Source organism: Massilia sp. IC2-278 (genome assembly GCF_020708045.1).
Lineage (GTDB): Bacteria > Pseudomonadota > Gammaproteobacteria > Burkholderiales > Burkholderiaceae_D > Telluria.
In genome coordinates this window covers 1-57671 of the sequence record NZ_JAJFES010000017.1, presented here as the reverse complement: position 1 = coordinate 57671, position 57671 = coordinate 1, and the positions used below count along the sequence as shown (strand labels likewise).

Below are 57671 nucleotides of genomic sequence, written 5' to 3'. Positions count from 1 at the left end.
GATCATGGTCGGGGTGAGAAAGGTCAGGCGCGGATTCTCCATGCCGCCGATCGGGAAGGACGGCGGCAGCACCAGCATGTCGTAGCGTCCCCAGCGATAGGGGCCATAGAGCGACTCGGCGGCTTCGACCATCTTTTCGGTGTCGGCCAGTTCGTAGGCGGCGGCTTCCATGCGCAGCGGCTCGGCGTAGACGCCGGTGCGTCCGCCCAGGGTGCGCGCTTCCAGCTCACCGATGCCGATGGCCAGCAGGTAGGACGGAATCGGCTGCGGCATGGTGAATTTCCAGCCGCCCTTGCCCGTCGCCTTCGGGTCGTTATCGGCGCTCATCACCACGCGCAGGCCTTGCGGGGCCTGGATGCGTGCGGTGTAGGTAAAGCGCACCGACGGCGTGTCCTGCACCGGCACCCAGGAGCGCGCGTTAATGGATTGCGACTGGCTGAACATGAAGGGACGCTTGCCGGACAGGGTCTGGGCTGGCGTGAGCCATTGCAGGGCGCTGGCGGTGGGGGCGGTGTGGTAGTGGATGCGCACCTTGGGCGCTTGTGCGGGCAGCTGCACGTGCAGGGCCTGGCCCTTCTCCTGGTCGAACTTGTCGAGGGTGTACTTTGCCGGGGTCCAGCGGCCCATGGCATCCTGGGCTTCGATCTTCGAGATCGTCAGCTCGCGCGTGTCGAGGTCGAGGGTGCGGGCGGACTTGTCGAGCCAGTCGAGCGACAGTTCGGCAAAGCCGGACAGGGTCTTCTTCTCGAAGTCGGCCTTCAGGTCCATGTGCAGGGCGCGGGTGCGCACCTGGTCGTAGTTGGCGTAGCTGAGCGGGTCGAGCGCGAGGGCCTGCGCGCTGGCCGTGCCGAGGATGGCGCACAGGGTGGCGCGCAGCAAGGTACTGGTTGTCATGGTGTCTCGTCGGTGGTGGGGCCGGCCCTGGGGCGGCGGAAGCAGCTGGGCAGGATAGCACTTTAGGGTGGTGTGCGAAAGGATGGGGCGCTGCGCGGCGCGGTGTTCGACATGCAAGCGCCGTACAGCGTGGACACGGGTGTCCACCCTGCCAAACATGGAACCGGCGCTGTATTGACGCGCTAACGCGGGATGGACTCTGCTATGATCCGCGCTTTTGCACGCACCACTTTATGGATGCCTTCCTGGTCGCTACCGGCATCGTCGGCCTCGCTGAAATCGGCGACAAGACGCAGCTCCTGGCCTTTCTCCTCGCCGCGCGCTTTCGCCGTCCGCTGCCCATCGTCGCCGGCATCCTTGTCGCCACCCTGCTCAACCACGCCTTTGCCGCCGCCGTCGGCGCGCTGGTGAGCGAGCTGCTGGGACCTTCAAGCATGCGCTGGGTGCTGGGGCTCTCGTTCCTGGGCATGGCGGTGTGGGCGATGATTCCCGACGAAGTCGATGAGACCGAGGCCTCGCTGGCCAGGTTCGGCGTGTTCTTCACCACCGTGCTGGCGTTCTTTGTCGCCGAGATGGGGGACAAGACGCAGGTGGCCACCGTGGCGCTGGCGGCGCGCTACAACGAGATCGTGACGGTGGTGGCCGGCACCACCTTCGGCATGATGCTGGCGAACGTGCCGGCGGTGTACTTCGGCGAGCGGATCGCGAACAAGATTCCGCTCACGCTGGTGCACGGGATTGCGGCGCTGATCTTTGCGGCGCTCGGTGTCGCCACCCTGCTGGGCGCCGGCGAAGGCTTCGGTTTCTGATTACCGCCAGCGGCTCATCCACTTGTCGTAGAAGCCCAGGTCGCGCGGCACGGCGCCGGTGACGGCGCAGATGGCGCCGGCGAATTCGTTGGCGCGCGTGAGCGTGACGTCCAGCGGCCAGCCGCGTGCGCGGCCCAGCAGGAAGATCGCCGAGAACGCATCCCCTGCCCCCACCGTGTCGATGACGAAGGGCGGCGCCGGCGTGTCGCGGGTGTCGATCGTGGCGCCGTCGCGGCCGAAATACACCGAGCCGCGGTGACCGAGCGTGACGATCAGCGCCTGCAGGCCGAACATCTTCAGCAGGCCGGCGCAGGCCGAGCGGGTTTCGTTGGGGGCCAGCGGCGGGTCGTTCGGGCCGAGCTGGAAGTACCACTGGAACAAAGCCTGCAGCTCTTCTTCGTTCACCTTCACGATATCCGCCGCATGCAGCGCGTGGAAGACGGTGCGCTCGCCGTACTGGCCTTCGCGCAAATTCAGGTCGAGGAAGCGCGTGGCCTGGGTGGCTGACAGGAGCGCCTGCAGCGTGCCGCGCGAGCGTTCGCTGCGCTGGGCCAGGGTGCCGAAGTAGATGGCCGAGGGCGTCACCGACGCCATGGCCGCCAGCGCCGCCTCGCGTTCGATGTAGTCGTAGGCCTGGTTCGGCACGATCACGAAGCGGTGGCCCTTGGCCAGGCGCTCGACCAGCACGCGGCCGGTTTCCTCGATGGCGTCGCGCTGCAGGCCGGCCTGCGACATGGCGAAGCGCTCGAATTCGGCGCGCACGCTTTCGCCGTTGCGGTCTGCGCCGACGCGGGTGATCATCAACTGCGGCGCCATGAAGGCGGCCAGGTGGCGCGCGACGTTGAAGGGCGCGCCGCCCACCACCTGCTCGGTGGCGAAGTCGTCGACCAGGGCTTCGCCGAAGACGACGGTTGCCGTGTTATCCACCGGGCCGCTCACGCTTCGAACGGCACGGTGTCCTTGAAGGACGCGCGCTCGGCCAGCTTGTCGTGCAGGCGCGCCAGGTTCGGATGGTCACCGCGCCAGTCGATCTCCGGGAAGCGGAACGTCAGCCAGCCCAGCGCGCAACCCACGGCCACATCGGCCAGCGAGTAGTTCTTGCCCATGCAGTAGGCGCTGTCGCCGAGCTTTTCCGACATGATCTGCAAGCCGGCCGTCACCTTGCCCAGCTGGCGCGCGATCCACTGCGGGCTTTGCTGTTCCTGCGGGCGCAGCGTGCGTTCCAGGCGCACCAGCACGGCGGCATCGAGCACGCCGTCGGCCAGCGCTTCCCAGACTTTCACGTCGGCGCGGTCGCGGCCGTTGCCGTTGGCCGGCAGCAGCTTGCACACCGGCGTGAGGGTGTCGAGGTATTCGGCGATCACGCGCGAGTCGTAGAGGGCGCTGCCGTCTTCCATCACCAGGCAGGGCACCTTGCCGAGCGGGTTGGACAGGTGGACCTGGGTGGTCGCGGCCCACACGTTATCGAGCTCGAAGCTGTAGTCGAGCTTCTTTTCCGCCATCACGACGCGGACCTTGCGCACATAGGGACTGGTGGTCGAACCGATGAGTTTCATAGATGCTCGGAAAGGATAATTTAATAAGAGTATAACATTGGCCCTGCCGCGAAAAACCGCCGTCACGGCCGCTTTCGACGCGCCCGCAACAAGGGGCGCGGGCCAGTCCAATGGTAAAATCGACGTTTTTGCACGGACGCCCGCCATGACCGCTACCGCCCCCCTTTCCTCCCTGTCGGCCCTGTCGCCGCTCGACGGCCGCTACGCCGCCAAGACCGACAAGCTGCGCCCGATCCTGTCCGAAGCCGGCTTCATGCACCACCGCGTGAAGGTCGAGATCTCCTGGCTGCAGGCCCTGGCCCAGGCTGGCTTCGACGAAATCAAGCCGTTTTCGACTGAAGCGATCGCCCACCTCGACAAGATGGCCGCGGACTTCAGCGAAGCCGACGCCGCGCGCATCAAGGAAATCGAAGCGGTCACGAACCACGACGTGAAGGCGGTCGAGTACTGGCTGAAGGAACAGGTGAAGGACGTGCCGGAGCTGGTGGCGGCGTCGGAATTCATCCACTTCGGCTGCACCTCGGAAGACATCAACAACACCTCGCACGGCATGATGCTCAAAGCCGCGCGCGACGGCGTGATCGTGCCGGCCCTGCAGAACGTGATCGCCAAGCTGACCGAGATCGCCCATGTGAACGCCGAGCTGCCGATGCTCTCGCGCACCCACGGCCAGACCGCCAGCCCGACCACCCTCGGCAAGGAATTCGCCAACGTGGTCGCCCGCCTGCAGCGCGCCGTGAAGCGCATCGCCGACGTCGAAATCCTCGGCAAGATGAACGGCGCGGTCGGCAACTACAATGCCCACCTGTCGGCCTACCCTGGCTTCGACTGGCAGGCGTTTTCGAAGGAGGTAATCGAATCGCGCCTGGGCCTGACCTTCAATCCCTACACCATCCAGATCGAGCCGCACGACTACATGGCCGAGATGTTCGATGCGATCGCGCGCGCCAACACGATCCTGCTGGACCTGAACCGCGACATCTGGACCTACGTTTCGCTGGGCTACTTCAAGCAGAAGCTGAAGGCCGGCGAAATCGGTTCGTCGACCATGCCGCATAAAGTCAACCCGATCGACTTCGAGAACTCGGAAGGCAACCTGGGCCTGGCTAACGCCGTGCTGCGCCATATGGCCGAGAAGCTGCCGGTCTCGCGCATGCAGCGCGACCTCACCGATTCCACCGTGCTGCGCAACATCGGCGTCGGCTTCGGCTACGCCCTGCTGGCCTACGACAGCTGCCTGCGCGGCCTGAACAAGCTGGAAGTGAATGCGGCCCGCCTGGAAGCGGACCTGGACGCCAGCTGGGAAGTGCTGGCCGAGCCGGTGCAGACCGTGATGCGCCGCTACGGCATCGAGAACCCGTACGAGCAGCTGAAGGAACTCACGCGCGGCAAGGGCATTACCCGCGAAGCGCTGCAGGAGTTCATCGGCAAGCTGGCGATTCCGCAGGAAGCCAGGGAGCTGCTGCTGGCGATGACGCCGGCGAACTACACGGGGATTGCGGCGCAGCTGGCCAAGGCGATCTGAGGATAGCCTCCGTATGAAAAAAGCCCGCATCAGAAATGATGCGGGCTTTTTTGTTTGTGACGCTCACCGCGTTATTGGCGACGTTTTTGTAGGGTGGGCACCTGTGCCCACGCGGTAGAGCTGCTGGTCAGCCGCAAAACACGCAAAGCTCCACGGCAGCAGGTCATGGAGAACATATCGACACCCATCCGTGGCACAGCGTGGACACAGGTGTCCACCCTACGCACCCCACCGCCGCATCAATTGGTCCACACAAGCTTGACGCCCACCCTGCGCTCCAGCTCCAGCCTGGTCGCCACCGCCCCATACTCCCCATGGCTGCCGTTCAGATTCTGCCCCACCACCGACAGCTCCAGGTTCGGCCGCAAGCGCCAGCCGAAGCGCGCATCCAGCGCCCAGTACCCCGGCACGCCAGGATTTTCGAGCGCCGCCACCTTGCGCAGCGCCACCTCCAGCTCGCGCCGTTCATCGAACGCATGGTACGAGCGCAGCTGCAGCGTGTGCTCCGGGTCCTTGCCGGCCGAACCCGGCCCGGCCGCGTCGTTGCTGCCCGCCTTCAACCGCAGCCGCTCGTGCAGCGCCGTGAACCCGCCCGACAGGCGCCAGGCGCGGTTGAGCTGGTAGCTGCCCCACATCTCAATCCCCGTCGCCCTGCCCTCCATCAGGCTGCCGAAGGTGAGGAAGGTAGAGGTCGGGTCGATCTCCTGGGTGCGCAGGTGGTCGTAGTCGTTATGGAACAGCGTCGCCGAATACGACAGCCCCGGCAGTGGCTGGCCGCGGTAGCCGAGCTCGAAGACCTGCGCCACCTCGGAGCGCACCTGGCGTCCGCCCTGCAGCAGATACGGCGGACGGCCGGGGATATACGCGTCGACGTCGAGCCGGGTCGGCGCGCGCACCGTGCGCGACGCGGCCGTCCACAGCGTATGGTGCGGGTCCACGCGCCAGGACAGGCGGGCCGTGGGCAGGAATTCGTTGCCGGTGTAATCATTGTGTTCGATGCGGGCGCCGAGCGTCAGGCTCAGGTCCGGACGCAATGCGATCTCGTCCTGGGCAAACAGGCTGGCCCAGGTCTGCCGGTCGCGCGCCGGCAGGAAGGCGATGACTTCGCTGTTGGTGACGCGGTCCCAGCTGTGACGGTAGTTGGCGCCCCATACCAGGCTGTGGGCGCCCCGTACCGGCAAGGTGTGCTGGAACTGGACATCGGCGATCGACAGCGATTCGGTAAAGGTGGGCGGCACTTCGCGCCGCGTGTGGTCGAGGTAAGCCTGCACGGCCAGGCTGCCGCTATTGGGAAGCGCATGCTGCCAGCGCCCGGTGAGGTTGGCGCCTTCGGTGCGGATGTCGCCCAGGCGCAGCCCAAGGCCGCTGACGGAAATGGCGCCCGGCTCCGGCTGCCCGAGCTCTCCGCGCACCACGTTGCCGTTGACGCTAAAGGTGTCCGCGCCGCGCTCCCAGTCGGTACGGAAGCCGATTTGCGCCTGGCGCCAGGCGTCGTCCACGCGCGCGCCGCCGGCCAGTTCGCCGGCGGAACGGCGCAGCGCCTTGCCGTACACGCGCCAGCTGGCGTCCCCGCTGCGCTCGCCCTGGCGGAAAGCCAGGTCGGCGCCGTCGCTGCCCGCACCCAGCACGGCCAGGCTGCCCTGGGTCTCGCGCGCCGAACGGGTCGTGATGTTGATCACGCCGTTCACCGCGTTCACGCCCCACATCGTGCCGCCCGGCCCGCTGATGACCTCGATGCGCTCGACGTCTTCCAGCATCACGTCCTGCATGTCCCAGAACACGCCGGAAAACAGCGGCGCATACACCGAGCGGCCATCGATCATCACCAGCAGTTTGTTCGGTGCGCTGTTGTTGCTGCCGTTCAGGCCGCGCGCGCTGATGGCATGGCCGTAGCTGCTGATCTGCGCCACCTGCAGGTTCGGCGCCAGGCGCAGCGCTTCGGGCAGGCTGCGCGCGCCGGCGCGGCGGATGTCCTCGTGGGTGATGACGAACACCGCGGCCGGTGCATCCTGCAGGCGCTCGGGCTTCCTGGAGACCGAAGTGACCTGGATGTTCGCCAGTTCCTCGATCGACAGATCGGCGAAATCGGCTTGCGGCGCCGGCAACGGCGTTGCGGCCTGCGCGGAGGTGGCGCCCATCGCCGGCGCCGACGCGCACAGCGCCAGGCCGAGCCAGATGGCCAGTGCGCGCGGACGCAACAAGAACAAGGGATGGTGCATGACTTCCTTTACACGGTGCGACGACGCCGCGTCCAAATTATAAATTCACGCTAGTCTCGATTTTACATTCGGCGGCTTCACGGCTGTGCACGTTTAACAATCCATGCTAGTGTACAGAAAGAAACAACCGACTCTCCCACACCGGCGTGGCTTTTTGTTATAGTCTGGCGCTAACCAGTACGAACACGGACAATCGACCATGCAGCGTTATTCCTCCGTCGCCATCGCCCTGCACTGGCTGATTGCCGTCCTCATCATTGCCACATTCACGCTCGGCTTGGTGATGACCGACATTCCCGGCCTCACCCCAACCAAGCTGCGCTACTTTTCCTGGCACAAATGGGCCGGCGTGACGGTACTGGCGCTGGCCGCGCTGCGCCTGCTGTGGCGCCTGCGCTCGCGCCCGCCGGCCTACCCGGCCCACATGCCCGCCTGGCAGCGCCACGCCGCCCATTCCCTGCACGGCCTGCTTTACGTGCTGATGTTCGCCGTGCCCCTGTCCGGTTATTTCTACAGCCTGGCGGCCGGCGTGCCGGTCGTGTATTTCGGTTTGTTCCCGCTGCCTGCGCTGATCGAGGCCGACGCCGCCCTGAAACCCACGCTCGGCGCCCTGCACTACTGGCTCAACATGCTGCTCGCGGCCCTGGTGGCCATCCACGTGCTGGCTGCGTTCAAGCACTTGCTGCTGGACCGCGACGGCGTGATGCAGCGCATGCTGCCCTTTTCACGATAAGGAGTTTCCGATGACACCCCTGCGCACCCTGCTCGCGGCCGCCCTGTTCACCGCCGCCGCCGTCCACGCTGCCCCACTGAAAACCGACCTGGCGAAAAGCAGCGTCTCGGCCACCTTCAAGCAGATGAACGTGCCGGTCGAGGCCAAGTTCAAGACCTTTAGCGCCCAGATCGACTACGACGCGGCCAAGCCGGACGCCTCGAAGGCCGCGGTCGACATCAACACGGCCAGCATGGACCTGGGCGACCCGGAATATAACCGCGAGGTTGCCAAGAAAGAGTGGTTCAATACGGCGCAGTTCCCGAAAGCGACGTTTGTTTCGACGTCGATCAGGCCAGCCGGCGCGGACAAGCTGAATGTTGCCGGGAAGCTGACGATCAAGGGCAAGACTGCCGACGTGAGCTTCCCGCTGGCGGTGAAAACGGCAGGAAAGCAGCAGGTTTTCGAAGGCCAGTTGCCGATCAAGCGCCTGGCTTTTAATATCGGCGAAGGCGAGTGGAAAGACACCAGCATGGTCGCCGATGAAGTTGTCATCAAGTTCCGCGTTACCGCGGGCCAGTAAATCACCAAGCCAACCAAGGGATGTACACATGAAACTCAAGTTCCTCGTCGCCGCCACCCTGGCCACCAGCGCCAGCCTCGCCTTTGCCGCCGCCGATACCTACCAGATCGAGCCGAACCACACCTACCCGAGCTTCGAAGCCGACCACATGGGCATCTCGGTCTGGCGCGGCAAGTTCACCAAGACCTCGGGCACCATCACGCTCGACCGCGCCGCGAAAACCGGCAGCGTCGACATCACCGTGGACATGAACAGCGTGGACTTCGGCCATGAAAAGATGAACGAGCACGCACGCAAGCCGGACATCTTCGACGTCGCCCAGTTCCCGACCGCTACCTTCAAGGGCAATAAAGTGCGCTTCAACGGCGACACCCCGGTGGCTGTCGAAGGCCAGTTCACCCTGCACGGCGTCACGAAACCGCTGACCCTGACCATCAACAAGTTCAAGTGCATCGACCACCCGATGCTGAAACGCGAAGTCTGCGGCGCCGATGCCTCGGCCACCTTCCAGCGCAGCGATTTCGGCGTGAGCTTCGGCCTGCCGCGCTTCTCGCCGGAAGTGAAGCTGGCGATCCAGGTGGAAGCGGTCAAGCAGTAATTGATGTGATAAAACAAAAAGCCCCGCTGCATCGCTGCAGCGGGGCTTTTTTACGTCCGGCTAATTACTTGCCGTCGCGGTCCGAGTCACCCGGAATCGCGCGCTCGACGCGGTCCCATGCGGCGCGGCTGGCGACCTTCGCGTGGTCCCACGACAGGCGCGAGGAACCCTTGCTGCTGTTCCACTCGTCCGACAGGTAGGATTCGTTCTGGTCGTAGCTGCCTGGATAGCGGCCCTTGCCGTTGTAGCCCAGCGCGTAGGCCGGTGCGTAGTCATCGTAGGTGTAGCCCGGGGTGTAGTGCGACTGGTTCTGGTAGTTGTTGCGCCAGTAGTCGTCTTCCTGGGCCGGGTTCACCAGGCCGCCGACGCCCTTGCCGGCCATGCCGCCGACAGCGGCGCCGATGCCGGCGCCGACCACCATGCCGACCGGGCCGCCGACGGCGCCGATCGATGCGCCCGCCGCAGCGCCGCCGCCGGCGCCCACGCCCTTGGCCAGGTTATGGTCGTGCAGCTCGTCGCCAGGCGCCGAGTTGACGACTTCGCCCGCGCCCTTGCCGGCTGCACCGCCAGCCAGGCCGCCGATCACGGCGCCGGCAGCCATGCCGACCGGGCCGCCAACCGCACCGACCGTGGCGCCAGCCACCGCGCCGCCGGCGCCGCCGACGCCTTGCGCCAGGTTATGGTCGTTCAGGTCGTCGGTCGCTTTTGGATTGACCACTTCGCCCGCGCCACGGCCGGCAGCGCCGCCCGCCAGGCCGCCAACGACGGCACCGGCCGCCATGCCGATCGGGCCGCCCACGGCGCCGATCGCCGCACCGGTGGCCGCACCAGCGCTGGCGCCGACGCCCTTGGCCAGGTGGTGTTCCGACAGATCGTCGCCGGTCTTCGGATTCACGACTTCGCCTGCACCCTTGCCAGCGATGCCGCCGGTGACCGCGCCGATGGCGGCGCCGGCTACCATGCCGACCGGGCCGGCCGCGGCGCCGATACCGGCGCCAACCAGCGCGCCAGCCGTGCCGCCGACGCCGGCGCCGATCACGTGCGAGCCGCCGCTTTCGGTCCACGAGCGGTGGATGTGGGCCGCGTCTTCGTCGGAACGGGCGTTCACGCCCATCAGGATGCCGCCGTTATGGATACCTTCTTCATAGTGCTTGGCACGCTCTTCCGGAATGCCGGCGCCGATCAGCGCACCGATCAGGCCACCGGTGATGCCGCCCGCGCCAGCGCCGGCCAGGGCTGCCGCCAGCGGACCGGCCACGACCAGGCCAACACCCGGCAGCACCAGCGTGGTGCCGACCGCGGCGATACCGGCCAGCACGGCGCCGATGGTGCCGCCGATGCCCGCGCCGATGCCGGCGCCTTCGGCCGCTTTGCTGCCCAGTTCGGTATCGGTATCGCTGAAGTGGGTCTTGCGGGTCGAATCCGACATCATCAGGTTGACGTCGTCGCGGCCATAGCCGCGGTCGGAAATCGAACCGTAGGCGCGCTCGGCGCTGGCGCGATCGGGGAACAGGCCGGTGACCATGCGCGACTGCTGGTTGTTGTTGGTGTCGTAGCTCATGATGAATCCTTTCGAAAGGGTCTGACGCGGAATCGGGGTGCAACGCGCCTCAATGTGGGGCGTTGCCGGTCCGTGAAAGATATGCCTGCCGAGCTATTCACTTCTGTTCGCTGACGCACCCTGTCCAGGACATTCCCGGCATCAATTAACCGCCTCTTGGTAAGCATCGGACAAGGCATCGAACGGTGGTCGAAGCGGCATCAAATCCGGCGCCGGAACACACGCATCAGATTCGTCGTCTAACGTTACTTGCCGCACCGACCCGCTACGGTTGGAATCCGTAGACTTTTTCACATGGCCACTCAAACAATTGGCCTCAGGTAGGTTTTTTCACTATGAGGAGGAACTAAAAATGCTATTCATTATCTGGATCGTTGTCGGTGGTATCCTGGGCTGGCTTGCAAGCATGGTCATGAAGACCGATGCCGAGCAAGGCATGATTTTGAACGTCGTGGTCGGTATCGTCGGCGCCTTCCTGGGTGGCTGGCTGCTGTCGCCGCTGTTCGGCACGGGCACCATCAATTCGGACGACTTCAGCGTGTCGTCGCTGCTGGTTTCCTTCCTGGGCGCTGTCATCCTGCTGGCCATCGTCAACCTGCTGCGCCGCGGCCGCGTACGCTAATAACGTGGTAAGTTCCTGATAAACCAACGCTGCTACGCGTTGGTTTTTTTTTGCCCGATTTGCCAAGACTGCCATGCGCGCCAGAATTTTTACCATCGTCCTGATCACCAGCATCGTCACCCTGCTGGCCGGCTTCCTCGCCCTGAACTTTATGCCGAGCGAAAAGCAGATCGAGACCCAGCTGACGCGCCAGTACGATATCCACGATGCCCAGTTCCGCCGCTCGATGGGCGTGCTGCTGGGCCCGCCCATTATCGAGGGCAACAAGGTCGATGTGCTGTTGAACGGCGACCAGATCTTCCCGGCCATGCTCGACGCGATCCGCCAGGCCAAGACCAGCATCACCTTCGAAACCTATATCTACTGGTCCGGCACCATTGGCCACGAATTCCGCGATGCCCTGGCCGAGCGCGCCCGCGCCGGGGTCAAGGTGCACGTGATGCTCGACTTCGTCGGCAGCATCAAGATGGACGACGATTCGTTGAAAACGATGCGCGACGCCGGCGTGCAGGTGCAGCGCTACCACAAGCCGGCCTGGTGGAAACTGGCGCGCCTGAACAACCGCACCCACCGTAAACTCCTGATCGTCGACGGGCAAATCGGCTTTACCGGCGGCGTCGGCATTGCCGACCAGTGGCGCGGCAATGCCCAGGACGAGGATCACTGGCGCGACACCCATTTCCGCGTGGAGGGCCCGGTGGTCGGCCAGATGCAGGCCGTGTTCACCGATAACTGGACCAAGTCCACCGGCACCGTCCTCGACGGCCCCGATTACTTCCCGCCGCTGCAGGCGCGCGGCGAGATTCCCGCGCAGATGTTTTCCAGCTCGCCCACCGGCGGCAGCGCCAGCATGCATTTGATGTACCTGATGGCGATCACGGCCGCGCGCAAGTCGATCCTGCTGTCGGCCTCCTACTTCGTGCCCGACGAGCTGGCGATCAAGGCCCTAGTGGCGGCCGCCAAGCGCGGCGTCGACGTGCGCATCATCACGCCGGGCAAGGACATCGATTCCGACATCGTGCGCGTGGCCTCGCGCGAGCGCTGGGGTCCGCTGCTGGAAGCCGGCATCAAGATCGCGGAATTCCAGCCGACCATGTACCACGTGAAAGCGCTGATCGTCGACGACATGATGGTCTCGGTCGGTTCCACCAACTTCGACAACCGCTCGTTCAGCATCAACGACGAAGCGAACCTGAACCTGCTCGACCCGGACTTTGCCAAGACCCAGCGCGATGTCTTCGAGGATGACTGGAAGCGCGCGCGCCCGATCACGCTGCAGGCCTGGCGCGACCGTCCGATGGCCGAAAAACTGGCCGGCGAAGTGGCCTCATTGCTGGGGTCGCAGCTGTAAAGACTGCATGTCACGAAACGGAAATATTGGTTGACGAGGCAACAGTGGAGTACCCATACTCCGGGGTGCTCCGCGGAGCCGGACGCTCCTGATATCAACCATCCCTGACACGCGAATGAAAAAGACCCTTCTCTCGCTCGCCATCCTGACCAGCTTCGCCGCACAAGCGGACGAAGGCATGTGGATGCCGCAGCAGCTGCCACAAGTAGCCCAGCAACTGAAAGCCGCCGGCCTGGAACTCGATCCGGCCACCCTGACCCAGCTGACCGAATTCCCGATGGGCGCCATCGTGAGCCTGGGCGGTTGCTCGGCTTCCTTCGTGTCGCCGCAGGGCCTGGTCATCACCAACCACCACTGCGTGTACAACAGCGTCGCCGTCAACTCGACTCCTGAGCGCGACCTGCTGGCGAACGGCTTCCTGGCCAAGACCCTGGGCGAAGAAGTGCCGGCCGCCCCGGGCAGCCGCGTCTTCGTGACCGAAGAAGTGACCAACGTTACCGACCAGATCATCGACAAGAAAGTCGCCAGGCTGAACGGCAAGGCGCGCATCGACGCGATCGAAAAGAACCAGAAGGAAATGGTTGCCGCCTGCGAGAAGACCCCGGGCTACCGTTGCACCGTGGCCAGCTACTACGGCGGCCTTGAGTTCTACCGCCTGAAGCAGCTGGAAATCCGCGACGTGCGCCTGGTGCACGCGCCGCCGTCGGGCGTGGGTAAATTCGGTGGCGACACCGACAACTGGATGTGGCCGCGCCACACCGGCGACTACGGCTTCTACCGCGCCTACGTGAGCAAGGACGGCAAGGCCGCCGACTTCGCCGCCGACAACGTTCCTTACGTGCCAAAGCACTTCCTGAAGCTGGCCACCGAAGGCTCGAAGGAAGGCGATTTCATCATGGTCGCCGGCTACCCTGGCCGTACCAACCGCCACCGCTTGCCGTCGGAAGTGCAGTACACCTTCGACTGGAACTACCCGGCCTTCGTGCAAGCCTCGGGTGAAGTGCTGGCCATCATCGAACGCGAAACCAAGAACGACCCGGCCGCCAAGCTGAAGTACGCCGGCCAGATCGCGGGCGTGAACAACTACTACAAGAACCGCAAGGGCATGCTGACCTCGTACGGCGAGAGCGACTTCCTGCAGCGCAAGACCGCCGAACACAATGCCCTGAAGGCATGGGTGAACAGCGATGCCGCGCGCAAGAAGCAATTCGGCGCCGACATCGACACCGCCGAGAAGCTGATCGCCGAGCGTGACGCCCACACCAAGCAGGGCTTCTACCTGGGCTACGCCCAGCCACGCTTCCTGAGCTCGGCACGCAGCCTGTACCGCCTGGCCAACGAGCGCACCAAGCCGGACGCCCAGCGCAAGTCGGGCTACCAGGAACGCGACATGGCGCGCGTCACCTCGGTGATCACCGGCCAGGACCGCACCTACGACGAGAAGGTCGACAAGGCGCTGGTCATGAACTTCCTGACCAAGTACCTGGCCCAGCCAGCCGCCGAGCAGGACAAGGCCTTCAACGACGCCCTCGGCCTGCGCGCAGGCATGAGCCAGGACGAACTGAAAGCCGCCCTGGACAAGGCCTACTCCGGTTCGAAACTGGCCAACAAGGAAGAGCGCACCGCCTGGCTGAAGAAGTCGCCGGCCGAATTCAAGGCCAGCAACGACAGCTTCATCAAGGCAGCCGTTGCCATGTATGACGCCGACCTGAAGGACGAAGCTAAAGAGGAAGAACTTGCCGGCAAGATCCAGAAAGCCTACGGCGGCTACATGAAGGCCAAGATCGCCTACATGAACAGCAAGGGCCAGGCCGTCTACCCAGACGCGAACGGCACCCTGCGCGTGACCTTCGGCAAGATCATGGGCCGCGACCATGGCGCCGACGGCACCGGTTCGTGGACCGCGTTCACCACCGTCAAGGGTGTGGTCGCGAAAAACACCGGCGAAGGCGAGTTTAATGCACCGGCAGCCCAGCTGGCCGCGATCAAGGCCAAGGACTTCGGCAAGTATGTCGACCCTGTGCTGAAGACCGTGCCGGTCAACTACCTGGCGACGCTGGACATCACCGGCGGCAACTCGGGTTCGGCAGCGCTGAACAAGCGCGGCGAGCTGATCGGTCTGGCCTTCGACGGCACCCTGGACTCGATCATCTCGGACTGGGACTTCAACGCGGCCAATACCCGCGACATCCAGGTCGACGTGCGCTACATCCTGTGGAACATGAAGCACGTGGATAAAGCGGATAACCTGCTGAAGGAAATGAACGCGCTGTAATTCGGGCCGTTCGATAGCAGTACAGGAAGTCAAAAGCCACGCATCTTCGGGCGCGTGGCTTTTTTATATGCGTTAGGCGATCACGGGGTTCCGTCACCCACCTCTTTCCCCAAGCCGACATCGATCAGGAAGCGCGCATCGTCCTCGTCATCGCAATCGTCCACGCACTTGATCCGGAAGATCATGCCAACATGCCGATGCGGCACCACCAGCCATTGCTCAGCTTGGCTATAGCGCATTAACTCGGCATGCAGCGCTATGCGTCCTGCTGGCGTCAAGTCGAACCATACGCTCTGGTTTCCTTTCCAGGGCACCCAACCACGGGCCAGGAAAGCCGCCTGCAATTGCGCCAGTACTTCGACTGCCTCCGGAAAGCGGCGCGCTTCGAGCATAGGAGAGGTCGAGATCGTCCTGAGGACGGAATCGCCAAATGTCAGGGCAGCGAATTTCGTCGGTGGAAGTTCGAAACCGTGCTGCGGATCGTCGTACTTGATAACGACTGCACGCTCCGTTACATCGATTGTGCCGAATCCATGTTCATCGCCAGCCGGTGACATCCCATTAGCTGATGCCGGATAGCTTGAGCGCTCGATCACTTCGTCATACGTCATGCCGATGCGCGCGACAAGCACAGTCGGCGCTGGTCGCGACATAAAAGCAGCAGCAAATAGAATCGCCAGCGCTGCAATGACTGATCGGATAACTTTCGGGCTCACGGTATGCCTCCGCCATGGTAAATCTCAGCTATCGCACGTTTGATCAGGGGACGTTCGCTGCCCTTCAACAGCTTGGCGAATTGCCCTGCCGTACGGATGACAAAAGCCATACGGTCGTTCTCATCCCATAAATGTACTGAGGTCAAACGTGAAAACCAGCTCGTCAATTTTCCATCGGGTTTGCATTGTGCCGACAATGTGAGCTGGATCTCGGCGGCGCCACGCAGATGATGAACCCAAGCGAACTGGTTGGCATCCAGGGCCAATCGCGTATCCGTGTCGTTGTAGATGACTTTTTGTAGAATATTTACTTGCTCATGCCGCGCCAGAATCTTGACGCTTTCCTCGATCTTGCCGTCTTCAATTGCCTTGAAGCCTTCGAGAATTTCAGAGAACGGACGCCCAAACTCAAGTCGCTGCTTCGCCTCTTCCGGCCAGCGCACTTTGTCTTTGATCTCGCGCCGATACTTCAGGCTGCTCTCGAATGCCTTACATCCGCGCAGCATATAAAATCTGTGCAACGGATAAATATCGAGAAACAGCGACAGGTTCCCCAGCGCCAGCTTGCCGTACATCGTATAAGCCCCAACCGCCTCCCCGCTGCTGCCGACATCCAGAAAGTCGGGATTCGCCAGCACCCGGTCGTGCGCTTCCTTCAGCGTCGTCGATGCATGCAGCAAGCCGCACCCGACGTGTTTCGAGGCAAACGCGGCCAGCCCCGCCCACTGGAAGCGCTTGTCCTTCAGCCACAGAAAAGCATACGCCGAATTGATGCGCCGGTTGATGGCGTCCGGCCTGGTCAACGCTTTGCCGCTCTGCGCATCCGTTACCCATTGCTCGGCCTCGTGCTGGCAACGCAACCATACCGCGGCAGGGTCGAGCAGGCTGACCCGCACGCAGTCGACCTGCTTCCCATCCTGCAGTGCCGGATAGACCTTGCATTCCGGTACAGGCACAATGTTGCGGTTCAGTGCGATGGCGTCGGAAGCGTGCCTGGTGAATGGGATATCGGCCATGCGCTCTTCCACCGGATCACGCTGCCGGGTCTTGCTCGGCATGCCAGGCAACCAGGGCGTCACGCTCTGCCTGGGTCAGCGGCTGGGTAAAGCCTTCGGCGTCGGTCACGCCCTCGATGTTCCGGTCGGGCAGTTCGAGGATGTAATGGCGGTTGCGAAATGGCTGCTCATCCGATGCGCGGACCAACTGCAGCGGTGCGGCCTCGGTCTTGCCGGCGCTCGCCTGCATCTGGGAAAGCACTGCGTCCAGCGAGCTGCCGCTTGAACCGGCGCCGTCCACAAACTGGCAGTTGTGCTGCTGGTTCGCAACCAGGCGCGGCGGCGGGCTACAGCCGCACAGGCACAAGTCGTGTTCCAGCGCATATTGCCTGCCGTTGTAACGGGCATCCAGCCTCGGCGCGACGCACTGGATCGTCCCCTCCCGCCCGCACGCCGGGCAGTCGACCAGGTCGCCTTCGAGCACATAGGGAAGACCGTTGTAAGACAGGAAGGAAGTGGCGGTCTTGACCGTACCGCCAGCCGTGGTCTGTGCGCCGAGCAAGATGAGATAGCGTTTGGGCATGCGGATTCCCGGGGTCAGGTTCAGTGCATTCGGGTTCAGATCGGGCAGCCCAATCTATCCGAGACGGTTTCTCATGCATTGATGCGATGCAAGCCCAATGCACCGTTCGCTCCCACCATCCGGCCGCCCGTCGCAAGCGTGCCCGCCCGCGTCCAGCACCGGCGTATGCTGAGCATTCGACCGTTTGCTTGCGAGGCCCTATGAAGAACGCCCTATTGTTCTGCGTCGCCCTGCTCGGCCTGGCCCCCGCCCTGGCCCAGGAAACCGGCGACGCGAAACACCTTGCCCGCGCCCGCGCCGCCATCGAAGACCTGCAACGCATCGCCGCCCCGAGCGGCATCCAGGAGTCGTACAAGACCGTCATCGGCGGCATCGACCAGTGGCTGAACGTGCGCGGCCAGGACCGCAATAACCCCATCATCCTGTTCGTGCACGGCGGCCCGGCGGCGCCGATCACACCCACCATGTGGGAGTTCCAGCGCCCCATCGAGGAATACTTCACGGTGGTGCACTGGGACCAGCGCGGCGCCGGCAAGACCTTGCTGGAAACCGATCCGGAGAAAGTCGCGCCCACGATCCGCATCGAACGCTATGTCGACGACGCCATCGAAGTGGCCGAACACGTGCGCAAGCGCTACGGCAAGCGCAAGCTGATCCTGGTGGGCCACAGCTGGGGCACGATCGTCGGCATGGGCGCGGCGCTCAAGCGCCCCGATCTGTTCCACGCCTACGTGGGCATCGGCCAGGTGATCAGCACCCGCGAGAACGAGCGCATCAGCTACGAGTACGCCGTGGAGCAGGCGAAGCTGCACAAGAACGAGGAAGCGCTAAAGGAGCTGGCCTCGATCGCGCCCTACCCCGGCACGCAACCCATCACGCGCGAACGCATCATCGTCGCCCGCAAGTGGCCCCAGCACTACGGTGGCCTGAGCGCCTTCCGCAGCACCTCGACGTATTACTTCAGCGGCCCCCTGCTCTCGCCCGACTACACCGACGCCCAGGTCAAGGCGATCGACCAGGGCAGCCTGTTCACGCTCGGGCGCCTGCTGCCGGAATTCGTGAAGGTCGATTTCTCACAGGTCAAAACCTTTCCGATTCCGGTGGTGATGTTCCTCGGCCGCCACGACTACACCACGCCCACCCAGCCGACGGTGGACTGGCTGGCGCAGGTGCAGGCGCCGTCGAAACAGGCGGTCTGGTTCGAGCATTCGGCGCACATGGTGCCGTGGGAAGAACCGGGCAAGACCTTGGTCAGTTTGCTGGATTACGTGCGGCCGCTGGTCCGGCCCTGAGCCTTACGCCGGTTCGGCCTCCACGTCCGGCTTGCTGGCCTCGCCCAGCAGGCGGCGCAATGCTGCTGCCAGCTCCTCGCGCGCATACGGCTTGCTGAGCAGATTCACGCCTTCGTCGAGGCGGTCGTTGCGGATCACCGCGTCCTCGGTATAGCCCGAGGTGAACAGCACCTGGATGCCGGGATGGCGCGCGCGGGCCCGCTCGGCCAGCTCGCGGCTGCTCATCGCGCCCGGCATGATCACGTCGGTAAACAGCAGGTCGACGTGCGTTTCGCCTTCGAGCAGGCGGGCGGCGGCATCGGCGCTGGCGGCGCCCAGCACGCGATAGCCGAGCCCGGTCAGCATCAGGGTTACGTTCTCGCGGATGTCCTGTTCGTCGTCTACCACCAGGATGGTCTCGCTGCCGCCGGTGACGTCCGCAGCGCGCTCTGCCTTGCGCGCGCTGGCCGCCGCGCCGGTGCGCGGCAGCAGGATGTGGACCGTGGTGCCGGCGCCCGGTGCGCTCTCGATGTCGATGTGGCCGCCGCTTTGCTTGACGAAGCCGTAGGCCATGCTCAGGCCCAGGCCGGTGCCCTTGCCCACGCCCTTGGTCGAGAAGAAGGGCTCGAAGGCGCGCGCCTTGACTTCTTCGCTCATGCCGACGCCGGTATCGGCGAACGACAGGCGCACAAATTCTCCGCCCTCGGGGCCGTCGTCCACGTTGGCCACCGTCACCGCCAGGGTGCCGCCGTCCTGCATGGCGTCGCTGGCGTTCAAGGCCAGGTTCAGGATCACGTTTTCCAGCTGCTGCGGGTCGACTTCCACGTTCCAGGCGTCGGGTGCGCTATCGAAACGGATGTCGATGCGCTCGCCCACCGCACGCTTGAGCAGCAAATCGATGGACGCGAACACGTCTTCCAGCTTGAGCGCACTCGGCTGCAGCGGCTGCTTGCGCGCAAACGCCAGCAATTGCGAGGACAGCTTGGCCCCGCGGCGCACCGCCGTCTGCGCCGACTGGCAGCGCTCGCCGACCTTGGCGTTGCCGGCGGCGAGCATCTTAATCAGGTCGAGGTTGCCGTTGATGATGTGCAGGACGTTGTTGAAATCGTGGGCCACGCCGCCGGTCAGCTTGCCCATCGCTTCCATCTTCTGCGAGTGCATCAGCGCGTTCCGGGTTTCTTCCAGCGAGCGCGTGCGCTCCTGCACCAGGCTTTCCAGATGGCCCTGGTAACGCTCCAGTTCGAGGCGCGCCAGGTGTTCCTCGGTCACGTCCTGGCCCTGGATGAAGACGCCGGCCAGTTTGCCGCTTGGGTCCAGGTTGGGCTGGAACAGCACGTCGATGATCACCTCGTGCGGCGGCCCGTCGCCGCGCTGCAGCTTCAGCTTCATGCCGTTTTCCACGTGCGACTTGCCGCTGGCGCAGACCTTGTCCACCAGCTCGAACCAGCCCTGCCCTTCCAGCTCCGGCAGCGCCTTGCGGATCGGCTTGCCGGCCAGCTCACGCGGCCCCACCAGCTCGCGGAAGGCGGCGTTCACGATCTGCAGGTGGCAATGGTCGCCGCCCAGCACCGCGACAAAGCCCGGCGCCTGCTCGAACATGCTGAGCAGGCGGGAGTGCTCGCTTTCCAGGCGTTCGTGGGCCTCGGCCAGCAGGCGCGCATGCTCGGTGGCGCGCAGGTAGACGCGGTTGACTTCCTTCAGGTAGAGGCCCAGCATCACCAGCGCCGCCAGCAGTGCGTTCAGGCGTCCCACGTACCAGCCGATCGACAGGCGCGTGCCGCCCGCCATCGTGATCAGGTTGTCGAAGGCGAGCGCCACCATGGCCACGCCGATCCAGGCGGCGATCGGGGTGCGGAAGCGCGTGGCGCGCCACATCATGAGCAGCGCCGCCATGATCACGGCCTGAATAAAGGGGGCATAGCCGCTGTGCGTGATGCGGTTGAAGTCGCCGGCGATGTCGACAATCGGCAGCCGCGCCTCGAACAGGGTGACCGAGGCCAGGGTGACGGCGACGGTGGCGCCGGTCCAGCCCAGGGCGCGCAGGAAGGCGGCGCGGGTGTCGGTCACGCGCCGGCCAGGTGCGCGCAGCTCGGACAGGGCGTAGCAGAACAGCATGCCGGTCGCGCCCAGGTGCCAGTAGAACCACAGCCAGCTGGTGGTCTGCCCGCCGCCGAGCAGGCGCTCGCCGGGAATGAAGGCGCCCGGTACCGACAGAAACTGGGCCGTCAGGATGATCGCCGTGTACACCGAGCCGCCCCAGAGGTAGAGCACGGCGTGGGTGCGCGTCTGCATGAAGTAGCCGTAGAGCAGATAGGCTGCCACCGTATAGGCGCCGATGATGCTGGTCTGGTAGGACGGCAGGAAGGCCGGAATGGCGGGCCATTTGTCGGCCGCGGTCGGCATCAGCAGCAGCGTGGCGACGGCAATGACGACTGCCACGAACAGGGCTTGGCGCTGGAAAGGCAGGAACGTGGGCGCGCTGGCGGCAGCGCCAGCGGTCGAGACGGTAGGAGTCATGGTCGTCCTGTAATCGTGCGATAAAGCAGGGCCAGACGATAGATTGTGTAACGGCAGCCGTGCGAATGTTGCAGATTATCACTGATTTGCAAAACCCGTCATTTATGTCATTTTTTACAGGCAAAAAAAACGCCGCGTCGAACGCGGCGTTGTGCATGCGGGGCGATCAGCCCTTCCGGTTCAGCCGACTATGCCGCACGCTGTACAGGAAGTAGGTCGCCACCGCCGCCACCATCCAGATGATGAACACGCGGTAGGTTGCGGCCGGCAAGTCCTTCATGATGTACAGGCAGGCCAGCACCGACAGGCCCGGAATCACGTATGGGCCGAACGGCACCTTGAAGCCGTGCTCGGCGCCCGGTCCCTGCTTGGCGCGGATCACCGGCACCGCGATCGAGACCACGATGAAGGCGGTCAGCGTGCCCATGCTGACCATGTCCCACAGGAAGGTAGCATCGACCAGGCCGGCCACCAGGCCCACCACCAGGCAGACGATCAGGGTGTTCGACACCGGTGCGCCGGTGCGTGGATTGACCTTCTGGAAAGTCTTCGGAATCAGGCCGTCGCGGCTGATGGCGTACAGGATGCGGGTCTGGCCATAGATCGTCACCAGGGTCACCGAGAACACGGAAATCACCGCGCCGGCGGACAGCACCAGTGCCGGCCAGGCCTTGCCCGTCACGTTCTGCAGGATCACCGACAGGCCGGCCTGCTGGCCTTCGAACATGTGCGCCGGCTGGGCGCCCATCGCGGCCATGGCTACCAGCAGGTAGAACAGGGTGACGATGATCAGGGCCGCCAGAATACCGATCGGCACGTTGCGGCGCGGGTCCTTCACTTCCTCGCCGGCGGTGGCAATGGTGTCCAGGCCGATGAAGGAGAAGAACACGGTGCCGGCGGCGGCGGTCACGCCGGCCATGCCGGCAAAGCCCTTGCTGTCATCCATGTTGAAGAAGGGCGTGAAGTTGTTGGCGTCGAAACCGGTGAAGGCAATCGCCGCGAAGAAAGCCAGGATCGCCAGCTTGATCACCACCATGACGGCGTTGGTCGTCGCCGATTCCTTGGTGCCGCGCACCAGCAGGATGCAGCACATGATCACCAGCAGCACCGGCGGCAAATTAAAGTTCCCGGAATGGACCGTCAAATTACTGTGGTCGGACACGAACATCGGCGAACGCAACGAAGCCGGTATCTCCCAGCCGAAGGCATTTTGCAGGAAATTGTTCAGGTAATCCGACCAGCCGATTGCCACAGCACTGCCCGCCAGGCCATATTCCAGCAGCAGACAGGCCGCCACGATAAAGGCGGCGAATTCGCCGACGGTGGCGTAGGCGAACGAGTAGGACGAGCCCGAGGCCGGCACGCGCCCGGCCAGTTCGGCGTAGCACAGCGCGGTCAGGCCGGCGGTGAGGGCCGCGATCAGGAAGGAGAGGATGACGGCCGGGCCGGCTTTCGGCACCGCCTCCACCATGGTAAAGAAAATGCCGGTGCCGACGGTGGCGCCGACGCCGATCATGGTCAGCGGGAACAGGCCCAGCGTGCGGTTCAGGCCGGCGCCGCCGTGGGCATGGCTGTCCTCGTGTGCGCGTTCGGCCGATTTGGTGCGAAACAGCTTCTGGCCCAGTGTCAGATTCACGAAAAGTCCCTTGGTCGTACTAGAAAAGGAAAACGGCTGAGCACATGTGGACAGCCAAAGTTCGCGATTATAGGGCTGTTCCGCTGGAGTTGAGAAAATAGTTTTCGGAAAATATGCATTTCCTATGCGTATTTATAAGCTAGAATGTCCGGGTTACTTTCTGAACAGCATCCGATGCGTCTGACCCGCTTTTCCGACATCGGCCTGCGCGTGCTGATTTACCTCGAGCGCGCCGGCGAACGCCCGCACCCGGTGACGGTGGCGGAGATCGCCACGCAGTTCGACATTCCGCTGAACCACCTGGTGAAAGTGGTCGGCCACCTGGCCCGCGCCGGCTGGGTCCGCGCAATGCGCGGCCGCAACGGCGGCCTGCGCCTGGCCGCCGATCCGCAAGTGCTGACCGTCGGCCAGGTGCTGCGCGAACTCGAAGGCGACGACGAACTGGTCGACTGCGAAGGCACGAAGTGCGGCCTCAGCCTGGACTGCCAGCTGCGCGGCGTCCTGAAAGCCGGCATGCGCGCCTTCTACGCCGAAATGGACCGCTACACGCTGGCCCGCATCACCGAAGGCGGCACCGGCGAGCAGATCGTGCGGATGCACAAGATGTTCTGGAGTGGCGCCGGAGGTACAGCGTAGGGTGGGTTCTCCGAACCCACCAATGCATCGGTTTTTCGTAGGGTGGACTCCCGAGTCCACGCGGTACATCAGCTCCGCAGCCGCTCCTTTATTTTCCCCGCCAGCCCATGCCGGCGTTTTTTTAAACTTTAAATATGCATTTCATTTGCATGAATAAGGAAACAACATGATCTCCGCCGCTTCCCGCCCCTACATCGATGCCAGCGTCCCGGTCCTGCGCGAGCACGGCCTCGCCATCACCAGCCTGTTCTACAAGAACATGCTGGGCGAGCACCCGGAACTGACGCGCCTGTTCAACATGGGTAACCAGGCACGCGGCGCGCAGCAGCAGTCGCTGGCATCCGCCGTCTTCGCCTATGCCGCGAACATCGGCACGCCGGAAGCGCTGGGGCCGGTGGTCAAGCGCATCGTGCACAAGCACGTCTCGGTCGGCATCCGCGCCGAGCACTATCCGATCGTCGGCCGCCACCTGCTGGCATCGATCTCCGCCACCCTGGGCGAGGCTGCCACGCCGCCGCTGCTGGACGCCTGGGCCGAAGCCTACAACTCGCTGGCCAAGCTGCTGATCGCCGCCGAGGCCGAGATGTACAGCACCGCCGGCATCGAACCCGGCGCCACCCGTCCGATGCGCGTAACCGAAGTGAAGCGCGAGAGCGACAACGTGCTGTCGATCCGCTTCGTCGCCGACGACAGCCAGCCCCTGCCCACCTTCCAGGCCGGCCAGTACGTCAGCATCGCCGTCGACCTGCCGGGCGGGCGCCACCAGCTGCGCCAGTACAGCCTGTCCGACGCGTTTGGTAAGGAGAGCATGCGCATCTCGGTCAAGCGCGAAGATGCAATCGATACCACGCCGGCCGGCGAAGTGTCGAACTGGATCCATGCGAACGTGGAAGCGGGCAGCGTGCTACGGGTGACGCATCCGTTCGGCGAGTTCACGCCGGATACCGAATCGGCTGAGACGATCGTGCTGCTGTCGGCCGGCGTCGGCATCACGCCGATGGTGTCGGCGCTGAACCGGATCGCGCTGGTCAATCCGCAGCGCCGCGTGATCTTCGCGCATGCGGCGCGCGATGCGCGGCACCATCCGCTGCAGGCCGACGTGGCGGCGGCGCAGGCCGTGATGCCGAATCTGCAGGTGGTAACGTTCTACGAAGAGGCAAATGGCGAGGCCGACGTGCTGGCTGGTCGCATGGAGGTGGCGCGCCTGCCCGAGTGGGAGCGCGATGTTGCCGAGGTATGGGTGTGCGGCCCGCTGAAGTTCATGCAGGCGCAGTGGCTGGCGCTGCTCGATGCCGGCGTGCCACCGACGCGTTTGCACCGCGAGGTGTTCGGGCCGGAGTTGCTGGATCACTTACTGTAAGACGCAACGTCTGAACGGTCGAAACCTGACCCGTACGGTGGGCACTCTGTGCCCACGCGGTTACGTGTGCATCCTTGCACCACGTGCTTTGAATCGTCGCTCGCACCCCATTCAACGGCCACGAACAAATAGCTCGCGGATGCGTTACGAGCGACACCTCCCGGCACGTGGCCAAGAGATACGCACGTAACCGCGTGGGCACGGAGTGCCCACCGTACGGGTCAAGCCTCGGGCCATCACATACAGAACCGAGACACCCCGTCCGCTTACATCACCTGCACACCACGCCCGCTGATCGTGCGCTGCGCCGGCTGCCCATACACACGGATCGGACCCGAACCGCTGGCCTGCGCCACCACCGACTGGCGCACCGTGGCCGAAATCCCGCCCGAGCCGCTGGTGCTCAATTCACCCTGCTCGCTGGTGAGATTCACCAGGTCCACGCTGCCCGAGCCGCTCACGCTCACGTTCAAGCGCTGCACGGCGCCACCCGCTTCCACCCGCCCCGACCCGCTGACCGAAGCGCGCGCATAATCGCCGCGCACCTGGCCCACGCTCAGGCGGCCGGACCCGCTCACGCCCATGCGTGCGCTGCCGGCGCGCAGCTCGGTCGCTTCGATCTTGCCCGAACCGGCCACACTGGCTTCGAGATCGGCGACGTCGCCATACAGGCGCGTCACGCCCGAGCCGCCCTGGCGCACTTCCAGCGGATCGCCGCGCAAGTCGCGCACGGTCACGTTGCCCGAACCGCCGGCACGCAGCTCGGTCAGGCGCGGCGTGGTGTAGATGACCTTCAGGGGCGTGGTGCTGCGCATGCGCGCGTCGGTGCCGATGTGCAGGGTCGAGCCGCGGGTCTCGGTCTGCACCAGGCGCACCAGGTTGCTGTCGCCTTCGACCACCAGCGACGGCGCCGCGCCGACGCGCACCTCGACGATCATCGACCCGCCCACGTTCAGCCCGGTCAGGGCCGCCACGCTGCGCACGTCGCGCGTCGCAACGCCGTCGCCTTCCACCGTCTTGCCGCTAAACGGCGTGTGCACCGCATAATCGCTACCCGGAGGACCGGCAACGATGATGCAGCCACTGAGAGTTGCAGCACAGGCGAGAGCGAGCAGAGTACGCATAGTGGGACCTTTTCTTGTCGTGGTGGAGCGCCGCAGCGCTGATGTTGCCACTTTAGAATTTGTCCGCACCACTGTCGCGCACCCTGCGACAGGCTGCGCTTTTGCCGGGTTGAACCGTGCGAAACCGCGGATCAGCGTTGCCCGAGCCGGGTGTCGCCGAACAGGTTCTTGAACTGGTGCGGCTGCGAGCGCCAGTACTGCTGCGGCGCGGCCACCTGGGCGCCCAGTTCGGCGGCGGCATGCCAGGGCCAGCGCGGGTTGTAGAGCATGGCGCGGGCCAGCGCCACCATGTCGGCCTGGCCCGATTGCAGGATGTGCTCGGCCTGCTGCGGCTCGGTGATCAGGCCCACGCCGATCGTCGGCATGCTGCTCTCGCGCTTGATGCGTTCGGCAAAGGCGATCTGGTAGCCTGCGCCGACCGGGATCTTCTGCTGCGGCGACAGCCCGCCGCTCGACACGTGGATGAAGTGGCAGCCGCGCTTTTCCAGCTCCCTGGCGAAGACCACGCTTTCCTCGATGTTCCAGCCGCCTTCGACCCAGTCGGTGGCCGAGATGCGCATGCCGACGGCCATGGTCTCGGGCACGGCCGCCTGCACCGCCTCCAGCACTTCGAGCGGATAGCGCATGCGGTTTTCCAGCGAGCCGCCATATTGGTCTTCGCGCCGGTTCGACAGCGGCGACAGGAATTCGTGCAGCAGGTAGCCGTGGGCGCCGTGCAGCTCGATGCCGTCCAGGCCGAGGGCGGCGGCGCGGCGTGCGGCATCGACGAAGCCCTGCTTGATGCGCTGCAGGCCATCAGCATCCAGCGCCAGCGGCACGGTCTCGCCTTCGGCGTGCGGCACGGCCGACGGCGCCACCGTCTGCCAGCCGCGCTCCTCGTCGGGCTTGATGTTGGCCCCGCCCAGCCACGGCGCCGCGCTCGACGCCTTGCGGCCGGCGTGCGCCAGTTGCACCGCGACCTTGATCGGCGAATGCCGGCGGATGGCGGCGATGATCGGTTTCAGCGCGTCGAGGTGGGCGTCGGACCACAGGCCCAGGTCGTCGGGCGAGATGCGGCCTTCGGGGGTGACGGCGGTGGCCTCGATGATCAGAAGCGAAGCGCCGGACAGGGCCAGCTGGCCGAGGTGGATCATGTGCCAGTCGGTGGCCAGGCCTTCGTCGGCCGAGTACTGGCACATCGGGGCGATGGCGATGCGGTTGGACAGCTCCATTGGTCCGAGTTTGTATGGGGAAAACAGCATGCTGCTCATGGACGGCTCCGGTCTTGTGCAAAGCACAAAGTCTATCGAAGCTTGGGAAATCGTGCTTTTGTAGGGTGGGCACGCCGTGCCCACGCGGGTACGTGCTCGTCCGGTAGCCGGCGGCGGCGACTATTCGCCCCGCGGCGTCAACGATGGAGATAGCGCTAACCGGGCGCTCGGGAGACGCCGCCGATACGCGACGGACATGCCATCATCGAGCGCCAACGATGGTCATCGTTCCGCGTGGGCACAGGGTGCCCACCTTACGCCCATGCGAGGGCTAACACAAAAAGACGTCCCGGGCCTGCATGAAAAAAACCGCGATTGCTCGCGGCTTCGGTTCAATCGATGCGCACGACCATCAGGCCGGCGCGCAATCCCACTCGTACATCGGGATTCGGAAACACCACCATCTCCTCTTCATGGAACACGGTGTACACCGTCTCCCCATCGGTGGCGATGACCTCGCCGCGCTTGAGCGAGGCGAAGTTCGGCGTCTCCTTGCTGAAGCCCATGGTGAAGGCATCCGACAGCTTGACCACTTCCTGCGCCACCTTGAACACGTGCGGCGCGGCCTTGGCTGGCGGCGCCGGCACGCCGCGCAGCATGGCGTCGAGCGCGGCCGAGGCATCGGCAAACTGGGCCAGGTTGTTCTGCCCCAGCGTGCCCACCCTCCCCAGCTCCACCGTGCTGCCGGCGGCGCCATGGTGCTCGCTCGAGTAGTAGCTGTAGGTGCCGGCCGACTTCGGATTCATGATGATGGCCTGGATCGCCGCCTCGCCCAGCCAGCGGATCAAGTCCGCCTTGCGCCCATCCGCGATCAAATCCGGCACGATCGCGAACATCGGGTAGTGCGAGGCCCGGATCGCGGTGTGCAAATCCAGGTGCCAGCGCACCGGACCGGCATCGGCGAAGAACGCATCGGTCGCGGCGATGATCTCGTCGGCCCGCGCGCTCTCGAAGGTGCCGGCCAGCGCACCGCGGTCGCGCTTGAACATGCGGTTCAGGTCCGCATCGATGAAACGCTTGCCGGCGGCGATGGCATCGATGTTGCCGACGCAGAGCATCAGGTCCACCGCCAGCGCCGACGGTTCGCGCGACAGGGCTTCGATCACGTAGGCGACCATTTCGATCGGCCCGGTCTCGTCGCCGTGCACGCCAACCGACAGCAACACCGCCGGCCGTACGCCGCCGGAACCCTTCACCGTCAGGATGCCCTTGGCAGGCGTCCCAACGATGAACCCCGCGTCCGCGAAGCGCTGCGCGACCGTGCCGAAATCGGCCTCGGCCAGCGCACGCACCGCGTCCGGCACCTGTGCCTGGTCGGGTGCGCTCATCGCTTAGGCCGCCAGGCGCTCTGGGTTCGAGCCTTCCGACAGCGCCCAGACGTCCAGCATCGCTTCTTCGAGGTCGGTCACCTGCGCATAGCCCTTCAAGCCACGCTCGGTGGTCACCGCATCGACGGCCGCCAGCGCGTCACCCGTGCCGGCACGCTCGATCACCTGCAGCAGCAGGCGCTGCTGGGTGCGGCGCAGCGCCTGCATCGCGTAGTTGCGCAGCTGTTCCTGCGACTTGCTGGTGGCCGGCAGCTTCAGGCCGCGCTCCAGCGTGTCGATGCCGGCGCGCTCGCGCAGCGCCATGCCGACCTGCAGGAACTGGGCCAGCGTCATGCCCGCTGGGCGCTGCACCGAGACCGCCGCGAACAGGAAGGTGGCCAGCGACTCGATGGCCTCGACCGCCTTCCACGACGCGACGAAGTTCTTGCTCAGGCCAGCGTGGCCATCGGCTTCCGACTTGGCCGGCATCAGCTGGCGCATCTGGTCGCTGCTTGCGAACAGCGAGGTCAGTTCCTTCATGCCGTCGGCGCCTGCCGGCATCGACAGCACGCCTTCCATCACGGCGCGCAGCAGTGCGCGGGTGCGGGCGTCGACCGCGATCGAGACGTCACGCGGCACGTTCAGCGCGTCGGCATCCAGCGCGTCGAACACCGGCGCCAGTTGCAGCGCCGACCAGCCACGGCCCCAGGCCTTGACCACTTCAGCGTCGTCGATGCGGTGCTCGGCGGCCAGGTCGCGGATCATCAGCGGACCGCAGCGGTTGACCGCTTCGTTCGCCAGCACGGTGGCCAGGATGGTGTTGGCCAGCGGGTGGTCGAGCGGATCGCGGGTGGCAACCAGCTGGGCCGGGAAGTAAGGACGCAACACGGTGTCGGCCCATGGTTCGTCGGTCAGCGGCAGCGTCGCCAGGATGCGCTTGAAGCGGTTCTTCACGTTTGCCACCACGACCGCCAGTTCCGGCGCCGTCAGGCCTTCGCCTTGCGCCTTGCGGCGCTGCAGTTCGGCATCCGTCGGCAGCTGTTCCAGCTCGCGCGACACGGCGCCTTCGCTTTCCAGGCTGGTGATCAGCGCGGCGTAGGCGTCGACCACCGAGGCGTTCGACTGGGCCTGCACTTCGCGCGTCAGCAGGTGGGTCTGCTGCGAGTTGTCGCGCAGGACCAGCTTCTCGACGTCGCCGGTCATCTCGTTCAGGATGCGGTTACGGTCGGCTTCCGGCAGCTTGCCGAGGTTGACTTCGGTGTCGAGCCAGATCTTGATGTTGACTTCGTGGTCCGAGCAATCCACGCCGGCCGAGTTGTCGATCGCATCGGTGAAGATGCGGCCGCCGTTCAGCGCGAACTCGATACGGCCGGCCTGGGTCGCGCCCAGGTTGCCGCCTTCGGCCACGACCTTGCAGCGCAGCTCGTTGCCGCTGACGCGGATGCGGTCGTTGGCGCGGTCCTTCACTTGCGCGTGGGTCTCGTTCGAGGCCTTGATGTAGGTGCCGATACCGCCGTTGTAGAACAGGTCCACAGGCGCCAGCAGGATGCGGTGCATCAGTTCTTCCGGCGCCAGCGACGTTTCCTTGATGTCCAGCGCAGCGCGCACTTCAGGCGTCAGCTCGATCGAACGGGCCGAGCGCGGGAACACGCCGCCGCCCTGCGAGATCAGCGACTTGTCATAGTCTTCCCACGACGAGCGCGGCAGCGCGAACATGCGCTGGCGTTCCGCGAACGACACGGCGACGTCCGGGGTCGGATCGAGGAAGATGTGGCGGTGGTCGAACGCGGCCAGCACTTTCAGCTGGCGCGACAGCAGCACGCCGTTGCCGAACACGTCACCCGACATGTCGCCCACGCCGACCATGGTGATCGGGGTCGTGCTCATGTCGTGGCCCAGTTCGTAGAAGTGGCGCTTCACGGCTTCGAATGCGCCCTTGGCGGTGATGCCCATCTTCTTGTGGTCGTAGCCGTTCGAGCCGCCCGACGCGAATGCGTCGCCCAGCCAGAAGCCGCGCTGCACGGCGATGCCGTTGGCGATGTCGGAGAAGGTTGCGGTGCCCTTGTCGGCAGCCACCACCAGGTAAGGATCGTCCTGGTCGTAGCGCACGGTGTCCTGCGGCGGCACGATGGCGCCGCGCTCGCGGTTGTCGGTCACTTCCAGCAGGCTGGAGATGAACAGGCGGTAGACGGCTTCGCCTTCGGCCGCCACGACTTCACGTGCTGCGTCCTTCGGCATCTGCTTGCAAACGAAACCGCCCTTCGAGCCGGCCGGCACGATGACGGCGTTCTTGACCATCTGCGCCTTCACCAGGCCCAGCACTTCGGTACGGTAGTCTTCCATGCGGTCCGACCAGCGCAGGCCGCCGCGGGCGACCGGGCCGCCGCGCAGGTGCACGCCTTCGAAGCGGCGCGAGAACACGTAGATCTCGCGGTAAGGACGCGGCTCCGGCGCCAGCGCCAGGTTGCTGGTGTCGAACTTGAAGATGATCTTCTCGCCGCTGTTCTGGAAGTAGTTGGTGCGCACGGTGGCCAGGGCCAGGTCGACCAGGGCCGCCATGATTTCCTCGGTGTCGGCGTGGTTCACGCTCGACAGGCCGGCTTTCAGTGCCGACAGTTTCGCGGTGCCGGCGTCATGCTCGGACTGCGACAGCTTCGGATCGAAGCGCTGCACGAAGCCGGTCACGAACTCCTTCACCAGGGCCGGCTGCATGCGCAGGGTCTCGGCCATGTAGCGCACCGAGAACTTCGAGCCCAGCTGGCGCCAGTAGCTGATGTAGCCGCGCACCAGCTGCACTTCGCGCATCGACAAACCGCCTTCGATGGTCAGGCCGTTCATGCGGCCGTCTTCGGCTTCGTCGTTGAACAGCGCGGTGAACAGTTCCTCGGCCACCGGCGCGATGCCGGCCTTCACCAGCTTGGCGCCGCTTTCGTCGTCGACAGCCAGCGCGGTCACGTGGTGGCGCACGCCGTCGGCGGTGGTGATCGACCAGGTCTGTTCGCGGTCGACCGCGATACCGGCGTTCTGCAGGGCCGGCAGGATGCGCGACAGCGACGGCACGTTCTCGTTCGAGTACAGGCGGATCGAGGCGTCGCGCGCGGCGTTGCCTTCGCCGCTGCCCGGCTCGATGCGCACGGCCACGCGCTCGTGCTGGCCGATGTTCAGCATGGCCTGCAGGTCGCGGAAGGCGACGTCCGGCGCGGTGGCGGTGACGAAGGACACCGGCAGGTTGGCGCCAAGTTTACGCAGGTTGCTGCGCTGGGCATGCTCTTCGACGCCATTGGTCATGGCGGCAAAGCGGTCGTGCCAGCCGTCCAGCACGGCCAGCAGCGGCTGCTGGATGTCGGTTTCCAGGTCGAGCGGATTGCGCGCGGCGTGGGCGATCAGGTAGACGCGGGCCAGCGGGCCGTCGGCCACCAGGGTCTGCACGCGCACGTCATGCGCGCCCGAGCTTTCCTTCAGGGCTTGCGCCAGGCTTGCTGCGACGGCGGCGCTGTAGCGCTCGCGCGGCAGGTAGACCAGGGCGTTCAGGTGGCGGCCGTACACGTCGCGGCGCGCAAAGACTTTCGGGCGCGGCTGCTTGTACAGCGAGACGACCGAGCTGCAGACCTGCGCCAGCCACTCCGGATCGGCTTCCAGCGCTTCGGTGCGCGGCAGCGATTCCATGATCTCCAGGAATTTCTCGGCGCGGAAGCCTTCCTGGCGCACGCCGGCCAGGCTCAGGACCTTGGCCACGCGGCCGCGCGCGAATGGCAGGCGCGCCAGCGGGGTCGAGGTGGCGGCGCGGGTGAACAGGCCGACGAAGCAGTGCTCGCCGAGGATGTTGCCTTGCGCATCGGTGTTACGCACGCCGATGAAGTCCAGCGGCTGGTCGCGGTGCAGGGTGCCTTCGACGTCGGCCTTGACGATCGACAGGGTCTCGGCGCGGGCCGACAGGGTGGCCAGTTCGCCCGGGATATTGGCCAGGCAGGTGCCGTAGACCGGGTGCGCGGTGTCCTTCAGGACGCCGATGCGGCTCGGGATGTCGCGCACCAGCTGCGGCTGGCCCGGCTGCACTTCGTAGTAGGCGTAGCCGAAGGGCTCGAAGCCTTCGTTCTTGGCCCACTCGAGGAAGGCGGCCACTTCCTGGCCGGCCGGGGTGCCGTGGGTGCTGGCCGCTGCGGCGACTTCGGTCATGCGGTCGCCCATGGCGACGGCGTCGCGGTGCACGGTGGCGGCGTCGTTGGCGACCATGCGGATGCGCGCGGTCAGCTTGTCGAGTTCTTCAAAGGCGAGTTCGTCGTTCAGCAGGACCAGGACATAGGACTCAAGCGGAGAACCGGCGGCGCCGACACCGGCGACCATGCCCGATGCATCGCGCTGCACCGGCAGCACGGCGTTCATCACGCCGGCGGCCAGGATGCGCTCCTTGCGCAGGGCCATGACGAAGGAATCGACCAGGTAAGGCATGTCGTCGTTGACGATCAACAGGGCCGTGGCATTGCCGCCCTTGGTGTCGTTGTAGCGCAGTTGCGCGATCTGGCAGCCCTGGGTGCGCTTCGCGGCCTGCATGAAGCCGTCCCACAGGACGGGCGCCAGGGCTTGCGGCGCGATGCCGGCCAGGTCTTCTTCGTCGAGCGAGCGGATCCAGGCGGTGATCAGGGCCGTTACCGGCTCGGTCGCGCCGGCTGCCGGCTGGTTCGTCACCAGGGCCAGGGTCTGGGTGCGCAGATCTTGCGTCATGTCGTTCATTGTTGCTTCTCCAAGCTTGATGTTGTCGCTTGTGCGCGCTACGGCTTGTGGCTTTGCATGCACCGGCGTTTGGTGGACGGGGTTGTCCCGTCCAGGTCCTTGGCTTCCTTGTCCTGGAAGCGTGTAACTCGTTGATCGTGTCGACGATGGCGCGGTTGCGCTCGGCGTCGGGTCTTTGCTGCTGTTGTTTCTGTGCTGCTGTTTGTTGGTGGGTTCGAGAACCCACCCTACGTGTGCGGCGCTACGCGACGCATTATCTGTTCTTCGCTTCTGTACCGCGTGGGCTCAAGAGCCCACCCTACTTGTTCTACTGCTGGCGGCGCTGCGCGACGCTGTGTTTGTTCTCTACCGCTGCACCGCGTGGACTCGGGAGTCCACCCTACGGTGTGCCGCTTTCGTAGGGTGGGCACCTGTGCCCACGCGGTCTCACCGGCTGATCATCGGCGATATCAACCGAAATCGTATAAACCGGGCAAACCGAGAATGCGCTCCAGCGCTTCCAACGCCGTATGGCACTCGATCGCCAACTGCGGGTCCATCAAATCCTTCGGCTCGACCCGGTCGCGGTAATGCTTCTCCACCCACTCCACAAGCTGCGCGTACAAGACTTCGGTCATGATCACGCCGCCATGCATGGCCGCCGCCTGCTCGTCGGTCAGCGCCACACGCAGACGCAGGCAGGCAGGCCCGCCGCCGTTGCGCATGCTCTGGCGCAGGTCGAATTCGATCAGTTCGTCGATCGGACCGCCGCTCATCACCAGCCCGTTCAAATAGCGCGCCACGGCGTCGTTCTCGCGGCACTCGTGCGGCACTACCAGCGCCATCTTCCCGTCCGGCTTGGACAGCAGCTGGCTGTTGAACAGGTAGCTCGCCACCGCGTCGGCAACCGGCACCATGCCGGTCTCCACGCGCACCGGCGCAAACTCGAAGCCTACACCCGCTGCCGTCCGACGCAGCGCATCGATGGTTGCCGCTTCGTCAGCAAATGCCTGCTCGTGGTAGAACAGCACGTTGCCATTGCCGACCGCGATCACGTCGTTGTGGAACACGCCCTGGTCGATCACGTCCGGATTCTGCGAGGCGAACACGGTGCGCGCCGGGTCCAGGCCGTGCAGGCGCGCCACGGCTTGCGAGGCTTCCAGGGTCTGGCGCGCCGGGTATTTTTTCGGGGCCGGGGCCGACGGGTCGAACTCGACACGGCCGTACACGAAGAACTCCACGCCCGGTGCGCCATGGTCGGCGGCAAAGCGCGTGTGGTTCGCCGCGCCCTCGTCGCCAAAGGCCGGCGTGGCCGGCAGCGTGTCGTGCACCACGAAGTGGTCGTGGTCGGCAAAGATGTGGCGCAGCGTGCGCGTGGCCTGCACGTGCTCTTCCGAGCGGTGCAGCTTGTTGTTCAGGTTGGCGGCGGTGAAGTGCACGCGGCCGTCGCGGGTGTCGGCCGAGGGGCTGACCGTGGCGGCGTTGGCCGTCCACATCGGCGCGGCCGACCAGGCGCAGGACAGGATCACCGGCGCCTCGCGCCAGGCTTGCGCCAGCACGTCGGCATCGGTTCCCGAGAAGCCCAGGCTGCGCAGCAGGCGGAAATTCGGACGCGCCTGCGGCGGCATCACCGCCTGGCCGAAGCCGCGCGCAGCCAGCGCACGCATCTTGGCCAGCCCCTGCAGCGCCGCCTGGCGCGGATTCGAGGCGCTCTTCACGTTGCTGAACGAAGCGACGTTGCCGAACGAGAGGCCGGCATAGTTGTGCGACGGGCCAACCAGGCCGTCGAAGTTGTATTCGCGCGCGTTAAACATATCAGAAGCTCAATTAAAAGCTCAGACCAGGCGACAGCTTGGCCGGCATTTCCAGTTCGGAGGTTTCGATCGAAGCGACCGGGTAGGCGCAGTAGTCCGCCGCATAGTAGGCGCTCGGACGGTGGTTGCCCGATTTACCCACGCCGCCGAACGGCGCTGAACTGGCCGCGCCCGTGGTCGGACGGTTCCAGTTGACGATGCCGGCACGGGCGCGCACCGCGAAGCGCTTCCACAGTTCTTCCGACGGCGACAGCAGCGCCGCGGCCAGGCCGAACTCGGTGGCGTTCGCCACCTTCAGCGCCGCATCGAAATCCTTCACGCGCAAGATCTGCAGCAAGGGGCCGAACCACTCTTCGTCCGGGATGCCTTGCGCATCGGTGACGTCGACGATGCCGGCGGTGACGAAGCCGGCGTTCGGGTCGAGCTGGCGCATCTGCAGCAGCACCTTGCCGCCCTTCTGCGCCATCTCGGCCTGCGCCTGCACCAGGCGCGCGGCCACCGCTGCGGAGACGACCGGTCCCATGAAGGGCTGCGGCTCGGCGTTCGACGGGCCAACTTGCAGCTTGCTCGCCACTTCCACCAGGCGGTCGATAAACGCCTGGCCTTCCGGCGTGTCCTGCACCACCAGGCGGCGCGCGCAGGTGCAGCGCTGGCCGGCCGAGATAAAGGCCGACATCACCGCATGGTGCACGGCCGGATCAATATCCTTCACGTCCCACACCACGAGCGGATTGTTGCCGCCCATTTCCAGCGCCAGCATCTTGCCCGGCTGGCCGCCGAACTGCTTGTGCAGGGCTGCACCGGTCTGGCTGCTGCCGGTGAACAGCACGCCGTCGATCTGCGGCTGCGCGCCGAGCGCAATACCCGTGTTGCGGCCGCCGCTCACCAGGTTCAGCACGCCCTTTGGCAGGCCGGCCTGTTCCCACAACTGCACGGTTTTCACCGCGGTGCGCGGCGCGTATTCGCTCGGCTTGAACACGACCGTGTTCCCGGCGATCAGGGCCGGCACGATGTGGCCGTTCGGCAGGTGGCCGGGGAAGTTGTACGGGCCATACACGGCGAACACGCCGTGCGGGCGGTGGCGCAGCACGGCATTGCCGTCGGCGACCTTGGCATTCGTTTCGCCGGTGCGCGCGCCGTAGGACTGGACCGAGATGTCGATCTTGTTGGCCATGGTCGCCACTTCGGTGCGCGCTTCCCACAGCGGCTTGCCGACTTCCTCGGCAATCGTCGCGGCCAGTTCCTCGGTGTGCTCCTTCAGCAAATCGCGGAAGCGCGTGCAGATGGCGATGCGTTCTTCCAGCGGCGTCAAGGCCCAGTCCTCGAAGGCGTCGCGGGCGGCCTGCGCGGCGCGGGCGACGTCGTCTTCGTTCGATTCGTTGCTGGTCCAGGTCTGGCGGCCGGTGGACGGATCGATCGTGACCAGTTCCGCGCCGCTGCCGGCGAGCCATTCTCCGTTGATGTAGTTCGACAGGTTAGCCATTGTTCTTCCTAACGTTGAGTGACAGCGTGCGCACCGTGTCGCCCGCCTCGCAATGCAGCAGCGCCAGCTCGTCGGCCGAGAGCACCGCTTCCGTGCCGTCGATCGTGGTCTGCGCCAGCACCATGCGGAAATCGTGCAGCTTGGTGTTCGACACCAGCAGGCAATCGGTGTCGCCCTCGGGCTTGCCTTCGACGGCCACGCGCAGCACGCTGTCGCGCACCGAGCGCAGGTCGGACACGCGGCCCTGCAGCACCGGACCGGCATCGAAGATGTCGACATAGCCGTCGTAGTGCATGCCTTCCTGCTCCAGCAGCTTGCGCGCCGGCAGGGTCGAACGGTGCACCTGGCCGATCACTTCGCGCGCCGACTCCGGCAGGTAGTCCACGTACAGCGGCTGGCGCGGCATCAGCTCGGCGATGAAGGATTTTTTACCGATGGCAGTCAGGCCGTCGACGTGGTTGAAGTCCATCTTGAAGAAGTGGCGGCCCAGGCCTTCGTAGAAGGGGCTGGTGCCGTCTTCCAGCAAATAGCCGCGCATCTCGGCGATGATCTTCTCGGTGAACAGCTGCTGGAACTGGGCGATGAACAGGAAGCGGCTTTTCGACAGCCACTTGCCGTTGTAGCCGCCGCTGCGGTAGTCCGGCTGCAGGAACAGCGAGCACAGTTCGGTCGCGCCGGTCAGATCGTTCGACAGGTACAGGGTTTCCATGCGCGTGAACACGTTCAGTTCGCGGCTGGAGTGCACCAGGGTGCCGATGCGGTAGTTATAGAACGGTTCGGTCAGGCCGACCGCGCCCTTGATGGCGCAGATGCCGGCCAGGCGGCCGTTGCTCGTGTCTTCGAGCACGAACATGTAGTCGCGCTCTTCGGGCGGGATCGTTTCGGCAAACGAGGCAACGGCGCAGTCGACGCGATCGCCGAGCATCTTGCGGTCGGGCTTCAGGGTGGTCATGCCGCTACCGACCTGGGTGGCCAGGTCGATCAGGCCGTCGAGATCGGAGGCGGCAATGGAACGAATGACGAGCATGGTGCCTCTCTCAGATTCTGACGCAGATGACGGAATCGCCCGGCGCCACGCCCAGCGCCTGCTGTGCCTCGGCCGGCAGGCAGATGGCGTCGGACGTATCGCAGGGCGGGCAGGACACGGTGACGGCGCGGAAGCGGTCGGCGCTTGTCGCCACCGCGTAGGTGACGGTGGCGCCATTGCCGCGCGATGCGCTCTCGACGCGGCGCTGCTGCGAGCCGCAGAACGAACGCAGCGACAGTTTATGCGCCGCCAGGATCGGGCCGCCGTCGAAGATGTCGACATATTCGTCCGCTTCGAAACCCTCTTCCGTGAGCAGCTTGAAGGCCAGCTGGCCGCTCGGATGGATCTGGCCCATGGCCGCCTGGGCGTCGCCCGGCAGCAGCGGCACATACACCGGATAGTGCGGCATCAGCTCGACGATGAGGGTGCGGTTGCGCGCGCCGCCGATAATGCGCTCGGCCTCCAGGAAATCCATCTTGAAGAACTTGCGGCCAAGCGCATTCCAGAACGGCGACTGGCCGTCGCCATCGGTCACGCCGGGCAGCGGCACGAAGAAGCGGTCGCCGAAGCGGTGCGGCGCCAGCGCCGCGAACAGCAGGCGCGCACGCGACAGCAGCGCGGCCTCGATGCCGGCGCGCTCGCGGTCGCGCAGGTTGAAACCGGCCAGCTGCGAGCAGGCGGTGAGCTCCGAGCACAGGGTGAGCGCGTGCACGCTGTGGCTGATGTTCAGGTCGCGCGAGACCTGCTGGATGACGTCGTTGCGGAAGGCGAAATAGGTGCCGTTCGAGCCGGCCGAGGCGTGCACGGCGGCGGTCCCGACAACCTCGTTACTGGCCGTGTCTTCCAGCACGAACAGGTAAGACTCTTCGCTCGGGATGTCGACCTGCGCCGCGAACGAGGCGATGGAACGCTCGACAAAGGCGGTGATCGCGTCGCGCGTGCGCGGCAGCGTGTGCACTCCCGGCGTCGTCACGGCGGCCAGGCTTTCCAGCGCGCCGATATCCGACAGTTCTACCGGACGGACAACATACATGTGAACTCCCAAAAAGACCTCAGTGCAAACGAACGGAGGCCCGCGCTGTTCCGCGGGCCTTGTTACTGCAGCGTGCTATGGCTTTTCGCGGATCAGGCAGCCAGGAACTGCTCGACGGCGGCGCGCATGATGCGGTCGGCTTCGGCGATCTGCTCGTCCGAGACGATCAGCGCCGGCGCCAGGCGCACGACGTCGAAGCCGGCCACCAGCAGCATCAGGCCGAGGCCTTCGGCGACCTTGGTCAGGTCCTTGGCGCGGCCCTTGTAGCCTTCGGCCATCGGCAGGCCGATCAGCAGGCCCATGCCGCGGGCCTTGCCGAACAGTTGCGGGTAGTCGGCCGACAGTTTGTCCAGGTTGGCGAAGATCTTGGCGCTGGCTTCCTTCACGCGTGCCAGGAAGGCCGGCTGGTTGATCGTTTCGATCACGTTCAGCGCCACGGTCGCGGCCAGCGGGTTGCCGCCGTAGGTGGTGCCGTGCGAGCCGACGTTGAAGTGCTCGGCGATCGCGTTCGTGGTCAGCATGGCGCCGATCGGGTAGCCGTTGCCCAGGGCCTTGGCGCTAGTCAGGATGTCCGGGGTCACGCCGGTTTCCATGTAGGTGTACAGGGTGCCGGTGCGGCCCACGCCCGACTGCACTTCGTCGAAGATCAGCAGCGCGCCGGTCTTGTCGCACAGCTCGCGCAGGGCTTGCAGGTATTCCTTGTTGCCCGGGATGACGCCGCCCTCGCCCTGGATCGGCTCGACGATCACGGCCGCCACGTCATCGAGGATGGCGGCGCGCGCCGCATCGATGTCGTTGTACGGGATGTGGTTGATTTCCTGCGGCAGCGGCTCGAAGCCTTCGGTGTACTTCGGCTGGCCGCCGACCGACACGGTGAACAGGGTGCGGCCGTGGAAGGACGACAGGCAGGAAATGATGCGCGACTTGTGCGGGCCGAACTTGGTGTGCGCGTACTTGCGCGCCAGCTTCAGGGCTGCTTCGTTCGCTTCCGCGCCCGAGTTGCAGAAGAAGGCGCGGTCGGCGAAGGTCGCTTCGGTCAGGGCCGACCCCAGGCGCAGCACCGGCTCGTTGGTGTAGCCGTTGCCGAGGTGCCAGAGGGTGTTGATCTGCTTGGTCATCGCGTCGACCAGTACCGGGTTGCAGTGGCCCAGGCTCGAGACGGCGATGCCGGAGGTGAAGTCGAGGTAGTGCTTGCCTTCCTGGTCCCACACGTCCAGGCCCGAAGCGCGCACCGGCACCATCGCAGCCGGAGCGTAGGTCGGGACGAGGACTTCGTCGAAGGTCTGCCGAGTGACAGGCCGCGTTGTGACACCCGAATCAAGCTTTGCATTCATGACTTTTTCCTCATCCTAAGTTCGTGACAGGCGCGCCAAGGGACGGGCGCCGAGTCTGGTCATTATAGGGAGGTCGGGGGGTGGGTTCTTACAGAAGTGCGACGGGGATTTTCATTTTTCGTCGACGACTTAAACATCAAATGTTTCATATTGGAAACATTGCGGAAGAAGCTTGCTCTTCCGTTATCACTTAACTATTATGTAAGATTCTAGTAGATGTCAGCAGCAAACTCATAAAATTTCAAAATTTGGGATTTTTACATGGTTTATGTTTAGTATTATTTACGGCGCGAATATAATATTATTTAAGAACAAGCTTTGATGTTTTGTGAAAAATCTACAGGCTCGTCGTTCTGAGCAATACTGATATGAGCACAACTGCATTTTATATTAAAAATAATCTCATGTCGCTGTGGATGAAATTATACCAATAACTTAGGGAGAAAATATTAATGCGCCACTTTACTGGTGAAGAATTCGAAGATGAGGTGCGGAGAATTTGTCGCAACTTATTTTCCAACTCCTTAGGGCAAGGAGCTGAGAAGGTCGATGAGCGAGAGCGAGACGGTATATTTTGGAATGGAGACTTCTTCACTATAGTTGAAGCAACTACTGAAAAGAAGAAAGACAAAGCTGAATACGATGCGAAGAAAACCCATGATTTAGTTGCAAAGAAAAGAACTGAAGGCCACATGGCACGAGGTTTTCTTGTAACACTTCATGAACCGACTGCAGATCAAAAAGCAGCGGTCAAGAAATATGAAAAAACGACAAAAATAGTCTCTTTTGATGAGCTAAGATCGCTTTTGTTTGACGCACAATCATATCTTCGCATTAGAGCTGGCAAACAGTTTGGATCCGTGTACGATCACGTTGGACACTCTTTTGAAGTCCCTAGAAGCGATTTTGTAGAACCTACGATAACGCGCGTCGTAGACAGTAGCAGTAAGACCTTGAATGAACTCATTGAAGAAGTGCGCAACAAAGCCCGTGTGGTTATTACAGCAGAGTATGGCATCGGCAAAAGTATGCTATTGCGCGAAGTATTCTTCCATTTACTAAGAGACTTTTCAGAAAATAAGACTTTTCGGTGTCCGATTGCAATTAATCTGCGCGAGCATATCGGACAAGAAGAGCCCGTTGAACTCCTTGAACGACATGCAAGAGCAAACGCAGTCGAACCTCGTAAATTGGTCGCTGCGTGGAGTGCCGGCTATATTGATTTGATTATCGATGGGTTCGATGAGTTGTCGACACGAGGTTGGACAGGTGATCATAGGAAGCTTCGTGAGTTCAAACGAAGTACACACGCTGTTGTAAAAAAGCTTATTCGACAGACTCCAAAAAATTCATCAATCATTATTGCCGGGCGTGGGGCTTATTTTGATTCAGATGTAGAAATGAGAGAGGCCCTAGGTGTTCCTGAAGGAGTTTTTGAACATTTCATGGTTCAACCATTTGATTCTGAACAAGCAAGCAAATTTTTGGCACGTAAAGGTTATAATGAGGCTTTGCCGCAGTGGATACCAACTCGCCCGTTATTTTTAAGCTATTTAATTAATAAGAAACTGATTCAAGATGCGGTGAAGGTATCAACTACTGGAGCTTTTCCTGAAGGATTTGCGTGGTCAGCTTTGCTTACAATGATTGCTGGGCGCGAGAGTGACCAGTCCGAGGGGGTTGACAAAGACTCGATTCTTAAATTCTGGGGCTTGATGGCGACAAAGGCACGTCAAAGCATCTCTTTGCAGAAGAGTTTTACCCCAACTGAAATGGACGAGATTTTTTATAATGCAACAGGAAATGCCGTAACTGAAGACGAGCGAGGGTTGTTGTTAAGACTGCCTGGTCTAGGGATCGCCCCGGACAATCCGAGCAGCCGCATATTCATTGATGATGATTTTTTAAACGCTGCTAGCGCGACTTTGGTAGCATCCCATATTAAATTCCCTTACGGCACTGATTCTTATAAAGAAGAGATAAGAAATGTCTCTCAACAGTTAAATTCAGTTGGGATCCACGTTGTGTGTGCAAATCTTGAACAAGAAGGGATTTTACCCGGAGCAATTGAAGCATGTTTATCGCGTGAGCTCAGCGGGGGCAACAATGAGTTAGCCTATGATATATTTTCGGCTCTCATTTATGTAGGAATGCCAACGTCGCACTTAGAATTTAATGGAATCGACGTGAAAGAGCTCGACCTTTGTCAAGATTATTTTGAAAATCTTAAAATAAACTTTGCAAATTGCTTAATTGAGAACTTAATCCTTCCTGAAGGTACCGACGCTCCAAAAGATATTAAATTTATTGCTTGCCTTATTGGAAACGTTGAAGGACGAGCGTCGACTCACGATCTTCCAACCAAACAGTTTTCAGATTGCGAGATCGACAACTTCTCTAGTGCCTATTCTGTAAATAGTGATGTTCTCAGCTCGGGCCTCCCGTTAGGAGTGCGAGTTCTAGTGGTTACTCTTAGAAAAATTTATGCTCAAGCAGGTAACTCAAGGCTCGAAAGTGCTTTGTTACGTGGATTAGACCATCGTGCACGTATGATCGCCCCTGAGGTAATCGAGAGCTTAGTCAAAAACGGATTTTTAATAACAAGCGGACGGCAGGGGAAAACGATTTATTCGGGCAGCCGAACCAAACGCAAGGATGCCCTCGCAATTATTCACTCACCTGCAACGTACCGCGTCCCGGTTTTAGACGAGTGTAAGAATCTCGGCTAACGACGCAAAAGACTCAGTATCTTAATTGCCTTAACCGTCAAATAGATTTTAGCGGTTAAGGCAGTAAATTTTGCTATTACATAATAGCTTAACAACTATTACTTCATTCAGCGAGCCTGCGCTGTCGTTCTTCCCGCGGCGTATTTCCAAACAACGCCCCAAACGCCGTCGAAAAATGCGACCCTGACGAAAACCCGCACATCAGCCCCACCTGCACGATCGAGTAATTGGTATCGAGCAGCAGCTGCCGCGCCCGCGTCAGGCGCAGTTCGAGGTAATAGCGTGACGGCAAACTGCCGAGATACTGCTTGAACAGCCGCTCCAGCTGGCGCCGCGACACCCCCGCCAGCTGGGCAATCTCGTCGGTCGACAGCGGCTCCTCGATATTTGCTTCCATCAGCGTCACCGCCTCGGTCAGTTTCGGCTGCAGCGCACCGAAACGCGCTTGCAAGGCCACGCGCTGGCGCTCTTCCTTGCCGCGCACCCTGTCGACACACAAGATCTCTTTTACCTGCGCCTGCACGGTCGAGCCGAAAATGATGTCGATCAAGGTCAGCGCGAAGTCCACGGACGCCGCGCCGCCGCAGCAGGTCAAACGTTCGCCTTCGATTTCGTAGAGATTGGGGGTAAAGACGGCCTGGTCGGCGCGGCTGTCGGCACCGGCGTACAGCGACCATGGCAGCGCGGTGCGCACGCCGTTCAGGGCGCCGGCCTCGGCCAGCCACAGCACGCCGGCACCCACGCCGCCCCAGAACGGCGCGGCGCGGCAGCGTTCGACCAGGGCGCGGAAGTTGGCGGGTTTCAGGCCGGCCTGGGCTTCGTCGGCGGCGAGGAGCACCAGGTGCCAGTGGCGCTGGGCGTCGCTGGTGAACTTGTCGGGGCTGCGCACGTCCACGTGCAGGCGCTCGGGGCCGAGGATCTTGGCGGCCAGGCGCAGTGGCTGGGCCAGGCCCGACCAGCTCATCGTGTCCGGCTCGCCGGCATTCACGAGCAGCACGCGCAGCGGCCTCTCCTGCGCCAGGCGGGACAGTTCAGCTTGCGGCATTGAAGCGGATCGTGATGTTGTTCACTCGGGAGCAAGCGCGGCGGATGGCCGGCGTTCGGAATTCCATTGACTGACTATCATACCGGAGATCAACAGCAAGCCACCGAGCCAGCCCCGCGCCGTCAAGGCTTCGCCCAGCCAGAAGTAGCCGAAGAAGGCGGCCGCGGCCGGCTCGAAGGCATACACCACCGCCGCTTCGTTGGCCGAGGTGCGCGACTGGCCCCAGGTTTGCAGCGAGATGATGGCGGCAGTGGCGACCACGCCCAGGTAGGCGAAGTTCCAGCCGTGCTGGCCGAGCTTGCTGAATACGCCGTCGAGGTAGGCGGCGCGCGCCACCGCCTCGCCCGGCAGTTCGCGCGCCAGCAGCCAGAGCGCGGCGCACAGGCCGACCGTGGCAATCTGGGCGGCGGTGACGGTGAGCAGGCGCGTTGCGCGCCGGGTCTGCACTTCCATTACCTTGATGTAGACGCCGAAGCACAGCGCGCTCATCAGGGCGAGCGAGTCGCCCGTGCCCCAGGCGCCGCCGTCCCAGCACAGGGCGGCCAGGCCGGCGATCGACATAATCAACGCCAGCACGATGCGGCGCTCCGGCAAGCGGCCAGCCAGCACGCCCAGCAGCGGGACCACGAGCACGTTCAGGCCGCAGATGAAGGCGTTGCGGTTCGAGCTGGTCAGGGCCAGGCCCTCGACCTGGAACACGAAGCAGAAAAACAACAAAGCGCCGAGTATGGCGCCGGCACGCATGTCTGCCAGCTTGCCGCGCCACAGGAAGGGCGACAACAATACGGCAGCGAGGACAAAGCGCACGAGAATGATCCACACGGCCGAGAAATGGCCGGTCAGGTCTTTCATTGCCGGGAAGGTCGTGCCCCAGACCAGCGTGACGAGCAGCAGAGCGAATATGCCGTGGAGATGGCGGGTCATGGAATGCGGCGCGGAGAAAAGCGGGTATGGTACGCGCCTCGGCCGTAAAAGGCGAACCGTCGTCGCCGAAAGGCTGCTCGCGGCTATAATCTCGCTTCATGGGGGAACGATATTTAAAGAGCGTCCGCTTGCTGGCCGAATGCCTGCAGGGCTTCGAACGGTATTCGGGCGAATCCGTGCGCCAGTACGGTTTGACGCACGCGCAATTCGACATCATCGCCACGCTCGGCAATACCAGCGGCATGAGCTATAAGGAATTGGGTGAACGCACCCTGATTACGAAAGGCACGCTGACCGGCGTCATCGAGCGGCTCGAGCAGAAACAGCTGGTGCTGCGCGAACGTAGCGATGAGGACAAACGCTCGTATTTCGTGCGCCTGACCGATAGCGGCGAAGCGGTGTTTCGCGATGTGTTCCCGAAGGTGGTTGCACACGGCAAGCAATTGTTCGAAGATTTCAGCGATGCCGAATTCGACGAGGTCGACGGCGCGCTGAGGAAATTGCGCGAACGGATACTCGGGGCAGGACGCCCTTCCCCTTCATTATCACAACAAAAGGAACCATCTTGAAAACTTCCCTGATCGACGGCAAGAAGCCGGCCCACTTCGACAAGCACATCATCGGCAATATCCTGCTCGACGTGGTGTCGGAAGCCGAAGTACGCGAGGAAGCCATGCTAATCGGCGTGCGCAACGAAGACGGCGAGATCTACCGCCTGATCGGCGCCACCAAGCTGAACAGCTTCATGAACGCCGTCGAGGAACTGTTCGACCTGGGCCTGGTCGACGAACTGCAGGACACCGAAGAGCCGAAGGAAGACTGCGACGCCATCTTCAGCGAGCCTTGATCGCGAGACGTTTGGCGTTGTAAAAAGATGCTTTGGAGCAAATACTCCGAAGTGTGGCTGTTCGCAGGGAGTATAATTTTTCGATGGACAGACTAGACGCCCTCAAGAGCATCGCCGCCCAGGCCATCCGCGGCGAGCTCAGTTTTCCGACCAATGTCGACGCCACGCTCAAGCTGCAGCGTGCGCTCAATGATCCCGATTGCCACGCCGATGCGGCGGCGCGCCTGGTGCAGGCCGAGCCGCTGCTGGCGGCGCGCACTGTTGCGATCGCCAATTCCGTTACCTATAACCGCGCCGGCAACGACGTGACCAACGTGCGCGCCGCCGTGCAGCGCGTGGGTTTCCGTACGCTGGGCGCGCTGGCGGCGTCCGTCATCGTGCGCCAGCTCAGCAGCGAGATCACCGATCCGGTGCTACGTGCCAAGGCCGATCAATTGTGGCGCCACTCGGCCCACGTGGCTGCGCTGGCCCAGGTGATCGCACGCCGGGTGTCGTTTGTCGATCCGGAGACGGCGATGTTTGCCGGCATCGTGCACGAGGTGGGCGGCTTTTATATGCTGTCGCGCGCGCATGCGTATCCGGGGCTGCTCGAAGGCGGCGCCGAGGATTGGCTGGAGCATGGCGAAGTGGCGATCGGCCGCGGCGTGCTGCTCAAGCTGGGCGTGCCGGCGCCGGTGATGGGGGCGATCGAGGCCATGTGGAATGGCATGCGGGCGCTGCCGCCGGAGACCTTGGGCGATACCTTGTTGCTGGCGAACGATTTGTCGCCGGAGCATTCGCCCTTGCTGGAACGGCCGGGTGCGACCAGTGTGCAGGCGGCGGCGACCATTGATTTTGCGGTGGGGGATGGGACCCTGGCGCGGATTATGGAAGAGTCGGCGGAAGAGGTGCAGAGTTTGACGTCGGCGTTATTGTAATTTTTAAATCGTACGCGGCTGTTAATGGGGCTGTTGCCTGCGCTGTTATCGGTTTGCATGATCCGCGTGGGCACGAGTGCCCACCCTACGGTCACCGTTAATGGCGAGTTCACGCGAAAACCGTGAGGGCGCCGTTAATAGCGAGTTCATACAAACCCATACAGTCCACCACCAGCAGCGAATCGTACGAAACGCGGATACGCAACGTATCCCGTAGGGTGGGCACTCCGTGCCCACGCGGATTCAACACACCAATAGCGCAACAGGCAACAGCCCCAATACCGCTTGCCATCCTGCCCTTCGCAATTCCATTCCACAAAAAAAATGCCCACTCCAAACGGAGCGGGCAAAGTCCAAAACTAGGGATGTCCTGAAAGAGACAGCTCCACTATAGTTCCCGGTTCCCGCACACTCTGTGCGCCATTTCACATTCATGTGACATTTCTGTTTTATTCGCCGCGTAAGCAGACCGGGCAAAAAAAAACCCGCTCCAAGCGGAGCGGGTGAAGTCCAAAACTAGGGATGTCCTGAAAGAGACAGGTCCACTATACGGTTCCCCTACCCCAACGCTCTGTGCGTTAACTCACACAACACCGGGAAATGTCACATATCAGCAAATTCCTTGTAAAAATCGAGGTGCGGAAATGTGCAGGGAATAAAAAAAGCCGCCACGGCCTTTACCGTGGCGGCTTTTTCATGCGGGCCGGCTTATCACACCACGGCGCCGTCGGTCTCGTCCTTTTCCTTGACCGGCTTGATCAGGTCTTCGCGTTTCACGCCGAACCACATTGCCAGCGCGGCAGCCACGAACACCGACGAGTAAATACCGAAGCAGATACCGATCGTCAGCGCCATTGCGAAATAATGCAGCGACGGGCCACCGAAGAACAGCATCGACAGCACCATCATCTGGGTCGAGGCGTGGGTGATGATGGTACGCGAGATGGTGCTGGTGATCGCGTGGTCGATGACCTCGGTCACGCTCATCTTGCGCTGCTTGCGGAAGGTTTCGCGGATACGGTCGAAGATGACCACCGATTCGTTGACCGAGTAACCCAGCACCGCCAGGATCGCCGCCAGCACCGTCAGCGAGAATTCCCATTGGAAGAAGGCGAAGAAGCCCAGGATGATGACCACGTCGTGCAGGTTGGCCAGGATCGCGGCGACGGCGAATTTCCACTCGAAACGCACGGCCAGGTAGATCACCACGCCGACGATCACCATGATCAGCGCGTGCAGGCCGCTTTCGGCCAGTTCGTCGCCCACCTGCGGGCCGACGAAGTCGACGCGCTGCAGGCTCACCACTTCGGCGCCGGCCGCATTCGCGCAGCTGGTGCGTTCGATCTGCTGGCCCTTTTCCGTCACGTTGATCTGTTTCGGAGTGCCGCCTTCCGAGGCGCAGACCGCCTTGAAGGCTTCGCCCGACACGGTCGAGCCGACCGCGGTCTTCACCGGCGGCAGGCGCAGCATGATGTCCTGGGCGGTGCCGAAGCTGGCCACTTCCGGCGCTTCATGGCCGATCGAACGCAGGGTCGCGCGAATTTTTTCCTGGTCGGCCGCATGCGGATAACGCAGTTCCATCACGGTGCCGCCGGTGAATTCCACCGAGAAGTGCAGGCCCTTGGTTACCAGGAAGAACACGGCAGCCACGAAGGTCAGCGCCGAGATCACGTTGAAGATCAACGCGTGGCGCATGAACGGGATGTCCCGTTTGATTTTGAAAAATTCCATGACAGTTCCTCGTCCTTATTTCTTTTCAGCGGGCAGGCCCGGCGTCCACACCGTACCGACCGACAGCTTGGTCACTTTCTTGCCGCGGCGGCCGTACCACAGGTTCACGAAACCGCGCGAGACGAACACGGCCGAGAACATCGAGGTCAGGATGCCCAGGGTGTGCACCACGGCGAAGCCGCGCACCGCACCGGTACCGAAGATCAGCAGCGCCAGGCCGACGATCAGGGTGGTCACGTTGGAGTCGAAAATCGTGTCCCAGGCGTGGCTGAAACCATGCGTGATCGCCTGCTGCGGCGTGGCGCCGGCACGGAGTTCCTCGCGAATACGTTCGTTGATCAGCACGTTGGCGTCAATTGCCATACCGAGCGCCAGCGCGATAGCGGCGATACCCGGCAGGGTCAGCGTTGCCTGCAGCATCGACAGCAGGGCCAGCAGGAACAGCACGTTGGCGGCCAGCGCCACGGCGCTGAAGACACCGAACATGTGGTAGTAGATGATCATGAAGACGGCAATCGCCACGAAGCCCCACAGGGTCGAGTGCAGGCCGCGCGAAATGTTCTCGGCGCCGAGCTGCGGGCCGACCACGCGTTCCTCGATGAATTCCATCGGCGCCGACAGCGCGCCCGAGCGCAGCAGCAGGGCCAGTTCGTTGGCTTCCTGGGCGTTGCCGATGCCGGTGATCTGGAAGGTCGAACCCAGTTCGCTCTGGATGGTCGGAGCCGACGGCACCGTGTACTTGCCCTTCTCTTTCAGCAAAATCGCCATGCGCTTGCCGACGTTTTCGCGGGTCACCAGGCGGATCTTGCGGCCGCCGTCGCCGTTCAGGTCGACCGAGACGGCCGGCTGCTGGTTCTGGTCGAAGCTGGCAACGGCGCCGGTGATGTAGTCGCCGGTCAGGATGATGTCTTTCGACACCACGACCGGGGCGCCGCGGCCTTCGGTGAACAATTCCGAGTTCAGCGGGATCGTGCTGGAGAGCTCGGTGCCCGGGGTCACGCTGTTGTCGACCAGGCGCAGTTCCAGGGTGGCGGTGCGGCCGATCAGGTCTTTCGCACGGGCCACGTCTTGCACGCCCGGCAATTGCACGATGATGCGGTCGGCGCCCTGGCGCTGGATGACCGGCTCGGTCACGCCGAGTTCGTTGATACGCTTCGACAGGGTCGAGATGTTCTGGTTGACGCCTTCCTCGACGATGCGCTTGAGCGCCTCGGCCTTCATGGTGGCGACCAGTTTCAGTTCGGTGCCGTCGGCGGCGTCGGCCAGGGTCAGGTCGGCCATCTGCTTGGCCAGCACGTTGCGGGCGGCGGTGCGGGTCTGCTCGTCGCGGAAGTTCACCTCGATGGCATTGCCGTTGCGCTCGATGCCGGCATGGCGCACGTTGGCGTCGCGCAGGACGCTGCGCACGCTGGTCTGGGTGCTCTTCACGCGGGTTTCGAGCACAGCCTTGGAGTCGACTTGCAGCAGGAAGTGGACGCCGCCGCGCAGGTCGAGGCCGAGGTTCATCGGCAGCGCGCGCAGGGACTGCATCCAGGCCGGGGTATTCTTCACCAGGTTGACGGTGACGATGTAATCGGGGTCGGTGGCGTCACGGTTGAGCTGGCGCTCGAGCGCGAGCTTGGCCTTGAACTGGGCGTCGGTGGTGTCGAAGCGGGCGCGCACGGCGGTCGAGTTGCCGGAGCCGTCGAGCGACACCTGGTTGGCCGGAACACCCTCGCGTTTCAGCACGTCGGCCACTTGCGCCGAGGTGTCGCTCGTAATCTTGACCGTCGTCTTGCCGGTCGTCACTTGCAGCGCCGGCGATTCGCCGAAGTAGTTGGGCGCCGTGTACAGCGCGCCCAGCAGGAGCGCAACAGCGATCAGTATGTATTTCCAGAGCGGATAGCGATTCATGATGTTCCAGCGTTCTATGTTGAGCGGCGTGCGGCCCGCGAGCAGGCCGCGGCGCTTGGCTTACAGGGACTTCAGGGTGCCCTTCGGCAGCAGCGTGGTCACGGCGTTCTTCTGCACCACCAGTTCGGTGTTGGTTGCGATTTCCAGGGTCACATAGGTATCGGAAACCTTGGTCACGCGGCCCAGGATGCCGCCTGCGGTGACCACTTCGTCGCCCTTGGCGAGCGCGTCCATCATCGCCTTGGCTTCTTTCTGGCGCTTCTGCTGTGGGCGAATCATCAGGAAGTACATGACCACGAACATGATCAGCAGCGGAGCGAAGGTCGTCAGGTTACCCATCAGGCCAGGATCGGCGGCTGCAGTGGTGGTTTGCGCGTAAGCGTTGGAAATGAACACAAGGACTCCGATTATGAGATGAAAAAAACAGCGCTGTATTCTAGCACCGGCGCACTGCCAGCGGCCATTCCGCCGCATGTGGGGTTGGCTGTAAAAAATGCAAGTAGGAAATCCACAACAGCGGCAGACGGGTTTCGTAGGGTGGGCACTTGTGCCCACGCGGTGCCACGGGTGATCAATCGAACATTGCGAGCACCACGAGTACGGTACGCATCGGTACGACCGCGTGGACACAGGTGCCTCCGTGGCCCGGTCCACCCTACAAAAGCGGTAAGTGGGCGCTTACCTCATCCGTTCGCGCAAATATTCCACCACCCTCCCCGCCCGCGCCGACAAGGGCCACTCGGCCCGGTGAATCAGCCACAAGCCATCCACCACCGGCGCCGCCTGCTCCACCACTTGCACCGCCGCCGCGTTCGCAAACGCCTGGCGCGCATGGCGCGGAATCACCGTGAACCCCAGCCCGCGCGCCACCGGCTCCAGGATCAGTCCGATCTGGTTCACGAAGCCGGTACACGGCAACCTGCGCACGCCAGGATTGTCGGGAAACGCCCGGCTCAGCAGGCGCGTGGCCATTGCCTGCCCGTCGGGATGGTCGATGAAGCCCAGGCGCTCCAGGTCGCCCCAGCCCCGCACCTCGGCGCCGGCCGGCACCACCAGCTCCAGCGGTTCCTCGATGAACAGCTCGGCGGCCAGGCGCGGATCGTCCGGCTTCAGGGTCAGCAGGCCCAGCTCGAAACGGTTGTCCAGCACGGCGTCGCGGATTTCCGGGTCCGGCGCGAAGCGGTGGCGCACCGCCAGCCCGCGGTGCAGCACCTGCCAGTCGAGCAGCAGCGGATACAGCGCCAGCCCCACGCTGCCCGGCGTGACCAGGCTGATCTCGCCGGTCTCGGCGCTGGCATCGAGCAGGCGCAGCTGCAAGCGCTGGTCGGCCCCGGAGACTTCGAGGCAATAGTCGAGCAGTGCGCGGCCGGCGGGCGTCATCTCGATCTGGCGCGGGCGGCGGATCAGCAATGCGCCGCAGGCGTCTTCCAGATGCCCGATGTGCTGGCTGACCGCCGCCTGGGTCAGGCCCAGCTTGTCGGCCGCGCGCGTGAAGCTGCCGGCCTCGACCACCGCAGCATAGGTGCGCAGCCATTGCGGACTCAGCATAAGCAACTCTTATGGGATGGATAAGGATGCATTAGTTTACATTAAGTCGTCCAAACCTTAGGCTGGTTGCATCACTCTTTACAGGAAGCGCCGCCATGCCACCTACCTATCCACGCAGCTTTTCCCACATCGGCCTGTCGGTCACCGACCTCGACGCCGCCGTCAAGTTCTATACCGACGTCATGGGCTGGTACCTGATCATGGCGCCGACCACGATCAAGGAAGACGACAGCGCCATCGGCGTGATGTGCACCGATGTCTTCGGCGCCGGCTGGTCGTCGTTCCGGATCGCCCACCTGTCGACCGGCGACCGCGTTGGCGTGGAAATCTTCGAATTCCCGAACGCCGAACGTCCGCAGAACAATTTCGAATACTGGAAAACCGGCGTCTTCCACTTCTGCGTACAGGACCCGGATGTCGAAGGCCTGGCTGAAAAGATCGTTTCGGCCGGTGGCAAGCAGAGAATGCCGGTTCGGGAGTATTATCCCGGTGAGAAGCCCTACCGCATGGTCTATATGGAAGACCCGTTCGGCAACATCATCGAGATCTACAGCCACAGCTACGAGCTGACCTATTCGGCCGGCGCTTACCAGTAAATCCCGCTTTTCCCGTTCCGCGCAGCCATTCGCTTGGCCGCGCAGGACAGCCATACCCTCGTAAAAAGAATCGCATTCATGTCAGCACTGTTTACTCCCTTTACCCTCAAAGGCGTCACCCTGCGCAACCGCATCGCGGTGCCGCCGATGTGCCAGTACAGCGCCACCGATGGCTATACCAACGAATGGCACACCACCCACTATGAAAGCATCGCCCGCGGCGGCGCCGGCCTGGTGATCGTGGAAGCCACGGGCGTCTCGCCGGAAGGCCGCATCACCCCGGGCTGCCTCGGCCTGTGGTCCGACGAGCACGTGCCGGGCCTGGCGCGCATTGCCGCCGGCATCAAGGCGGGCGGCGCCGTTGCCGGCATCCAGATCGGCCACGCCGGCCGCAAGGCCAGCGCCCAGCGTCCATGGGAAGGCGACGACCATATCCCGGCGAGCGACCCGCGCAGCTGGGAAACCATCTCGCCGTCGGCGGTCGCCTTTGGCGCCAACCTGCCGCAGGTGCCGAAGGAGATGACGATTGCCGACATCGAGCGCGTGAAGGCCGACTTCGTCGCCGCCGCGCGCCGCGCCCTGGAGGCCGGCTTCGAATGGCTGGAGCTGCACTTCGCCCACGGCTACCTCGGCCAGAGTTTCTTCTCGGTGCACGCGAACCAACGTAGCGACGACTACGGCGGCAGCTTCGCCGGCCGCAGCCGCTTCCTGCTCGAGACCCTGGCGGCCGTGCGCGCCGTCTGGCCAGAAAATCTCCCGCTGACCGCGCGCTTCGGCGTGATCGAGTTCGACGGCCGCGACGAAGAAACCCTGAACGAGGCGATCGAACTGACGCGCCAGTTCCGCGCCGCCGGCCTGGACATGCTGAACGTGAGTGTCGGCTTCTCGACGCCGGATGCGAACATTCCCTGGGCTTCGGGCTTCCTGGCGCCGATCGCCGAACGCGTGAAGCGCGAAGCCGGGCTGCCGGTGGCGTCGTCGTGGAACATCGATTCGCCGACGGTAGCCAACCGCGTGGTGGAAGAAGGCCAGATGGACCTGGTCATGATCGGCCGCGCACACCTGGGCAATCCGCACTATACGTATGCGGCAGCCAAGGCGCTGGGCCAGGATAAACCGTCGTGGACGCTGCCGGCGCCGTATGCGCACTGGCTGGAGCGGTATCGCGCGGCGGAGTAAGGGTAGAGATGGAATAAAAAACGCGGCTCGATGGCCGCGTTTTTTTATGGCTGTTGGGGCTTGTAGGGTGGACTCCCGAGTCCACGCGGTACAACGTTTGCATATCGTGCGGTATGCAAAGGTACGACAGCGTGGACACAGGTGTCCACCCTACGAAACCTTACACCCCGCGCGCGCGATCCGCCGCGAACTGCAACCGGAACGCATGGAACCCATCCGCATCGATCGCATCGCGGATCTCCTGCATCAGGTTCAGGTAATAGTGCAGGTTGTGGATCGTGTTCAAACGCGCACCCAAAATTTCGTTCGAGCGGTGCAGGTGGTGCAAATAAGCGCGCGAGAAGTTGGTGCAGCAATAGCAGGTGCACGATTCGTCCAGCGGCGCCATGTCTTCTTTATAGCGGGCGTTCTTGATCTTCACGTCGCCGAAGCGCGTGAACAGCCAGCCGTTGCGCGCGTTCCGAGTCGGCATCACGCAGTCGAACATGTCGACGCCGTTGGCCACGCCTTCCACAAGGTCTTCCGGCGTACCCACGCCCATCAGGTAGTGCGGCTTGTTCTCCGGCAGGCGCGGGCCGACGTGGGCCAGGATGCGCTTCATGTCTTCCTTCGGCTCGCCCACCGACAGGCCGCCGATCGCCAGGCCCGGGAAGTCGATGTCTTCCAGGCCGGCCAGCGATTCGTCGCGCAGGTGCTCGTACATGCCGCCCTGGACGATGCCGAACAGCGCGTTCGGGTTCTCGCCGCGGTTGAATTCGTTCATCGAGCGCTGGGCCCAGCGCAGCGACATGCGCATCGACTTCGCCGCTTCTTCGGCGGTGGCCGCGCGGCCGTCGATTTCATATGGCGTGCACTCGTCGAACTGCATCACGATGTCCGAGTTCAGCGAACGCTGGATCTGCATCGACACTTCGGGCGACAGGAAGCGGCGCGAACCGTCGATCGGCGAAGCGAAAGTGACGCCCTCTTCCGTGATCTTGCGCATCGCGCCCAGCGAAAACACCTGGAAGCCGCCCGAGTCGGTCAGGATGGGCTTGTCCCAGCCCATGAACTGGTGCAGGCCGCCGAACTTGTCGAACACCTCGGTGCCCGGACGCAGCCACAGGTGGAAGGTGTTACCGAGGATGATCTGCGAGCCCACGGTTTTCAGTTCGGTCGGGTCCATCGCCTTGACCGAGCCGTAGGTCCCGACCGGCATGAAGATCGGGGTTTCGATGGTGCCGTGGTTCAGTTTCAGGCGGCCGCGGCGCGCATGCGACAGGCCGCTGGTGTCTTTCTTCAGTAGCGTAAATTCGAGCATCGGTAGTCTTGACGGGCTTATTTTGAGGTAGTGGTCAGCAGCATGGCGTCGCCATAGCTGAAGAAGCGGTATTCGCTGGCGATCGCATGCGCATAGGCCTTGCGGATCGCGTCGTAGCCGGCAAAGGCCGACACCAGCATCATGAGCGTCGACTTCGGCAGGTGGAAATTGGTGATCAGGCGCGTCACCGTCTTGAAGGTGTAGCCGGGCGTGATGAACAGCGCCGTGTCGGCACTGCCCGCCACCAGTTCGCCCGACTGCGAAGCCGATTCCAGCGCGCGCAGGCTGGTGGTGCCGACCGCCACCACGTCGCGCCCGGCCGCCTTCGCGGCGCGCACCGCATCGACCGTGTCCTGGCCGATGGTGTACCACTCGGAATGCATCTTGTGTTCCGACAGGTCTTCCACGCGCACCGGCTGGAAGGTGCCGGCGCCCACGTGCAGCGTTACATATGCAAACCGCACGCCTTTGGCGGCCAATTTGTCGAGCAGCGGCTGGTCGAAGTGCAAACCGGCGGTCGGCGCGGCGACAGCGCCCGGCTCCTTCGAATACACGGTCTGGTAGCGCTGCTCGTCGAATTCGTCGGCGTTGTGCTCGATGTAGGGCGGCAGCGGCAGGCGGCCGTGGGCTTCGATCAGGTCGAACACGTCGCCTTCGAAATGCAGGGTGAAGAATTCGCCGGCGCGCTCGCCGGTGGTGACCTCGAAGGCGTCGGCCAGGCGGATGCGGTTGCCCGGTTTCGGCGACTTGGAGGCGCGCACCTGGGCCAGCACGGTGCGGTTGTCCAGCACGCGCTCGACCAGCACCTCGACCTGGCCGCCGGTCTCCTTGACGCCGAAGAAGCGGGCCTTGAGCACGCGGGTATTGTTCATCACCAGCAGGTCGCCGGCTTGCAGCTGGTCGACGATGTCGGCGAAATGGCGGTCGGTAATCTGCTCGCCATCGAGCTGCAACAGGCGCGAGGCACTGCGGTTTGGCAGCGGCAGCTGCGCGATGCGCTCGGGCGGCAAGTCAAAATCGAAATCGGAAAGCGAGTACATTCTGTTCATTTCTGGGAAAATGGGGGCTGGCAGCTTTACAATACGGGCTGCAGCGCGTGCGGCGAACCCTCTATTTTACGTCAGCCCGCGCCAAATTGCCGCAGATATGCCTTCGCCAAAACCCACTTCCGCCCCGAAAACCACAGAAAGCAAGCTCGCCCGCCTTGGCCTGCGCACCGACATGGACCTGGTGCTGCACCTGCCCATGCGCTACGAGGACGAGACAAAAATCGTGTCGATACGCGAGGCCTGCCTGCGCGGCGGCCATGTGTCGCAAATCGAGGGCGTGGTCACGAAAAACGAGATCAGCTTCAAGCCGCGGCGCCAGCTGCTGGTGACGATTGCCGACGAATCCGGCGACATCCTGCTGCGCTTCATGAACTTCTACGGCAGCCAGGTCAAGCAATTAGCCGAAGGCGTGCGCGTGCGCGCCCGCACCGAGGTCAAGCACGGCTTCTTCGGCGCCGAGATGGTCCACCCTACTTACAAGGTAGTGAATGAAGGCGCGCCGCTGCCGACCTCGCTGACGCCGGTGTATCCGTCGGGCGAAGGCCTGTCGCAGCCTATCCTGCGGCGCGCCATCGGCGAAGCCATGAAGCGGGTCGACTGGACCGACACCGTGCCGCTGGCGGTGCGGCGCCAGATGGGGCTGGGCGACTTCGAGCCGTCTGTCAAGCTGCTGCACTACCCGCCGAAAGACGCCGACGAATACGCGCTGATGGACAAGTCGCACCCGGCCTGGACGCGCATGAAGTTCGACGAACTGCTGGCCCAGCAGCTCTCGCTGAAACGGGCCCAGCGCGCACGCCGCGACAAGGGTGCGCCGACGCTGCGCACGGTGGGCGACCTGTCGAAAGCCTTCCTGCAGGCCCTGCCCTTCAAGCTGACCAATGCCCAGGCGCGCGTGGTGAAGGAAATCAGCGCCGATCTGCGCGAGGGTTATCCGATGCAGCGCCTGCTGCAGGGCGACGTCGGCAGCGGCAAGACCGTGGTGGCGGCGCTGGCCGCCGCCCAGGCCATCGACTCGGGCTACCAGGCCGCGCTGATGGCGCCGACCGAGATCCTGGCCGAGCAGCATTTCAGGAAGATCGCCGCCTGGATGGAGCCGCTCGGCGTGAAGGTGGCCTGGCTCACCGGCAGCCTGAAGAAAAAGGAAAAGGCGGCGGCCAGCGAGATGGCGGAAACCGGCGAGGCGCACCTCGTGATCGGCACCCATGCGCTGATCCAGGACTCGGTGCAGTTCGCCAAACTCGGCCTGGTGCTGGTCGACGAGCAGCACCGCTTCGGCGTCGGCCAGCGCCTGACCTTGCGCAACAAGGGCAGCGACGGCCTGGTGCCGCACCAATTGATGATGTCGGCCACGCCGATCCCCCGCACCCTGGCCATGACCTACTACGCGGACCTGGAAGTGTCCGTCATCGACGAACTGCCGCCGGGCCGTACGCCCATCGTCACGCGCGCCATCGACCAGAACCGGCGCGACGAAGTGATCGAACGCGTGCACGCGGCGGCTTTGGAAGGCCGCCAGGTCTACTGGGTGTGTCCATTGATCGAGGAATCCGAGGCGCTGCAGCTGCAGACGGCCACCGAAACCTACGAGACGCTGGCCGAAGCCCTGCCCGACTTGCAGGTCGGCCTGGTGCACGGGCGCCTGAAGCCGGCCGAGAAACAGGTGATCATGGACGCCTTTGCCGCCGGCGAGGTGCACGTGCTGGTGGCCACCACCGTGATCGAGGTCGGCGTGGACGTGCCGAACGCCTCGCTGATGGTGATCGAGCATGCCGAGCGCTTCGGTTTGTCGCAGCTGCACCAGCTGCGCGGACGCGTCGGCCGCGGCTCGGCGGCCAGCGTCTGCCTGCTGCTGTACCAGAGCCCCCTGGGCCAGGTGGCCAAGCAGCGCCTGATGACGATGCGCGAGACCACCGACGGCTTCGAGATCGCGCGGCGCGACCTGGAAATCCGCGGCCCGGGCGAATTCCTCGGTGCGCGCCAGTCGGGCCAGGCCATGCTGCGCTTTGCCGACCTGGAAACCGACCAGTGGCTGGTCGAGCATGCGCGCGACATCGCGGCCAGTTTGCTGGAGCACGAGACACCGGCAAACGTGGCCATCGTCGACGCCCACCTGGCGCGCTGGCTGGGCGGGCGCGAGGAATTCCTGAAGGTCTGAAACCAAGCCGGCCAAGCCGGGGTCAGGTCTGACATTCGGACACGGTCTCAACTGTAGGTGCGAAATCGACCCGGATTTGTATGGCAGTCCTCTCCTCGCCGGCCGGATAAAGCAGAGCTCGTGTCCAAATGTCAGACCTGAGGTGATCCGGATATCCTGGACAGTTATTTAGGCACACGGTATGCAGCGTCGACGGCGGCAGGCGTTTGGTAGCCCAAGGTCTGATGTAACCGCCGCGTATTGTAGTACTTCTC

The 57671-nt window shown here is 63.7% G+C and carries 45 protein-coding genes (1 of these 45 running past the window's edge); 18 read left to right on the top strand and 27 right to left on the bottom strand.

Features of this window, described 5'->3' with window-relative positions; all coding sequences use genetic code 11:
* Positions 1–894: the beginning of a M1 family metallopeptidase gene (locus tag LK540_RS22040; RefSeq protein ID WP_229439542.1), read on the bottom strand. Its footprint begins 963 nt before the window's first position; 894 of the gene's 1857 nt are visible here — the first part of the coding sequence; its start codon is at positions 892–894; the stop codon falls past the left edge of the window.
* 233 nt (positions 895–1127) lie between these two features.
* Here LK540_RS22040 and LK540_RS22035 point away from each other — a divergent pair, with 233 nt between their 5' ends.
* Positions 1128–1703: a TMEM165/GDT1 family protein gene (locus tag LK540_RS22035; RefSeq protein ID WP_229439541.1), complete on the top strand. Its 576-nt coding sequence runs from the start codon at positions 1128–1130 to the stop codon at positions 1701–1703.
* Here LK540_RS22035 and LK540_RS22030 read toward each other — a convergent pair whose 3' ends face one another.
* Both LK540_RS22030 and LK540_RS22025 read right to left on the bottom strand, forming a co-directional pair.
* Positions 1704–2630, bottom strand: coding sequence for a PfkB family carbohydrate kinase (locus LK540_RS22030; RefSeq protein WP_229439540.1), 927 nt, complete (start codon positions 2628–2630; stop codon positions 1704–1706).
* 8 nt (positions 2631–2638) lie between these two features.
* The gene (locus tag LK540_RS22025; RefSeq protein WP_229439539.1) at positions 2639–3259 is read right to left on the bottom strand and encodes a glutathione S-transferase N-terminal domain-containing protein; all 621 of its coding nucleotides are present in this window, start codon (positions 3257–3259) and stop codon (positions 2639–2641) included.
* Positions 3260–3404: 145 nt separating this feature from the next.
* Here LK540_RS22025 and purB point away from each other — a divergent pair, with 145 nt between their 5' ends.
* Positions 3405–4784, top strand: a complete 1380-nt coding sequence (purB, locus tag LK540_RS22020; RefSeq protein ID WP_229439538.1) for an adenylosuccinate lyase — start codon at positions 3405–3407, stop codon at positions 4782–4784.
* Positions 4785–5023: 239 nt separating this feature from the next.
* Here purB and LK540_RS22015 read toward each other — a convergent pair whose 3' ends face one another.
* A complete protein-coding gene (locus tag LK540_RS22015) occupies positions 5024–7003 on the bottom strand; it encodes a TonB-dependent siderophore receptor (RefSeq protein WP_229439537.1) in 1980 nt (659 codons plus the stop codon).
* A gap of 199 nt (positions 7004–7202) precedes the next feature.
* On the opposite strand from LK540_RS22015, the gene LK540_RS22010 reads away from it, so the two are divergent.
* From LK540_RS22010 to LK540_RS22000, 3 genes are read left to right on the top strand one after another with little or no spacing between them, the layout of a single operon-like run.
* Entirely contained in the window at positions 7203–7736 is a 534-nt protein-coding gene (locus tag LK540_RS22010) for a cytochrome b (protein WP_229439536.1), read from the top strand.
* 10 nt (positions 7737–7746) lie between these two features.
* Complete coding sequence (locus LK540_RS22005; protein WP_229439535.1) at positions 7747–8298, top strand: YceI family protein; 552 nt, start codon at positions 7747–7749, stop codon at positions 8296–8298.
* A gap of 28 nt (positions 8299–8326) precedes the next feature.
* Positions 8327–8896, top strand: a complete 570-nt coding sequence (locus tag LK540_RS22000) for a YceI family protein (protein ID WP_229439534.1) — start codon at positions 8327–8329, stop codon at positions 8894–8896.
* A gap of 64 nt (positions 8897–8960) precedes the next feature.
* Here the strand turns inward: LK540_RS22000 and LK540_RS21995 are convergent, their stop codons facing one another.
* Positions 8961–10457, bottom strand: coding sequence for a hypothetical protein (locus LK540_RS21995; RefSeq protein ID WP_229439533.1), 1497 nt, complete (start codon positions 10455–10457; stop codon positions 8961–8963).
* A gap of 352 nt (positions 10458–10809) precedes the next feature.
* Between LK540_RS21995 and LK540_RS21990 the strand changes: the two genes are divergently transcribed.
* The 3 genes from LK540_RS21990 (at position 10810) to LK540_RS21980 (ending at position 14705) form a co-directional block, all read left to right on the top strand.
* A complete protein-coding gene (locus LK540_RS21990) occupies positions 10810–11079 on the top strand; it encodes a GlsB/YeaQ/YmgE family stress response membrane protein (protein WP_036212790.1) in 270 nt (89 codons plus the stop codon).
* Between the two features lie 73 nt (positions 11080–11152).
* The gene (cls, locus tag LK540_RS21985) at positions 11153–12430 is read left to right on the top strand and encodes a cardiolipin synthase (protein WP_229439531.1); all 1278 of its coding nucleotides are present in this window, start codon (positions 11153–11155) and stop codon (positions 12428–12430) included.
* 115 nt (positions 12431–12545) lie between these two features.
* Positions 12546–14705, top strand: a complete 2160-nt coding sequence (locus LK540_RS21980; protein WP_229439529.1) for a S46 family peptidase — start codon at positions 12546–12548, stop codon at positions 14703–14705.
* 80 nt (positions 14706–14785) lie between these two features.
* Here the strand turns inward: LK540_RS21980 and LK540_RS21975 are convergent, their stop codons facing one another.
* Genes LK540_RS21975 through LK540_RS21965 form a run of 3 tightly spaced genes read right to left on the bottom strand, consistent with a single transcriptional unit; the run spans position 14786 to position 16999 of the window.
* Positions 14786–15421 carry a hypothetical protein gene (locus LK540_RS21975; protein ID WP_229439528.1) on the bottom strand — a complete coding sequence of 212 codons (636 nt, stop codon included), beginning with the start codon at positions 15419–15421 and terminating at the stop codon, positions 14786–14788.
* A complete protein-coding gene (locus tag LK540_RS21970; RefSeq protein ID WP_229439526.1) occupies positions 15418–16479 on the bottom strand; it encodes a DUF2515 family protein in 1062 nt (353 codons plus the stop codon). The genes LK540_RS21975 and LK540_RS21970 overlap by 4 nt, the downstream gene beginning before the upstream one ends.
* Positions 16454–16999 (bottom strand): PAAR domain-containing protein, encoded by a 546-nt coding sequence (locus LK540_RS21965; RefSeq protein WP_229439524.1) that lies wholly within the window; start codon positions 16997–16999, stop codon positions 16454–16456. Before LK540_RS21965 ends, LK540_RS21970 begins: the two co-directional genes overlap by 26 nt.
* A gap of 200 nt (positions 17000–17199) precedes the next feature.
* Between LK540_RS21965 and LK540_RS21960 the strand changes: the two genes are divergently transcribed.
* On the top strand, positions 17200–18291 hold the full coding sequence (locus tag LK540_RS21960) for an alpha/beta hydrolase (protein ID WP_229439522.1): 1092 nt from the start codon (positions 17200–17202) through the stop codon (positions 18289–18291).
* A 3-nt stretch (positions 18292–18294) separates the two neighbouring features.
* On the opposite strand, the gene LK540_RS21955 is transcribed toward LK540_RS21960, so the two are convergent.
* Both LK540_RS21955 and LK540_RS21950 read right to left on the bottom strand, forming a co-directional pair.
* On the bottom strand, positions 18295–20787 hold the full coding sequence (locus LK540_RS21955; protein ID WP_229439520.1) for an MASE4 domain-containing protein: 2493 nt from the start codon (positions 20785–20787) through the stop codon (positions 18295–18297).
* Between the two features lie 166 nt (positions 20788–20953).
* Complete coding sequence (locus LK540_RS21950; protein ID WP_229439517.1) at positions 20954–22423, bottom strand: amino acid permease; 1470 nt, start codon at positions 22421–22423, stop codon at positions 20954–20956.
* Between the two features lie 174 nt (positions 22424–22597).
* Between LK540_RS21950 and LK540_RS21945 the strand changes: the two genes are divergently transcribed.
* Positions 22598–23059 (top strand): Rrf2 family transcriptional regulator, encoded by a 462-nt coding sequence (locus LK540_RS21945; RefSeq protein ID WP_229439515.1) that lies wholly within the window; start codon positions 22598–22600, stop codon positions 23057–23059.
* 166 nt (positions 23060–23225) lie between these two features.
* Positions 23226–24419 (top strand): globin domain-containing protein, encoded by a 1194-nt coding sequence (locus LK540_RS21940; RefSeq protein ID WP_229439513.1) that lies wholly within the window; start codon positions 23226–23228, stop codon positions 24417–24419.
* Between the two features lie 266 nt (positions 24420–24685).
* Here the strand turns inward: LK540_RS21940 and LK540_RS21935 are convergent, their stop codons facing one another.
* The 9 genes from LK540_RS21935 to astC form a co-directional block, all read right to left on the bottom strand.
* Positions 24686–25459, bottom strand: a complete 774-nt coding sequence (locus LK540_RS21935; RefSeq protein WP_229439511.1) for a head GIN domain-containing protein — start codon at positions 25457–25459, stop codon at positions 24686–24688.
* Positions 25460–25674: 215 nt separating this feature from the next.
* Positions 25675–26793 carry an NADH:flavin oxidoreductase/NADH oxidase gene (locus LK540_RS21930; protein ID WP_229439509.1) on the bottom strand — a complete coding sequence of 373 codons (1119 nt, stop codon included), beginning with the start codon at positions 26791–26793 and terminating at the stop codon, positions 25675–25677.
* 332 nt (positions 26794–27125) lie between these two features.
* On the bottom strand, positions 27126–28121 hold the full coding sequence (locus tag LK540_RS21925) for a succinylglutamate desuccinylase (protein ID WP_229439507.1): 996 nt from the start codon (positions 28119–28121) through the stop codon (positions 27126–27128).
* A gap of 3 nt (positions 28122–28124) precedes the next feature.
* Positions 28125–32831: an NAD-glutamate dehydrogenase domain-containing protein gene (locus LK540_RS21920; RefSeq protein ID WP_229439505.1), complete on the bottom strand. Its 4707-nt coding sequence runs from the start codon at positions 32829–32831 to the stop codon at positions 28125–28127.
* A 449-nt stretch (positions 32832–33280) separates the two neighbouring features.
* Positions 33281–34624, bottom strand: a complete 1344-nt coding sequence (gene astB, locus LK540_RS21915) for an N-succinylarginine dihydrolase (protein ID WP_229439503.1) — start codon at positions 34622–34624, stop codon at positions 33281–33283.
* Positions 34625–34637: 13 nt separating this feature from the next.
* A complete protein-coding gene (gene astD, locus LK540_RS21910; protein ID WP_229439501.1) occupies positions 34638–36107 on the bottom strand; it encodes a succinylglutamate-semialdehyde dehydrogenase in 1470 nt (489 codons plus the stop codon).
* Positions 36100–37134 (bottom strand): arginine N-succinyltransferase, encoded by a 1035-nt coding sequence (gene astA / locus LK540_RS21905; RefSeq protein WP_229439499.1) that lies wholly within the window; start codon positions 37132–37134, stop codon positions 36100–36102. The genes astD and astA overlap by 8 nt, the downstream gene beginning before the upstream one ends.
* A gap of 10 nt (positions 37135–37144) precedes the next feature.
* Positions 37145–38167 (bottom strand): arginine N-succinyltransferase, encoded by a 1023-nt coding sequence (locus tag LK540_RS21900; protein ID WP_229439497.1) that lies wholly within the window; start codon positions 38165–38167, stop codon positions 37145–37147.
* A gap of 92 nt (positions 38168–38259) precedes the next feature.
* Entirely contained in the window at positions 38260–39501 is a 1242-nt protein-coding gene (gene astC, locus LK540_RS21895) for an acetylornithine/succinylornithine family transaminase (protein WP_229439495.1), read from the bottom strand.
* A gap of 452 nt (positions 39502–39953) precedes the next feature.
* On the opposite strand from astC, the gene LK540_RS21890 reads away from it, so the two are divergent.
* The gene (locus LK540_RS21890; protein ID WP_229439493.1) at positions 39954–42230 is read left to right on the top strand and encodes an NACHT domain-containing NTPase; all 2277 of its coding nucleotides are present in this window, start codon (positions 39954–39956) and stop codon (positions 42228–42230) included.
* A 103-nt stretch (positions 42231–42333) separates the two neighbouring features.
* Here the strand turns inward: LK540_RS21890 and LK540_RS21885 are convergent, their stop codons facing one another.
* Both LK540_RS21885 and LK540_RS21880 read right to left on the bottom strand, forming a co-directional pair.
* Positions 42334–43275, bottom strand: a complete 942-nt coding sequence (locus LK540_RS21885; protein ID WP_229439492.1) for a GlxA family transcriptional regulator — start codon at positions 43273–43275, stop codon at positions 42334–42336.
* A 21-nt stretch (positions 43276–43296) separates the two neighbouring features.
* Positions 43297–44199: a DMT family transporter gene (locus tag LK540_RS21880; RefSeq protein WP_229439490.1), complete on the bottom strand. Its 903-nt coding sequence runs from the start codon at positions 44197–44199 to the stop codon at positions 43297–43299.
* Between the two features lie 98 nt (positions 44200–44297).
* Here LK540_RS21880 and LK540_RS21875 point away from each other — a divergent pair, with 98 nt between their 5' ends.
* From LK540_RS21875 to LK540_RS21865, 3 genes are all read left to right on the top strand, one after another.
* Positions 44298–44768, top strand: coding sequence for a MarR family winged helix-turn-helix transcriptional regulator (locus LK540_RS21875; RefSeq protein WP_229439488.1), 471 nt, complete (start codon positions 44298–44300; stop codon positions 44766–44768).
* The gene (locus LK540_RS21870) at positions 44765–45046 is read left to right on the top strand and encodes a hypothetical protein (RefSeq protein WP_229439486.1); all 282 of its coding nucleotides are present in this window, start codon (positions 44765–44767) and stop codon (positions 45044–45046) included. The genes LK540_RS21875 and LK540_RS21870 overlap by 4 nt, the downstream gene beginning before the upstream one ends.
* An 83-nt stretch (positions 45047–45129) precedes the next feature.
* On the top strand, positions 45130–45963 hold the full coding sequence (locus LK540_RS21865) for an HDOD domain-containing protein (protein WP_229439484.1): 834 nt from the start codon (positions 45130–45132) through the stop codon (positions 45961–45963).
* Positions 45964–46674: 711 nt separating this feature from the next.
* Here the strand turns inward: LK540_RS21865 and secF are convergent.
* From secF to LK540_RS21845, 4 genes are all read right to left on the bottom strand, one after another.
* Positions 46675–47694, bottom strand: coding sequence for a protein translocase subunit SecF (gene secF / locus LK540_RS21860; protein WP_229439482.1), 1020 nt, complete (start codon positions 47692–47694; stop codon positions 46675–46677).
* Between the two features lie 15 nt (positions 47695–47709).
* Entirely contained in the window at positions 47710–49587 is a 1878-nt protein-coding gene (gene secD, locus LK540_RS21855) for a protein translocase subunit SecD (RefSeq protein ID WP_229439480.1), read from the bottom strand.
* A 60-nt stretch (positions 49588–49647) separates the two neighbouring features.
* Positions 49648–49983, bottom strand: a complete 336-nt coding sequence (yajC, locus tag LK540_RS21850) for a preprotein translocase subunit YajC (protein ID WP_229439478.1) — start codon at positions 49981–49983, stop codon at positions 49648–49650.
* A 282-nt stretch (positions 49984–50265) separates the two neighbouring features.
* Entirely contained in the window at positions 50266–51135 is an 870-nt protein-coding gene (locus LK540_RS21845; RefSeq protein ID WP_229439477.1) for a LysR family transcriptional regulator, read from the bottom strand.
* Between the two features lie 95 nt (positions 51136–51230).
* On the opposite strand from LK540_RS21845, the gene LK540_RS21840 reads away from it, so the two are divergent.
* Together LK540_RS21840 and LK540_RS21835 are read left to right on the top strand one after the other, a co-directional pair.
* Positions 51231–51731: a lactoylglutathione lyase family protein gene (locus LK540_RS21840; protein WP_229439475.1), complete on the top strand. Its 501-nt coding sequence runs from the start codon at positions 51231–51233 to the stop codon at positions 51729–51731.
* Positions 51732–51809: 78 nt separating this feature from the next.
* Positions 51810–52910: an NADH:flavin oxidoreductase/NADH oxidase gene (locus LK540_RS21835; RefSeq protein WP_229439474.1), complete on the top strand. Its 1101-nt coding sequence runs from the start codon at positions 51810–51812 to the stop codon at positions 52908–52910.
* Between the two features lie 160 nt (positions 52911–53070).
* On the opposite strand, the gene tgt is transcribed toward LK540_RS21835, so the two are convergent.
* A complete protein-coding gene (gene tgt / locus LK540_RS21830) occupies positions 53071–54210 on the bottom strand; it encodes a tRNA guanosine(34) transglycosylase Tgt (protein WP_229439472.1) in 1140 nt (379 codons plus the stop codon).
* A gap of 17 nt (positions 54211–54227) precedes the next feature.
* A complete protein-coding gene (gene queA / locus LK540_RS21825; RefSeq protein WP_229439470.1) occupies positions 54228–55250 on the bottom strand; it encodes a tRNA preQ1(34) S-adenosylmethionine ribosyltransferase-isomerase QueA in 1023 nt (340 codons plus the stop codon).
* Between the two features lie 106 nt (positions 55251–55356).
* On the opposite strand from queA, the gene recG reads away from it, so the two are divergent.
* On the top strand, positions 55357–57417 hold the full coding sequence (gene recG, locus LK540_RS21820; RefSeq protein ID WP_229439468.1) for an ATP-dependent DNA helicase RecG: 2061 nt from the start codon (positions 55357–55359) through the stop codon (positions 57415–57417).
* Positions 57418–57671 lie beyond the last annotated feature (254 nt).

What these genes read in the sequence shown, in the direction of transcription:
- LK540_RS22035 (WP_229439541.1), top strand. Translation starts at nt 1,128, where the DNA reads ATGGATGCCTTCCTGGTCGCTACCGGCATCGTCGGCCTCGCTGAAATC.
- LK540_RS22025 (WP_229439539.1), bottom strand. Translation starts at nt 3,259, where the DNA reads ATGAAACTCATCGGTTCGACCACCAGTCCCTATGTGCGCAAGGTCCGC.
- purB (WP_229439538.1), top strand. Translation starts at nt 3,405, where the DNA reads ATGACCGCTACCGCCCCCCTTTCCTCCCTGTCGGCCCTGTCGCCGCTC.
- LK540_RS22015 (WP_229439537.1), bottom strand. Translation starts at nt 7,003, where the DNA reads ATGCACCATCCCTTGTTCTTGTTGCGTCCGCGCGCACTGGCCATCTGG.
- LK540_RS22010 (WP_229439536.1), top strand. Translation starts at nt 7,203, where the DNA reads ATGCAGCGTTATTCCTCCGTCGCCATCGCCCTGCACTGGCTGATTGCC.
- LK540_RS22005 (WP_229439535.1), top strand. Translation starts at nt 7,747, where the DNA reads ATGACACCCCTGCGCACCCTGCTCGCGGCCGCCCTGTTCACCGCCGCC.
- LK540_RS22000 (WP_229439534.1), top strand. Translation starts at nt 8,327, where the DNA reads ATGAAACTCAAGTTCCTCGTCGCCGCCACCCTGGCCACCAGCGCCAGC.
- LK540_RS21995 (WP_229439533.1), bottom strand. Translation starts at nt 10,457, where the DNA reads ATGAGCTACGACACCAACAACAACCAGCAGTCGCGCATGGTCACCGGC.
- LK540_RS21990 (WP_036212790.1), top strand. Translation starts at nt 10,810, where the DNA reads ATGCTATTCATTATCTGGATCGTTGTCGGTGGTATCCTGGGCTGGCTT.
- cls (WP_229439531.1), top strand. Translation starts at nt 11,153, where the DNA reads ATGCGCGCCAGAATTTTTACCATCGTCCTGATCACCAGCATCGTCACC.
- LK540_RS21980 (WP_229439529.1), top strand. Translation starts at nt 12,546, where the DNA reads ATGAAAAAGACCCTTCTCTCGCTCGCCATCCTGACCAGCTTCGCCGCA.
- LK540_RS21970 (WP_229439526.1), bottom strand. Translation starts at nt 16,479, where the DNA reads ATGCCGAGCAAGACCCGGCAGCGTGATCCGGTGGAAGAGCGCATGGCC.
- LK540_RS21965 (WP_229439524.1), bottom strand. Translation starts at nt 16,999, where the DNA reads ATGCCCAAACGCTATCTCATCTTGCTCGGCGCACAGACCACGGCTGGC.
- LK540_RS21960 (WP_229439522.1), top strand. Translation starts at nt 17,200, where the DNA reads ATGAAGAACGCCCTATTGTTCTGCGTCGCCCTGCTCGGCCTGGCCCCC.
- LK540_RS21955 (WP_229439520.1), bottom strand. Translation starts at nt 20,787, where the DNA reads ATGACTCCTACCGTCTCGACCGCTGGCGCTGCCGCCAGCGCGCCCACG.
- LK540_RS21945 (WP_229439515.1), top strand. Translation starts at nt 22,598, where the DNA reads ATGCGTCTGACCCGCTTTTCCGACATCGGCCTGCGCGTGCTGATTTAC.
- LK540_RS21940 (WP_229439513.1), top strand. Translation starts at nt 23,226, where the DNA reads ATGATCTCCGCCGCTTCCCGCCCCTACATCGATGCCAGCGTCCCGGTC.
- LK540_RS21930 (WP_229439509.1), bottom strand. Translation starts at nt 26,793, where the DNA reads ATGAGCAGCATGCTGTTTTCCCCATACAAACTCGGACCAATGGAGCTG.
- LK540_RS21925 (WP_229439507.1), bottom strand. Translation starts at nt 28,121, where the DNA reads ATGAGCGCACCCGACCAGGCACAGGTGCCGGACGCGGTGCGTGCGCTG.
- LK540_RS21920 (WP_229439505.1), bottom strand. Translation starts at nt 32,831, where the DNA reads ATGAACGACATGACGCAAGATCTGCGCACCCAGACCCTGGCCCTGGTG.
- astB (WP_229439503.1), bottom strand. Translation starts at nt 34,624, where the DNA reads ATGTTTAACGCGCGCGAATACAACTTCGACGGCCTGGTTGGCCCGTCG.
- astD (WP_229439501.1), bottom strand. Translation starts at nt 36,107, where the DNA reads ATGGCTAACCTGTCGAACTACATCAACGGAGAATGGCTCGCCGGCAGC.
- astA (WP_229439499.1), bottom strand. Translation starts at nt 37,134, where the DNA reads ATGCTCGTCATTCGTTCCATTGCCGCCTCCGATCTCGACGGCCTGATC.
- LK540_RS21900 (WP_229439497.1), bottom strand. Translation starts at nt 38,167, where the DNA reads ATGTATGTTGTCCGTCCGGTAGAACTGTCGGATATCGGCGCGCTGGAA.
- astC (WP_229439495.1), bottom strand. Translation starts at nt 39,501, where the DNA reads ATGAATGCAAAGCTTGATTCGGGTGTCACAACGCGGCCTGTCACTCGG.
- LK540_RS21890 (WP_229439493.1), top strand. Translation starts at nt 39,954, where the DNA reads ATGCGCCACTTTACTGGTGAAGAATTCGAAGATGAGGTGCGGAGAATT.
- LK540_RS21885 (WP_229439492.1), bottom strand. Translation starts at nt 43,275, where the DNA reads ATGCCGCAAGCTGAACTGTCCCGCCTGGCGCAGGAGAGGCCGCTGCGC.
- LK540_RS21880 (WP_229439490.1), bottom strand. Translation starts at nt 44,199, where the DNA reads ATGACCCGCCATCTCCACGGCATATTCGCTCTGCTGCTCGTCACGCTG.
- LK540_RS21875 (WP_229439488.1), top strand. Translation starts at nt 44,298, where the DNA reads ATGGGGGAACGATATTTAAAGAGCGTCCGCTTGCTGGCCGAATGCCTG.
- LK540_RS21865 (WP_229439484.1), top strand. Translation starts at nt 45,130, where the DNA reads ATGGACAGACTAGACGCCCTCAAGAGCATCGCCGCCCAGGCCATCCGC.
- secF (WP_229439482.1), bottom strand. Translation starts at nt 47,694, where the DNA reads ATGGAATTTTTCAAAATCAAACGGGACATCCCGTTCATGCGCCACGCG.
- secD (WP_229439480.1), bottom strand. Translation starts at nt 49,587, where the DNA reads ATGAATCGCTATCCGCTCTGGAAATACATACTGATCGCTGTTGCGCTC.
- LK540_RS21845 (WP_229439477.1), bottom strand. Translation starts at nt 51,135, where the DNA reads ATGCTGAGTCCGCAATGGCTGCGCACCTATGCTGCGGTGGTCGAGGCC.
- LK540_RS21840 (WP_229439475.1), top strand. Translation starts at nt 51,231, where the DNA reads ATGCCACCTACCTATCCACGCAGCTTTTCCCACATCGGCCTGTCGGTC.
- LK540_RS21835 (WP_229439474.1), top strand. Translation starts at nt 51,810, where the DNA reads ATGTCAGCACTGTTTACTCCCTTTACCCTCAAAGGCGTCACCCTGCGC.
- tgt (WP_229439472.1), bottom strand. Translation starts at nt 54,210, where the DNA reads ATGCTCGAATTTACGCTACTGAAGAAAGACACCAGCGGCCTGTCGCAT.
- queA (WP_229439470.1), bottom strand. Translation starts at nt 55,250, where the DNA reads ATGTACTCGCTTTCCGATTTCGATTTTGACTTGCCGCCCGAGCGCATC.
- recG (WP_229439468.1), top strand. Translation starts at nt 55,357, where the DNA reads ATGCCTTCGCCAAAACCCACTTCCGCCCCGAAAACCACAGAAAGCAAG.